General features: G+C 48.2%; 62 protein-coding genes, 4 tRNA genes, 2 rRNA genes and 2 pseudogenes (1 of these 70 cut by a window edge). 12 read left to right on the top strand and 58 right to left on the bottom strand.

All coding sequences use genetic code 11. The annotated features are described in order from the left end of the window. Positions 1–1,863 carry the 3' portion of an alpha/beta hydrolase family protein gene (locus IE064_RS12995; RefSeq protein ID WP_189618150.1) on the top strand. The gene continues 99 nt to the left of window position 1, outside the view, so the window shows 1,863 of its 1,962 coding nt (coding positions 100–1,962); its start codon lies off the left edge, out of view; it ends in the stop codon at positions 1,861–1,863. A gap of 204 nt (positions 1,864–2,067) precedes the next feature. Further along, on the top strand, positions 2,068–2,712 hold the full coding sequence (folE, locus tag IE064_RS12990) for a GTP cyclohydrolase I FolE (protein WP_133040113.1): 645 nt from the start codon (positions 2,068–2,070) through the stop codon (positions 2,710–2,712). A 61-nt stretch (positions 2,713–2,773) separates the two neighbouring features. Here the strand turns inward: folE and pyrE are convergent, their stop codons facing one another. Both pyrE and rph read right to left on the bottom strand, forming a co-directional pair. After that, complete coding sequence (pyrE, locus tag IE064_RS12985; RefSeq protein WP_189618149.1) at positions 2,774–3,415, bottom strand: orotate phosphoribosyltransferase; 642 nt, start codon at positions 3,413–3,415, stop codon at positions 2,774–2,776. Between the two features lie 52 nt (positions 3,416–3,467). Further along, on the bottom strand, positions 3,468–4,181 hold the full coding sequence (gene rph, locus IE064_RS12980; RefSeq protein ID WP_133040717.1) for a ribonuclease PH: 714 nt from the start codon (positions 4,179–4,181) through the stop codon (positions 3,468–3,470). 171 nt (positions 4,182–4,352) lie between these two features. On the opposite strand from rph, the gene IE064_RS12975 reads away from it, so the two are divergent. The 7 genes and pseudogenes from IE064_RS12975 (at position 4,353) to IE064_RS18335 (ending at position 11,150) form a co-directional block, all read left to right on the top strand. Next, entirely contained in the window at positions 4,353–5,216 is an 864-nt protein-coding gene (locus tag IE064_RS12975) for a YicC/YloC family endoribonuclease (protein WP_189618148.1), read from the top strand. 344 nt (positions 5,217–5,560) lie between these two features. After that, positions 5,561–6,817: pseudogene (locus tag IE064_RS12970) on the top strand (tyrosine-type recombinase/integrase). Between the two features lies 1 nt (position 6,818). After that, positions 6,819–6,977: a hypothetical protein gene (locus IE064_RS18160; protein WP_229800046.1), complete on the top strand. Its 159-nt coding sequence runs from the start codon at positions 6,819–6,821 to the stop codon at positions 6,975–6,977. A gap of 377 nt (positions 6,978–7,354) precedes the next feature. Continuing rightward, positions 7,355–7,657 (top strand): type II toxin-antitoxin system HigB family toxin, encoded by a 303-nt coding sequence (locus IE064_RS12960; RefSeq protein ID WP_189618147.1) that lies wholly within the window; start codon positions 7,355–7,357, stop codon positions 7,655–7,657. 31 nt (positions 7,658–7,688) lie between these two features. Further along, the gene (locus IE064_RS12955) at positions 7,689–8,060 is read left to right on the top strand and encodes a helix-turn-helix domain-containing protein (protein WP_189618146.1); all 372 of its coding nucleotides are present in this window, start codon (positions 7,689–7,691) and stop codon (positions 8,058–8,060) included. A gap of 25 nt (positions 8,061–8,085) precedes the next feature. Then, positions 8,086–10,485 carry a TOTE conflict system archaeo-eukaryotic primase domain-containing protein gene (locus IE064_RS12950; RefSeq protein ID WP_189618145.1) on the top strand — a complete coding sequence of 800 codons (2,400 nt, stop codon included), beginning with the start codon at positions 8,086–8,088 and terminating at the stop codon, positions 10,483–10,485. Between the two features lie 518 nt (positions 10,486–11,003). After that, complete coding sequence (locus IE064_RS18335) at positions 11,004–11,150, top strand: hypothetical protein (RefSeq protein ID WP_229800044.1); 147 nt, start codon at positions 11,004–11,006, stop codon at positions 11,148–11,150. 761 nt (positions 11,151–11,911) lie between these two features. Here the strand turns inward: IE064_RS18335 and IE064_RS12940 are convergent. The 3 genes and pseudogenes from IE064_RS12940 to IE064_RS12930 form a co-directional block, all read right to left on the bottom strand. Beyond that, a complete protein-coding gene (locus IE064_RS12940; protein ID WP_189618144.1) occupies positions 11,912–13,162 on the bottom strand; it encodes a type II toxin-antitoxin system HipA family toxin in 1,251 nt (416 codons plus the stop codon). Beyond that, positions 13,159–13,464 carry a transcriptional regulator gene (locus tag IE064_RS12935; RefSeq protein ID WP_189618143.1) on the bottom strand — a complete coding sequence of 102 codons (306 nt, stop codon included), beginning with the start codon at positions 13,462–13,464 and terminating at the stop codon, positions 13,159–13,161. The genes IE064_RS12940 and IE064_RS12935 overlap by 4 nt, the downstream gene beginning before the upstream one ends. Before the next feature lie 1,038 nt (positions 13,465–14,502). Beyond that, a pseudogene (locus IE064_RS12930) lies at positions 14,503–15,004 on the bottom strand (IS5 family transposase); the annotation flags it as partial. Positions 15,005–15,242: 238 nt separating this feature from the next. Between IE064_RS12930 and IE064_RS12925 the strand changes: the two are divergent. Continuing rightward, entirely contained in the window at positions 15,243–16,019 is a 777-nt protein-coding gene (locus tag IE064_RS12925) for an isocitrate lyase/PEP mutase family protein (protein WP_189618142.1), read from the top strand. Continuing rightward, entirely contained in the window at positions 16,003–17,049 is a 1,047-nt protein-coding gene (locus tag IE064_RS12920) for a bifunctional transcriptional activator/DNA repair enzyme AdaA (RefSeq protein ID WP_189618141.1), read from the top strand. Before IE064_RS12925 ends, IE064_RS12920 begins: the two co-directional genes overlap by 17 nt. 172 nt (positions 17,050–17,221) lie before the next feature. Here the strand turns inward: IE064_RS12920 and IE064_RS12915 are convergent, their stop codons facing one another. From IE064_RS12915 to IE064_RS12675, 49 genes are all read right to left on the bottom strand, one after another. After that, complete coding sequence (locus IE064_RS12915; protein WP_189618140.1) at positions 17,222–18,325, bottom strand: Acg family FMN-binding oxidoreductase; 1,104 nt, start codon at positions 18,323–18,325, stop codon at positions 17,222–17,224. Position 18,326: 1 nt separating this feature from the next. After that, entirely contained in the window at positions 18,327–18,902 is a 576-nt protein-coding gene (locus IE064_RS12910; protein WP_249254923.1) for a DUF3313 family protein, read from the bottom strand. 127 nt (positions 18,903–19,029) lie between these two features. Then, positions 19,030–19,635, bottom strand: a complete 606-nt coding sequence (locus tag IE064_RS12905; RefSeq protein WP_189618138.1) for a TetR/AcrR family transcriptional regulator — start codon at positions 19,633–19,635, stop codon at positions 19,030–19,032. 601 nt (positions 19,636–20,236) lie between these two features. After that, a complete protein-coding gene (locus tag IE064_RS12900; RefSeq protein WP_189618137.1) occupies positions 20,237–20,728 on the bottom strand; it encodes a hypothetical protein in 492 nt (163 codons plus the stop codon). A gap of 511 nt (positions 20,729–21,239) precedes the next feature. Next, complete coding sequence (gene rplQ / locus IE064_RS12895) at positions 21,240–21,638, bottom strand: 50S ribosomal protein L17 (protein WP_133040256.1); 399 nt, start codon at positions 21,636–21,638, stop codon at positions 21,240–21,242. Between the two features lie 40 nt (positions 21,639–21,678). After that, entirely contained in the window at positions 21,679–22,668 is a 990-nt protein-coding gene (locus IE064_RS12890) for a DNA-directed RNA polymerase subunit alpha (RefSeq protein ID WP_133040255.1), read from the bottom strand. 24 nt (positions 22,669–22,692) lie between these two features. Then, positions 22,693–23,313, bottom strand: a complete 621-nt coding sequence (gene rpsD / locus IE064_RS12885; RefSeq protein ID WP_133040254.1) for a 30S ribosomal protein S4 — start codon at positions 23,311–23,313, stop codon at positions 22,693–22,695. A 33-nt stretch (positions 23,314–23,346) separates the two neighbouring features. After that, entirely contained in the window at positions 23,347–23,739 is a 393-nt protein-coding gene (gene rpsK, locus IE064_RS12880) for a 30S ribosomal protein S11 (RefSeq protein WP_133040253.1), read from the bottom strand. 14 nt (positions 23,740–23,753) lie between these two features. Next, positions 23,754–24,110 (bottom strand): 30S ribosomal protein S13, encoded by a 357-nt coding sequence (gene rpsM, locus IE064_RS12875; RefSeq protein ID WP_133040252.1) that lies wholly within the window; start codon positions 24,108–24,110, stop codon positions 23,754–23,756. Positions 24,111–24,224: 114 nt separating this feature from the next. Then, on the bottom strand, positions 24,225–24,338 hold the full coding sequence (gene rpmJ / locus IE064_RS12870) for a 50S ribosomal protein L36 (RefSeq protein ID WP_088332570.1): 114 nt from the start codon (positions 24,336–24,338) through the stop codon (positions 24,225–24,227). 22 nt (positions 24,339–24,360) lie between these two features. Beyond that, entirely contained in the window at positions 24,361–25,701 is a 1,341-nt protein-coding gene (gene secY / locus IE064_RS12865) for a preprotein translocase subunit SecY (protein ID WP_133040251.1), read from the bottom strand. Positions 25,702–25,708: 7 nt separating this feature from the next. Then, on the bottom strand, positions 25,709–26,143 hold the full coding sequence (gene rplO / locus IE064_RS12860; RefSeq protein ID WP_133040250.1) for a 50S ribosomal protein L15: 435 nt from the start codon (positions 26,141–26,143) through the stop codon (positions 25,709–25,711). 3 nt (positions 26,144–26,146) lie between these two features. Beyond that, the gene (gene rpmD, locus IE064_RS12855) at positions 26,147–26,329 is read right to left on the bottom strand and encodes a 50S ribosomal protein L30 (protein WP_101057429.1); all 183 of its coding nucleotides are present in this window, start codon (positions 26,327–26,329) and stop codon (positions 26,147–26,149) included. A 6-nt stretch (positions 26,330–26,335) separates the two neighbouring features. After that, positions 26,336–26,839, bottom strand: coding sequence for a 30S ribosomal protein S5 (gene rpsE / locus IE064_RS12850; protein WP_133040249.1), 504 nt, complete (start codon positions 26,837–26,839; stop codon positions 26,336–26,338). A gap of 12 nt (positions 26,840–26,851) precedes the next feature. Next, a complete protein-coding gene (gene rplR, locus IE064_RS12845; RefSeq protein ID WP_133040248.1) occupies positions 26,852–27,202 on the bottom strand; it encodes a 50S ribosomal protein L18 in 351 nt (116 codons plus the stop codon). A gap of 11 nt (positions 27,203–27,213) precedes the next feature. After that, positions 27,214–27,747 carry a 50S ribosomal protein L6 gene (rplF, locus tag IE064_RS12840; protein WP_133040247.1) on the bottom strand — a complete coding sequence of 178 codons (534 nt, stop codon included), beginning with the start codon at positions 27,745–27,747 and terminating at the stop codon, positions 27,214–27,216. Between the two features lie 10 nt (positions 27,748–27,757). Beyond that, positions 27,758–28,153, bottom strand: a complete 396-nt coding sequence (rpsH, locus tag IE064_RS12835) for a 30S ribosomal protein S8 (RefSeq protein WP_133040246.1) — start codon at positions 28,151–28,153, stop codon at positions 27,758–27,760. A 24-nt stretch (positions 28,154–28,177) separates the two neighbouring features. Then, a complete protein-coding gene (gene rpsN, locus IE064_RS12830) occupies positions 28,178–28,483 on the bottom strand; it encodes a 30S ribosomal protein S14 (RefSeq protein ID WP_189618136.1) in 306 nt (101 codons plus the stop codon). Between the two features lie 11 nt (positions 28,484–28,494). Continuing rightward, positions 28,495–29,034: a 50S ribosomal protein L5 gene (rplE, locus tag IE064_RS12825; RefSeq protein ID WP_133040244.1), complete on the bottom strand. Its 540-nt coding sequence runs from the start codon at positions 29,032–29,034 to the stop codon at positions 28,495–28,497. A gap of 12 nt (positions 29,035–29,046) precedes the next feature. Further along, on the bottom strand, positions 29,047–29,361 hold the full coding sequence (rplX, locus tag IE064_RS12820) for a 50S ribosomal protein L24 (protein WP_189618135.1): 315 nt from the start codon (positions 29,359–29,361) through the stop codon (positions 29,047–29,049). An 11-nt stretch (positions 29,362–29,372) separates the two neighbouring features. Continuing rightward, a complete protein-coding gene (rplN, locus tag IE064_RS12815) occupies positions 29,373–29,741 on the bottom strand; it encodes a 50S ribosomal protein L14 (RefSeq protein ID WP_011715463.1) in 369 nt (122 codons plus the stop codon). A 172-nt stretch (positions 29,742–29,913) separates the two neighbouring features. Then, complete coding sequence (gene rpsQ, locus IE064_RS12810) at positions 29,914–30,162, bottom strand: 30S ribosomal protein S17 (RefSeq protein ID WP_189618134.1); 249 nt, start codon at positions 30,160–30,162, stop codon at positions 29,914–29,916. After that, positions 30,162–30,353 (bottom strand): 50S ribosomal protein L29, encoded by a 192-nt coding sequence (gene rpmC / locus IE064_RS12805; RefSeq protein WP_011758342.1) that lies wholly within the window; start codon positions 30,351–30,353, stop codon positions 30,162–30,164. Before rpmC ends, rpsQ begins: the two co-directional genes overlap by 1 nt. Next, positions 30,353–30,763 carry a 50S ribosomal protein L16 gene (gene rplP / locus IE064_RS12800; protein ID WP_133040241.1) on the bottom strand — a complete coding sequence of 137 codons (411 nt, stop codon included), beginning with the start codon at positions 30,761–30,763 and terminating at the stop codon, positions 30,353–30,355. The genes rpmC and rplP overlap by 1 nt, the downstream gene beginning before the upstream one ends. Before the next feature lie 11 nt (positions 30,764–30,774). Next, on the bottom strand, positions 30,775–31,467 hold the full coding sequence (rpsC, locus tag IE064_RS12795; protein ID WP_133040240.1) for a 30S ribosomal protein S3: 693 nt from the start codon (positions 31,465–31,467) through the stop codon (positions 30,775–30,777). 9 nt (positions 31,468–31,476) lie between these two features. Further along, entirely contained in the window at positions 31,477–31,809 is a 333-nt protein-coding gene (rplV, locus tag IE064_RS12790) for a 50S ribosomal protein L22 (protein ID WP_133040239.1), read from the bottom strand. A 15-nt stretch (positions 31,810–31,824) separates the two neighbouring features. Next, a complete protein-coding gene (rpsS, locus tag IE064_RS12785; RefSeq protein WP_011758338.1) occupies positions 31,825–32,103 on the bottom strand; it encodes a 30S ribosomal protein S19 in 279 nt (92 codons plus the stop codon). Positions 32,104–32,118: 15 nt separating this feature from the next. Continuing rightward, positions 32,119–32,943 carry a 50S ribosomal protein L2 gene (gene rplB / locus IE064_RS12780; protein WP_133040238.1) on the bottom strand — a complete coding sequence of 275 codons (825 nt, stop codon included), beginning with the start codon at positions 32,941–32,943 and terminating at the stop codon, positions 32,119–32,121. 16 nt (positions 32,944–32,959) lie between these two features. Further along, positions 32,960–33,262 carry a 50S ribosomal protein L23 gene (gene rplW, locus IE064_RS12775; protein ID WP_133040237.1) on the bottom strand — a complete coding sequence of 101 codons (303 nt, stop codon included), beginning with the start codon at positions 33,260–33,262 and terminating at the stop codon, positions 32,960–32,962. Then, complete coding sequence (rplD, locus tag IE064_RS12770) at positions 33,259–33,864, bottom strand: 50S ribosomal protein L4 (protein WP_133040236.1); 606 nt, start codon at positions 33,862–33,864, stop codon at positions 33,259–33,261. Before rplD ends, rplW begins: the two co-directional genes overlap by 4 nt. 17 nt (positions 33,865–33,881) lie before the next feature. Beyond that, a complete protein-coding gene (gene rplC / locus IE064_RS12765) occupies positions 33,882–34,520 on the bottom strand; it encodes a 50S ribosomal protein L3 (protein ID WP_133040235.1) in 639 nt (212 codons plus the stop codon). Positions 34,521–34,547: 27 nt separating this feature from the next. Further along, positions 34,548–34,859 carry a 30S ribosomal protein S10 gene (gene rpsJ, locus IE064_RS12760; protein WP_133040234.1) on the bottom strand — a complete coding sequence of 104 codons (312 nt, stop codon included), beginning with the start codon at positions 34,857–34,859 and terminating at the stop codon, positions 34,548–34,550. Positions 34,860–35,247: 388 nt separating this feature from the next. Beyond that, entirely contained in the window at positions 35,248–36,432 is a 1,185-nt protein-coding gene (tuf, locus tag IE064_RS12755; RefSeq protein ID WP_133040222.1) for an elongation factor Tu, read from the bottom strand. A gap of 77 nt (positions 36,433–36,509) precedes the next feature. After that, positions 36,510–38,606, bottom strand: coding sequence for an elongation factor G (fusA, locus tag IE064_RS12750; RefSeq protein WP_189618133.1), 2,097 nt, complete (start codon positions 38,604–38,606; stop codon positions 36,510–36,512). 76 nt (positions 38,607–38,682) lie between these two features. Then, the gene (gene rpsG / locus IE064_RS12745; protein WP_133040232.1) at positions 38,683–39,153 is read right to left on the bottom strand and encodes a 30S ribosomal protein S7; all 471 of its coding nucleotides are present in this window, start codon (positions 39,151–39,153) and stop codon (positions 38,683–38,685) included. Positions 39,154–39,232: 79 nt separating this feature from the next. Continuing rightward, complete coding sequence (gene rpsL, locus IE064_RS12740) at positions 39,233–39,607, bottom strand: 30S ribosomal protein S12 (RefSeq protein ID WP_133040231.1); 375 nt, start codon at positions 39,605–39,607, stop codon at positions 39,233–39,235. Between the two features lie 176 nt (positions 39,608–39,783). Beyond that, positions 39,784–43,995, bottom strand: a complete 4,212-nt coding sequence (rpoC, locus tag IE064_RS12735) for a DNA-directed RNA polymerase subunit beta' (protein ID WP_133040230.1) — start codon at positions 43,993–43,995, stop codon at positions 39,784–39,786. A gap of 83 nt (positions 43,996–44,078) precedes the next feature. Then, positions 44,079–48,110: a DNA-directed RNA polymerase subunit beta gene (gene rpoB / locus IE064_RS12730; protein WP_189618132.1), complete on the bottom strand. Its 4,032-nt coding sequence runs from the start codon at positions 48,108–48,110 to the stop codon at positions 44,079–44,081. A gap of 244 nt (positions 48,111–48,354) precedes the next feature. Next, entirely contained in the window at positions 48,355–48,726 is a 372-nt protein-coding gene (gene rplL, locus IE064_RS12725; protein ID WP_189618131.1) for a 50S ribosomal protein L7/L12, read from the bottom strand. Between the two features lie 54 nt (positions 48,727–48,780). Next, entirely contained in the window at positions 48,781–49,281 is a 501-nt protein-coding gene (gene rplJ / locus IE064_RS12720) for a 50S ribosomal protein L10 (protein WP_133040227.1), read from the bottom strand. A gap of 245 nt (positions 49,282–49,526) precedes the next feature. Then, positions 49,527–50,231: a 50S ribosomal protein L1 gene (gene rplA / locus IE064_RS12715; RefSeq protein WP_189618130.1), complete on the bottom strand. Its 705-nt coding sequence runs from the start codon at positions 50,229–50,231 to the stop codon at positions 49,527–49,529. Between the two features lie 4 nt (positions 50,232–50,235). Further along, positions 50,236–50,664: a 50S ribosomal protein L11 gene (gene rplK, locus IE064_RS12710; RefSeq protein ID WP_189618129.1), complete on the bottom strand. Its 429-nt coding sequence runs from the start codon at positions 50,662–50,664 to the stop codon at positions 50,236–50,238. Positions 50,665–50,786: 122 nt separating this feature from the next. After that, entirely contained in the window at positions 50,787–51,338 is a 552-nt protein-coding gene (gene nusG, locus IE064_RS12705; RefSeq protein WP_133040224.1) for a transcription termination/antitermination protein NusG, read from the bottom strand. A gap of 8 nt (positions 51,339–51,346) precedes the next feature. Then, complete coding sequence (gene secE, locus IE064_RS12700; protein WP_189618128.1) at positions 51,347–51,718, bottom strand: preprotein translocase subunit SecE; 372 nt, start codon at positions 51,716–51,718, stop codon at positions 51,347–51,349. Positions 51,719–51,960: 242 nt separating this feature from the next. Next, positions 51,961–53,145 carry an elongation factor Tu gene (tuf, locus tag IE064_RS12695; protein WP_133040222.1) on the bottom strand — a complete coding sequence of 395 codons (1,185 nt, stop codon included), beginning with the start codon at positions 53,143–53,145 and terminating at the stop codon, positions 51,961–51,963. Positions 53,146–53,262: 117 nt separating this feature from the next. Continuing rightward, positions 53,263–53,338 (bottom strand) — tRNA-Thr (locus IE064_RS12690). Between the two features lie 7 nt (positions 53,339–53,345). Next, positions 53,346–53,419: transfer RNA gene (locus tag IE064_RS12685), tRNA-Gly, on the bottom strand. 35 nt (positions 53,420–53,454) lie between these two features. Next, positions 53,455–53,539 (bottom strand) — tRNA-Tyr (locus IE064_RS12680). Positions 53,540–53,545: 6 nt separating this feature from the next. Further along, a tRNA-Thr gene (locus IE064_RS12675) sits at positions 53,546–53,621 on the bottom strand. A 243-nt stretch (positions 53,622–53,864) separates the two neighbouring features. On the opposite strand from IE064_RS12675, the gene coaA reads away from it, so the two are divergent. Beyond that, on the top strand, positions 53,865–54,812 hold the full coding sequence (gene coaA / locus IE064_RS12670; protein WP_189618127.1) for a type I pantothenate kinase: 948 nt from the start codon (positions 53,865–53,867) through the stop codon (positions 54,810–54,812). Here the strand turns inward: coaA and birA are convergent, their stop codons facing one another. The 4 genes from birA to IE064_RS12650 all read right to left on the bottom strand — a co-directional run. After that, positions 54,813–55,772, bottom strand: coding sequence for a bifunctional biotin--[acetyl-CoA-carboxylase] ligase/biotin operon repressor BirA (gene birA / locus IE064_RS12665; protein ID WP_189618174.1), 960 nt, complete (start codon positions 55,770–55,772; stop codon positions 54,813–54,815). Between the two features lie 2 nt (positions 55,773–55,774). Continuing rightward, a complete protein-coding gene (gene murB, locus IE064_RS12660) occupies positions 55,775–56,797 on the bottom strand; it encodes a UDP-N-acetylmuramate dehydrogenase (RefSeq protein ID WP_189618126.1) in 1,023 nt (340 codons plus the stop codon). A gap of 115 nt (positions 56,798–56,912) precedes the next feature. Beyond that, positions 56,913–57,028, bottom strand: a 5S ribosomal RNA gene (rrf, locus tag IE064_RS12655). 125 nt (positions 57,029–57,153) lie between these two features. After that, positions 57,154–57,247 (bottom strand): 23S ribosomal RNA (locus IE064_RS12650); the annotation flags it as partial.

Genomic DNA, 57,247 nt, shown 5'->3' with positions numbered 1-57,247 from the left:
GGGGCCAGTTTCTCCGAGGTGAAAGTCTCTCCCGGCGGCGAATACTTGGCCGTCAAAATGAAGCATGAGGGCAAGAAACGCCTGCTGATTTTTAACACCGAAGACATGAAACTGATGCATTCGGTATTTTTTGCAGGCAATGCTCAAGTAGGAAGCTACGCGTGGGTCAACGATGAACGGCTAGTCCTCGCTAAAGAATATCTTAAAGGTTGGGATGCACAACCTCAGTATTATGGCGAATTGATGGCCGTTAATGCTGATGGGAAAAAAGCCAGTTACCTGTTTGGTTATGCTTCAACGGAGCAGCAGGCTGGCTCTCATATCCAAAAGAATACTGCTATTGATGCCACGGCTTACATCTTAGACCCGCTTCCAAACGATAAGCGTTATATGCTGGTAAGCGCTATTCCGTGGGGAAACCATACCACACTGACCCGCGACATATTGCAAGATGTTTACCGGGTTGATGTATACCGCGGCGTCAGACAACGGTTAATGACTGCTCCGGTGGGTAATGCTCGCTTTATGACCGACACCAATGGCGAAGTGCGTATCGCCGTTGGCGAAGACAGCAAGAATGACACTCAGGTCTTTTATCGTCACGATGGTGCATGGGTCAACAGCCAGCAGCTGCAACTGAACCATTTCAAGCCCATCTCGTTTGCAACTGACGACAACAGTATCTATGCCACCGCTAATGTTCAAGGCGAGCCCGACAGTGTTTATCAGGTTAATCTGTCGACTGGCGATAAAAAGAAAGTCGTGAGTGATCCTACCGTTGACCCATCCCATTTCTGGATCAATCCACAAAATGGCCAACTGTATGCGGTGGAGTTTGAAAATGGCTACCCAGCCTACTCCTTTGTCAGCGCTGAAGACCCACGTAGTCAGTACCTGAAGCAACTATTACAGAGTTTGCCCGGGTATCAGGTCCGTATTGTCAGTGAAGATCGTCAAGGCGATAAACTGGTGATTCTGGCTTTCAACGATCGGGATCCTGGCACGTATTACCTGTATTACCCTCAGCAACATAAATTACGGCCATTGCTTAAAGTCATGGAGGGTATCGACCCGGCCAAGATGGCTGAAGTCCAGCCACTGAATATTAAGGCAAGAGATGGATTAGAGATCCAAGCGTTTCTGACCTTACCATTGAATAAACCACAAAAGTCGCTGCCCTTGATTGTCAATCCCCATGGCGGCCCCCATTACGTTCGTGATTATTGGGAATTTATTCCGCAGAACCAGTTTCTGGCCGCACATGGGTATGCGGTTCTACAGGTAAACTACCGAGGTTCCGGTGGCTATGGAGAAGCTTTCCAAGAGGCAGGGTTTCAGAAGTGGAGCAGTGACATACAGTATGACATTATCGATGCCACTCGTTATTTGATAGATCAGGGCATTGCCGATAAGAACCGCATCTGCATCGTCGGCGCGAGTTTTGGCGGCTATAGCGCCCTACAGAGTGCGGAACTTGCCCCCGATCTGTTCAGATGTGCCGTTGGTGAAGCCGGGGTCTATGATTTACCGATGATGTTTACTGAAGGTGATGTGCAAAAGTCTGACTCTGGAGTTAGTTATTTAAAACAGGTGCTAGGTGACAATCTCCAAACATTGCAAGCCATGTCGCCAGCAAACCACGTGGATAAGCTTAAAGCTAAGTTGCTGCTTGTTCACGGCGGTAATGATGAACGTGCGCCCATAGAGCAGTTTGAAGCTCTGGAGAAATCCCTGAAACAACAGCATTATCCTTATGAGAAAATGGTCATCGATGACGAAGGTCATGGTTTTTATCGGGACAGTGATCGTGCGGCGTTTTATCAACGATTACTGGATTTCCTAGACAATAACCTCAAACAATAATGCGAAATATTGACGTTATGGCGGCAGTTAGATTCCTCAGCGAATACGCCATAACGTCCATTAATAAGAATCTTACACCACTGACGCTGTATGAAATTAATGCAAATGGCAGTATCCTCCGCATCCCGATATAATGTGAGGAATATCACAACCGCCGTAATGTGCAGTCGATGTTTCGCTGGTTTCTGCACAGGAGAACTATAAATGGCGTTATCAGAAGCAGCAAAAACCGTGCAGGCAGCATTGCTAGCAAAAGGGCTGGAAACACCTATGGTGCCTTGCAAGCTAAGTAATGATGAGCGCAAACTCCAAATCGAAGGACATATTCGAGATATTCTACAACTGATGTCCTTGGATCTGACCGATGACAGTCTGGCAGATACCCCAAAACGCATCGCCAAGATGTATGTTGATGAAATATTTTCTGGACTGGATTACCAGAATTTCCCGAAGATCACGGTGATTGATAACAAAATGGGATTTGATGAGATGGTGCGAGTGCAGGATATCAGCCTGACAAGTACTTGTGAACATCATCTGGTCACCATCGATGGCACGGCTACCATCGCCTACCTGCCGCGTAAAAAAATTATTGGACTGTCGAAGATCAACCGGATTGTGCGCTTCTTTTCCCAGCGTCCCCAAGTGCAGGAGCGACTGACACAACAGGTGTTGGTGGCCTTGCAGGCGTTACTGGAAACCAAAGATGTCGCGGTGAAAATCGACGCTGTGCATTACTGCGTCAAAGCTCGAGGGGTCATGGACTCCACCAGCTCCACCACTACCACTGCGCTAGGAGGGATTTTCAAATCCAACCCAGCCACCAGAGCTGAATTTTTACACCCTTGAAGTTAACGCACTATAAAGTAAAAAAGCCTGGCAGAGCCAAGCTTTTTATAGTCACATTCGTTCATATCCCATACTGCTGGCGATAGGCTTGAACTGCCGCCAGCTCACCTTCCATCCCCAGCTTTTCGCTGAGATAAGCTATCAGATCCGCCAGCTTAATGATCGCAACAATATGGCAGCCAAAATCACGCTCTACTTCCTGGATGGCAGATAACTCGCCGCGACCTTTTTCTTGGCGATCCAAGGCGATCAACACCCCTGCCAACATCGCACTATTAGCCTGAATAATCTCCATGGATTCTCGGATAGCCGTGCCCGCAGTAATCACGTCATCAACCAGCATAACCCTACCTTTAAGATCACTGCCAACCAAGTTGCCGCCTTCACCGTGATCTTTCTTTTCCTTACGGTTAAAACAATAGGGGATATCAATACCGTGATGTTCTGCCAGCGCTACCGCCGTAGTGGTGGCGATAGGGATACCTTTGTAAGCCGGACCAAACAACAGGTCATATTCAATGTCTGAGTCAACCAACGCCGCCGCATAAAACCGTCCCAAACGAGCTAAATCACCACCGGTATTAAATAACCCGGCATTAAAAAAATAGGGGCTTTTACGACCGGATTTCAAAGTAAATTCACCAAAACGCAGCACATTACGTTGTAAGGCAAATTCAATAAACTCTCGCTGATAAGCTTTCACGTCAGTTCCTGTTATGTAAGGTTGGTAGTGTACTTGGTTATCAATATTGTTTTTAGCTTAATGCGGCTTTCTGCACATCAACGATTTCGCGAATGCCATGTTTGGCCAGCTCCAGCAGGCTTGCCAGTTCTTCGTGACTAAAGGGTTCACCCTCAGCGGTGCCCTGTACTTCAATAATCTTGCCGGTTTCAGTCATCACCACATTCATATCGGTTTCGGCGGCGCTATCCTCCACATATTCCAAGTCACACACCGGCTCACCATCAAAAATACCGACGCTCACAGCGGCAATCAGGAACTTCAGCGGATTAGTCTTGATAATACCCTTAGCGCGCGCCCAATTCAGGGCATCAACCAACGCCACACAGCCCCCGGTAATCGCTGCGGTTCTGGTGCCACCATCGGCCTGGATCACGTCACAATCAATAACGATGGTGTTTTCGCCCAGCAGTTTCATATCAACCGCTGCCCGCAAAGAACGGCCAATGAGTCGCTGGATCTCTTGGGTTCTGCCAGACTGCTTGCCTCGCGCCGCTTCACGGTCCATGCGACTATGCGTTGAGCGCGGCAACATGCCATATTCGGCAGTTACCCACCCCTGTCCTTGCCCTTTCAGAAAACGCGGAACGCCTTCTTCAAAACTCGCGGTACATAACACCTTGGTGTTGCCAAATTCAACTAACACTGAGCCTTCGGCATGGGCTGTGTATTGGCGGGTAATCGTGACCGGGCGGATTTGAGCCGGTGTTCTGGTGCTGGGGCGCATAACAACTTCCTGAATCTAATAAATGTGGCGCCTATTATAGGACCTGACACCAGGGAGTGCTACGCTAGATCTAACACCACCCTGCGATTCTGGCCGACATGCCTTTAACCCTAGGTGACAGATGTCTATAATCAAGGCTTTATCGTCACAAACGACTTACGGGATACTTTCATGATCCATAGTATGACCGCCTATGCCCGCGTAGAGCATAAAGCTACCTGGGGCAATGCGTCTTGGGAAATTCGTTCCGTTAACCAACGTTACCTGGAAACCTATCTGCGCCTGCCTGAACAGCTGCGGAGCTTGGAGCCGATTCTGCGAGACAAACTTCGACAACGGCTTAACCGTGGAAAAATAGAAGTGAATCTCCGTTATGAACTGAAAGGTGACCAAGACAACCAACTGACACTCAACGAAGATTTGGCTCGGCAATTATTGAAAGCCGCTCAATGGGTAAAAGACGAAGCTAGCGAAGGCCGATTGGAGTTACTGGACATTCTGCGTTGGCCAGGAGTCATCTCTGCGCAAGAGCAAGACATGGATGCCATAGGCACCGAGCTATTAGCAGCGTTTGATAATGCCATTGATCAGTTTATTGAAGCCAGAGCCCGTGAAGGCGAAGCGATTAACGCCATGCTGCTGAGCCGCCTGGAAGGTGTAGAACAACAGATCGCAATCGTCCGAGAACAAATGCCCAAAGTCATCGAGTGGCAACGTGAAAAACTCACCAACCGATTGGCAGAAGTGAAAGGCGAACTCGACCCTGTTCGCATTGAACAGGAAATGGTACTGACTGCCCAAAAACTGGATGTGGCGGAAGAGATGGATCGCCTTGAGGCACATGTTAAAGAAGCCCGGCGTATCCTGAAAAAAGGTGGTGCCGAGGGCCGCCGCTTAGATTTCATGATGCAGGAATTTAACCGCGAATCAAACACGCTGGCGTCTAAATCTATCTGCACTGAGACCACTGCCGCTGCCATTGAGTTAAAGGTTTTAATAGAGCAGATGCGCGAACAGATCCAAAACATCGAATAATTTTTTTACCGTCCAAGAATGTCTTAAAAGTCCTGCTATTTCTTTGTAAATTCAGGACTTTTTAATTTTCCCCGTCCAAATCGGTTTGCAGATGTCCGTTACCAGTTGCTGTTTAAGTGGTGGGCAAAATGGTGGGCAAACCCTGTTTTTGACTCAATAAGCAAAAAGTCAAGGTATCTGGTGAACAGATTTTTGCATCTATCTCACCACCGGCTTATGCCATCTCCACTTATCGTGCTGCTTGCAGATTGTTCACTCAACTATCGAACCATTCGATAAACAAACCGTGGTGGGCAATGGTGAGCAAATTTTGACGATTTCTTAGGAATATAGAGTAACAAACGATAGCAAAACTAACCGCAACTCAGGTGCAGTATTATGCTCGCACCGCAGCAGCAAACAAAAAATGCAGTGATGGTAATAGCCTTTATTTTTGCGTAAGAAAATCTGGCATGCCGTATTGGATGCTAAAAGGTATCCCAGCCTAAACGGACGACGAGAAGCCACGCTCGGCCAATACCCAAGCATGACCTTAGCAGAGGCTCGACTTAAATCGTCTAATGCAGCTACAACTTCAGCAAGGTGAAGACCCATTAGCAATTCGCGCTATTGAAACCATCCCTGAGATCCAAAATGTCAGTCAGCTGTTTCAAGACTGGTATGCCAAAGACTTAAGTCGCCGATTACAGCACCCCAATATACCCAAACGTGTTTTTACCAAAGAGATTGCACCATTGATTGGTCAACTCCCTATCCAAGCAGTGCGGCCAACACATGTTCGTGAAGTATTAAAACGCATTCGACAAAGTAACCGCCCTACCATTGCCAACGACACCTTGATGTACATGAAACAGCTGTTTCGACATGCGATAAAGCTCGACTTAACGCTGAACAACCCAGCCGCAGCATTTACCGTGGACGATGCAGGTGGCGTGGAGTCCAGTAAAGACAGGATGCTCAGCAAAGAGGAAATTCACTACGCCTTTAGCGTGTTTCATACCCATATCAATAGCTTTGGCCGCGACAACTACCTCGCTTGCTGCCTGTTTTTGGTGTTGGGCGTACGCAAAAGCGAATTGTGCGAAGCCATGTGGCGTGAAATGGATTTAACCACAGCCGTGTGGGATCTGCCCAAAGAACGCAGCAAAACCGGCGTGCCAATCAGCATACCCTTACCATGCCAAGCCATTGCTTGGTTTAACGAGTTGCAAATCCGCGCTTGTGGCTCGCCTTATGTTTTCCCAGCCAGACGAGCAAGCCATCGTCCACATATGGGGCCAGATACGCTGAACGGTGCCATTTCTAAACTCTTTGGTCGCGAGCCTGGGCGCAAAAAACAGCCTCCCAATAAAATGGGCAAACTTGAACACTTCACCGTACATGATTTGCGCCGCACCTTTCGCAGCCTTGCCGCCTCTTTGGGCATTGCAGGCAACGTGACCGAACGCTGCCTTAATCATAAGCTAAAAGGCGTTGAGGGCATCTACGACCGCCACGATTACTTTGAAGAGCGCCGAATTGCCCATCAAACCGTGGCTGATGTAGTTGAACCACTGGTGAACTTTGAGCCACATTCGCAACAGCACGCAGGAGGGCGTTAACATGCCATTTATGATGCGATTCGCCCCCATTACCTTTCCAATAGCCATGCTGGCAGGCCTTGGCTGGTGTATTGGCATTGCCCTACTCGAACAGCCTTATGGTATAGGCTACGCACTTACTCGGTATTGCCTGATGGTATTCGTGGTACTCGCTCCTTAGCTGACGCTAAAACTCACGTTCTACGTGATTGTCAGTCTAGGACGCAAACTGGGGCTCATCCCGCCTGCACGCCCAACGTACAGCCTAGGTTATGAAGAATCATTCTATTAGTTCAGGGTGTTAGCCTTCATCGATGGCAAACGCAGCCGTATGCCGAAAAAGCCAATCAGGAGAAACTAACAAGCCACCCATTTGCTCACTTACCGTGGGCAGTTGGGACAATGGGGCAACACTTGATATGCCGAGCCTTAGAAAGTGAATAAGAGGAAATTACACTGCCCCAAGGAATGGGGCAATTGGGGGCCGTGCCAACAACTCCTTTCAGTCAATCAAACTACAAACTTGCAAAAGTCCCAATATGGGACTAACATCTATTTATGAGAATTATCGCACTATCAACCTTAAAAACATTTTGGGAAGACAGCCCAGAATACATTGACGCTAAAGAGCCAACTTTAGCGTGGTATAGGCATGCATTAAACACTGATTGGGGATCACCGTCGGATGTGAAACAGGACTTTAGAAATGCCAGCATCCTCAAAGATGGGCGTGTCGTGTTTAACATTGCCGGTAATAAATACCGGTTAGTTGTTTGGATCAATTATGCCTACAAGGTGGTTTACATACGGTTTATCGGCAGCCATGCACAATACGATAAAATTGATGTGCAAACGATTTGAAGCCAAAAGGTAGTAACAAGAGGTAAATATAATGGACATCAGACCTATTAAAACAGATGCCGACTACCGCGCGGCATTAAACGACATCGAAAGCCTAATGATGGCGGAGCCTGATACCGTCGAAGGCGAAAAGCTGGACATTTTGGTTACGTTAGTTGAAGCCTACGAAGCAAAGCATTTTCCAATGGATTTGCCAGACCCTGTTGAGGCAATAAAGTTTGAGATGGAGCGTAAAGGCTTAACGGTTAAAGATCTTGAACCCATGATAGGTAAAAGCAATCGTGTTTATGAGATCCTAAACCATAAGCGATCACTCACGCTAAAAATGATTTGGAAACTTCATGAAGGGCTAGGTATTCCAGCAGAGTCGCTGATCAAACCGCCGCAAGTTCGCGCTTCATAGCGCTGCACATAAAAATTATGTTGTCATGAATGACGCTCGCTACCCAAACATTTCGGCTATTGATAACAGGCTAGCTGAGCTTGAAAACGAAAAGCAGCAGCTTCTCGCACTAAGAGAGGCTTTACGAAACGCTCAAAACGAGCGTTCAGTACAGACATTCACCCCAGAACAAAAAGTCGCCCTATTCAGACAACGATTTCGTGGACGAGAGGATATCTTCGCCAATCGTTGGCAAAACCAACAGGGCCGCAGTGGCTATTCCGTAGCCTGTGATAATGAGTGGGTAAGCGGGCTATGCAACAAACCCCGCATTAAATGCCAAAACTGTTCACACCGAAAGTTTAGCGAATTAAACGAGCACATTATTTACAGGCACCTTGCCGGTCATCAAGTGGTTGGTCTGTATCCATTACTGAAAGATAATTCGTGCTATTTGTTGGCAGCCGATTTTGACAAAGGCTGTTGGCAAGAAGAAGTCAAAGCAATATCTAAAGCGTGCCAAGCGTTTGATATTCCCCACGCGATAGAAATCTCGCGTTCTGGCAACGGGGCGCACTTATGGATCTTTTTTGAAACCAACATCCCAGCTAACCAAGCTAGGGCACTTGGTTTCGCTTTGCTTGATAAAGCCATGGAAATATTTCCAAATCTATCGTTTGACTCCTATGACAGGCTCTTTCCTAACCAAGATATCCTTCCTGAAGGCGGGTTTGGTAATCTCATTGCGCTACCACTTCAAAAGGAGGCTCGCCTTTCAGGTCGTAGTTGCTTTGTTGACAGTGAACTGAATGCGATTGACGATCAATGGCGGTACCTTGCTGGGCTTAAAACGCTCACTCAGTCGAGTATTGATCAACTCATAACAACCATTGCACCCGATACCCTATTACTGTCCGAACAAGGGCTAACAGATAACCGCCCACCTTGGGAAATCACAGCCAAAGCCGCACCAATAAAATTAGAGTCTTTGCCGAAAAACGTGACCATTACCTTGGCCAACCATATCTACTTTTTGATGAACGAGTTACCTGGGCCACTACTGGCAGGACTAAAGCGATTAGCTAGTTTTTCTAATCCTGTGTTTTTTAAAACACAAGCTTTGCGCTTTTCAACCCATGGCATTCCAAGATTTATTTCCTGTGCTCGTATCGAAAACGGTTATCTAGCACTACCGCGAGGCTGTCTCGATGATGCGATTGCTTTGCTACAAGAACATAATATTTCGCTACTGTTTGACGATAAGCGTGAAACCGGCAAACCATTATTAAAACTTACCCCTGAATTCACTTTGCGAAAGAATCAGCGGGAAGCGGTGGCCGCAATAACGAAACATGACTTCGGTATTTTGCACGCGCCGACCGCATTTGGAAAAACGGTTACTGCCATTGGCATGATCGTAAAACGCAAAGTAAATACCCTAATACTAGTTCATAGCCGACAATTGCTCGAACAGTGGCAAGAGCGATTACGCACGTTCCTACCCGACGTAAACATTGGCAGTATAGGCGGGGGGAAAAGAAAGCCGAGTGGCATTATCGACATTGCCACCTACCAAAGCTTGGTCAATAAAAAAGACAACACCATCACGCCTCTCATCCAAGACTACGGCCACATTATTGTTGATGAATGCCATCACTTATCCGCGCCAAGGTTTGAATTGGTACTCAACGAGGTAAGAGCAAAATATGTGTTGGGCCTAACAGCAACACCAGAGCGACAAGATGGCCATCAAAAGATCATTTTTATGGCAGCAGGGCCCATTCGCTACAAAGTGAAACAAAGCCCTGATGAGCAATTTACTCAAACCGTGATAATTCATCAGCTCTACGATATACCGCCAGCTGAGCTAATAAAGACAGATGAGCGCCCAAAAATAAGCGATGCCTACCGCTGGCTCGTCGATAACGAACAGCGCACTTCAAAAATTGTCTCAGACGCCTCTCAGTGTGTTCAAAATGGCGGACACCCGTTAGTCCTTACAGAGCGCAGAGAGCACGCAGAGTACATACACTCACGACTTACCGAGATGGGTATAAACACTGTCGTACTCAAAGGCGCCATGAAAGCTGCGGAACGCAAGAACGCTGACAATCATCTGCAATCGGCTCAAGTTGTCGTCGCAACAGGAAAATATGTGGGCGAAGGATTTGACCTGCCAAGGTTGGATACGTTGTTTTTGGCCATGCCAATCGCATGGAAAGGTACATTGGCCCAATATGCCGGTCGCATTCATCGTGAATCGGACGGAAAAACACAAGTCACCATTCACGACTATGTGGACTGTGCCCTTCCTATGTTGCAACGCATGTTTAAAAAACGCGAGAAAAGCTACAAGGCAATGGGGTACGCCCTTGAGTACTTTGATGGTAACCGTGACAAGCGACCTTCACTCAACGCGTATTCAACAAATACGAAGTCAAATTAGCAAGCCGCTCTTCGTTCAACACTTCCCCATGCCTTTATACCCATACGCCAAAACCACTATCCGTTTGGCTTTTGGATCGAAAAGCCAAACAGGGAAATTAGCCCATTTACTGTTTGGCTTCTCGATTGAAATCCAAAGCCGGGAGGCCATGCCAGTACTGGCTCAAAGCAAGGTTTGGCACTTTTTGCACCCTAAACCAACCTCGACACCGAAGTACAAACCGTTTGATTTTTACAACCCAGAATGCAAATGATCGTTTGGCGTCTCGATTTTTTTGCACTAGTTGGATGCCACCAAACAGCGCTGTATTGGACGATGTATTTCAAACAGTTAGCCGCGTACAGGTCATCAGGACAAACCGATTTGACTGGTTAGTTTGATGGCCATTTCTTTCATCTATTTCACCACCGAGTCTGCACCTGACCACTGAAAATAGACGGCATGAAAAAACCAACAAGTTGATAAGTGATGTGTTATGGGCAAGTGGCAATGATTGCGACAGAGAATGGATACAGCAGGTGGTCGCTTTACTGGTTGGGCATGGCGCGTTTACCCTCTACCCCGCGCTAAGCCAGTGCGATAATGCGGCCGAACGTTTAACCCGCTGGCTGACCTATCAGTTACCGCGCGTTAAACAAGCGCACCCAGGCTGCCCGATTCACTAATGGCTGAATAGTATTGGCGCACAAGTGATCGTAGAAAAATGGCAAAGCCCCTAGCAATGGCCAAACCTGTATTGGCTGCCTTTACCTGAGGTTGATGGCCACGCGCAAAGAGGGCTAGTTTTGTTACCAGCACATTTGTTACCCGTATATAGGGATGACACGAGTCAAACCAACACACTGCAAGCAAACGCACCCGCCAACGCCTGTATCTTTTGGTGCATTACGCCTCTATCTAAAACAGGAAAACGCACTACCTTGCCCCCCAAACAGCAAAACCGAACTTTTTGTTTGCCCAGCGCGCCAGAGCAAATGGGCAAATCTTGTACGGGGTTATTACTGAGAGGTTTGATAAAGGAAAGCCAAAAACGAAACGCCAGCGTGATCAGCCACCAGATCAACCTAGCGCTGCTGCACCACCTTTGTGAGCCGGAGAATGATGTGTGGATTACGAACAAATGCTTTGGTAACGAGAACCAAACTCAACAACAAGGCTAAATAGCTTGATATTTGTTATAAAGAAAACCACAACTTCACACAATCTCATTGAAGCTGGTTGAGCCTTTACCTAGTGTTTTGGCTCGTGGCTGCGCCTCAGACGCCGTTAAGACTGGGGCTTGGTGAATTAAGGCGTTGCCCAAACTGCCCCAAAAACCCAAGGGATGAGTAGTGTGTTACAACACTCGGAGTGTGAGGCAAAGCATAAAAGTGAAACTATAACTTCTCTATATACTAAAAAATGAAAATATAGTTTCACTGATTCATTAAACGTTAAACGCCGATTGTTTCATGGCTTGCTCGGCTCGGCTGATCCCGAGCTGCTTAGCAACGGTTTGCCATTGCTTAACCGCAATTAATACTTCATCGTAAATTTGCGTGGCTTGGGTTTGCGAAAGTCGGAAGAAGTCTTTTACGTCAAACGCTAATTGGTAGTCTAAAGCGTTGTCTGCATCGGTAATATTCAGATGCAGGCCATGCTTACCCACTATCGGGTTTAAATCATAAGCGGGTGATAACTTCCAACCATTCTTTGTTAATAAAAATCCATGGTTACGCAGGTGATCATCCGTGTTGGACACCGCAATATTAAACACGATACGACGCCATAGCTGTGCTAAATCAGCTTCGGTTTGTGCACCACAATTGGAAATAAATTCAGCAATCTCTAAGTAACTGGCACCTTGAGATTGTTCACCGTCATAGTATTGAAGCTGTGTCATAGCCGATGAAAAATGCAGTCGCTGGTCACCGTCTCGGTCAAACCGTTTTGTTAAAAATGTATGATGCCCAGAGGAAAATCGTTTAATCTCACTTGGAAACATGTCAACACCTGCCACCAACGCCAATTCATAACAAACCATCTCCCACGCCCCCACGTCATGGGTATCATTTAAGTTGGGAAACTTGGCAATCCACAAGTGGCCTTGCTCATCTGTCACACAAGCCTTGGGCCTTGCACCGCCTAATGATGAGCCTGGAGAAATCAGCATTTTCAACCAGCAGTAATACTCGTCACTGTCGATGTTATCGTCTTTTTCAATCTGCATTGCTGCGTGCTCTAGCTCTCGCAGAGAAGCCATTGGCGGCGCAGCAAACTCAGAATTGTCATCTAAGAAAGCATCCAAGCCTGCTCGCTTAAATCGAATCCCCCCCATCCGGTATGAGTCATGCACGCCCAGCAGGTAATCCAGTTCGTTTAATCGACTTGTTGCACGAATCCCCTTGCGCACTTCAATGGCCGCACGCCGCTGCATTAAAATACGCCCCCATCTATCAGGCGATGAATCGAGAAATGCACGAAAGTTTTTATCGGCTTCATCGTTGTAGAGTTCACCGGAGTGAAGCATCAACATAGGATCAATTTGCAAGCGATAGGCTGACGTTAAAAATGCTTTTTCGTAGACAAAACTAAACACGCCACCTCGGCTTGAATCGCTGTAAGCAAGCTGCCCTATTAGCAAAGGTGCTTCAATTGGCTGCCAGTCGGCATAGACTTCAACGATTTCACGACTCATCTTGAACCTTCCAGCAATTTTATATTTTGCAGCTTGAGACCCACTTCATCATGGGCGGCCATTTCTGCAAAGTTGCTTTCCATGCCAAGAACGGCCATCACCTTTAAGTAAGTTCCTATGGCAACGCCAGGATCACCTGCGAAGACTTTATTCACGGTTTTATGATCAAAGCCAGTACGATCACACAGCAACTTTTTTGTAAAACCACGTCGTTTCATCGCTAACAATAAGTCCTCACCAAAATGCGTCAGGATTTTGCGTTGCTTTGGAAACAGTACATTGTGCAAATCACGCTTAGCCATATCACCAACATAAGGGACTATATTCCCGTTATTTAATCATTACTGGGAATATAGTCCAACCTTGAAATCCAAGCAACTCCAATAAGCTAAATGTAGGACTATATTCCCATTTTAATCAATATAATTGGATTTATATCCTACTTTTAGGTTTAGCTTGCGCGTTGGCCAAGGCGATGATGTGAATCCCTGAATTCCAAAGGCCACCAAATCACACTTTTATGCGCGTAAAAGTGTGAAATGCAAGTCGAGTACTCGTCCATGCGTTTACTGAACTGGAAAATTCAACGGTTAGAGGTCTACACAAAGTGACCTTATAGGTAACAATTTGTAGACCTGAATGCCGACCATTCGACACTCTGATTTATCACTCTTGGACACCATAATATCCATATCAAGCTTGTTTCTATTAAAACGGACACCATAATGTCCATTTCTGGTTAGGTGAGTTTCCTGCTGACTCACCACTATCGCATAGAACAAGCGAAAAAATGGCCAAACTATGTTGACAAAAATCGTGCTCGATAAAGCCTTTTAAAACTGCTATTTTCGAGTCCTAACAGCAGCATAAAAACGGCACTGTTTTTCCATTGCTAACCACTAAGATTTAGTAAAAGCCATAGGCAAGTGGTGGGCAGTTTGGTGGGCAAACAGGCATTTTTGAGCGGTTTCTTTTCGATAATTTGTTGATTTTGAAAGGGCCTAGACCACTACTCACTGAGCAGATCCGAATGTTGAATAATTTTCTCTTGTTTTTCCAAAGCTTTCCAATATTTATCAAAGCCCTAAATTATCAGGGCTTTTCATTTCCAACCTGTTCTTGTACGTTTCAATCTGTTGCATCCAAGCGGTGAGTTAACTGGTGAGTAATGCCTCGCTATACTTGCATCAAATGGTGAGTATTTGGAGATTATGTGGCATCTATGACAGCAAAGCAGGTGGCCGCACTTGCAAAATCAGGAGAGCCGACAAAAAAATCCGACGGAAAAGGACTCTACTTCGTCGTTCCAGACTCGGGAGCGCCCTATGATTGTTTAATTATTAAACTACATAATGAGTTTCAGGCATGCCTAGCCCTATGAGCTTGTTCAACGCCCTCATCATCGGGTAAGTTTCTCCTACCTGACCGCTATAATTTCGCAGGCTTAGTCTGCCACCTAATAGTTGCTTCGCCCTGTACATGGCAGTTTCTGAGATTGACCGACGATGATACCCATGGCACTTCTTCCACTGCTTATTTGAACCATGAAGCTGTTGCCAACTGACTGCTAAGTTACGTGGATGTCCTGGTTCCCAAAGCGCTGCACCTTTCTGAGGGGGAATGAGCACTGAAGCACATTTTCTACGAACGGAATCGTGACATGCTCTCGTGTCGTAAGCACCATCAGCTGAGATATTGCGGATTTTTCGATGGTTTTTCGGCATGACTTCACGCGTCGGTCACATTTGATAAGCTGAGTTCTGCTCCAATGATCTCGTGAGTATGTGTATCGACGGCAATATGTAGTTTACTCCACACTCTGCGCTTACTATCTGGACCATGTTATAAGACGTCCTCCTCAGAGTGCCTAAAAGTTATACCCAGAGTCTGCTGATCGCTCAGAGCAGGCCTGACGACCACCCGGCCTGTCTATTTCGGGCCAGGAACGGACATTGAACGTTTTTGATTTGGTCCTCTCTGAAGTCAGACTATCCTTGCCAAAAATGGTCGTCTGAATTTCGGTTGTGACGTTCTTACTGAATGCTTAGAGTCATTTTCAATCTATTGAGAGGATTTGGATATGAACTTTGCAGAACTCCACAACCAGCATGAGCCACTTCTTATCGCTAATGTTTGGGATGCCGCCAGTGCCGCCGCAGCGCAAGAAGCAGGTTATCAGGCATTGGGAACGTCCAGCGCAGCAATCGCGTCCACACTTGGATATGAAGACGGGCAGGGAATGCCATTTGATGCGTTATTTTATATGGTCACCCGTATCCGGGCTGTCAGCAAGCTGCCATTGAGCGTTGACATGGAAGCAGGGTATGGTGATTCAGCCGAAGAGATAACAGCCAATCTCAGGCGCCTTGCTCAGACAGGCGTCGCAGGCGTTAACCTTGAAGACAGCAGAGTCATAAACGGGGTGCGTCAGCTTGACGATGCCTCTGATTTTACCTGTACCCTGAGGACAGTAAGCGATGCGCTGAGAAGCGAAAATCATAGCCTGTTTCTGAACATCCGGACTGACACTTACCTGCTCGGGCATGTAGACGCGTTGCAGGAGACGATATTACGGGGTCAGAGCTATAAAGCTGCAGGAGCTAACGGCCTTTTTGTTCCCTGCCTGACGTCAGAGAAAGACATCAGCCTCATTGCAGAGGCAACGGGTCTGCCTCTTAATGTTATGTGTATGCCCGACCTTCCGTCGTTCGATAGGCTCAAGCTGGCCGGTGTAAGCCGCATTTCAATGGGCAATTTTGTGCATTCAGCCATTCAGTCAAAACTGACTGATTTCATGCTTACGATCCTATCTCGTCAGACGTTTGAAGGACTTTTTAGTGATGAAAATAACCGATAAGAATTTATGTGATATCTGGTATCAGGCATTACTTGAACGTGCTTCAGAATATACTGGCGTGTTTTTTGTTGGCGTCAAAACCACGGGCGTATTCTGTATTTCGGTATGCCGGGCACGAAAGCCTAAGCGTGAAAATGTCGAATTTTATAAAGATGCCAAATCTGCCCTTGCGGCCGGCTTTCGTCCCTGTAAGGTCTGCAGACCTGCTGAAAATGCGCACAGCGCGCCATTATTTATTGAACAGGCGCTTGCGCTTGTCAGGCGCGATATTAAATCCCGTGTTGCAGACGCGGAGCTTCGTCAGCATGGAATCAGTCCGGAGCGGGTAAGACGCTGGTTCCTGCAACATCACGGCATCACTTTTCAGACTTTCCAACGCATGCAGCGGGTGAACGTTGCCCTGCAAGAGCTGAAAAGCGGACGAGCGGCGACAGACGTAGCGCTGGATAATGGATATGAATCCCTGAGCGGGTTTGGTTATACCTACAAGCGACTCACTGGTGCCGCGCCGACTCAGGCAACCCAGGTGATTGTCATTCACCGCTTTACCACGACGCTTGGGCCGATGTTTGTCTGTGCGACAGAGCGGGGCGTCTGTCTGCTTGAGTTTACCGATCGCCGGATGTTAGAAACAGAATTTCGCGATATTCAGCGTTTATTTAACGCCAGAATCGTCACCGGAGAAAACAGCCATACCCGGCAGACAGTAAAAGAGATCAGCGAGTATTTTGCCGGAACGCGTCGACAGTTTGATCTCTCTGTAGATGCCCCGGGGAGTGATTTTCAACAATCCGTCTGGCGCGAGCTCCGGGCAGTTCCCTATGGACAGACCTCACACTATCAGGCCATCTCACTACAGATGAATAAGCCAAATGCTGTGCGCGCCGTTGCTGCGGCTAATGGTGCAAACCGGATTGCGATTGTGATCCCATGTCACAGGATAATTGGAAAAGATGGAGGGATGATCGGTTATGGGGGAGGCATTTCACGTAAAGAGTGGCTCATTGAGCATGAAAGCAACAACGTTTAATGGTGAAGTGGTCAAGTAAAACTGGCCACGGCACAGGAATGCCTAAATATACAGTAGGTTGCGGCAGTAAATTGGAGGTAACCAAACGACAACCATCGCATATATCACACTCAAGGAACATTACTCTTTACTGGCGCGCAGAGCAGCCAATGTCATAGATAACAGCAACGGATCACCGTGCAAACCATGCCACAGGCCGTCTAACACTGACAGGTGCCGGATAATGGTCGACATAGCCTACTCGGGCTAGCATCTGTACGTCGACACCAAAAGTACGTTGCATTGTTTGTTGTCCATCAGCACTTTCCAGCAATTGGCTCATAGGATGGCAAGCAATCTGCCTTTCTCTAAGCATTAGGAATACACGTTGAAAGTCACGCCCACATTCAATAAGGTCTTTCGACGAGGAACCTTTGGCGCTAAAGATAAGCCAACCCGCACCTTCATTTACCAACTGTGCGGTCATATCAACCGTCTGTTTGCGAAACGAAGCTGAGAGGACATCTTTTTCATCATAAAAATGATCAACTACCCAAGCTGTAACACTGTTGAGTTCCATTGCTGCAGTTGTTAACCCATCCATATGCGTTATCACAGTTTGATGCCCAAATCTCGTCCAGTGTGCTAACTCATTCATTATTGATGGGGCTTGACACTGAGAGACCGTAGCGCTTAGCGTTCCCTCGCGCAAGAGTGCCGCCTCAGAGTTGTTGGCGGGGACATATCTTAACTTCCCGGATAGCTGAGCTTCCAACCAGTTGACATCATCGCTAGATAATAATCGGGGCAATTGTCCGTGCCTGATCACCCGTCGTTGCTGAATATGGATCAGGTTATCTTTCGCCATTGGCGATATCGCCGCGGGAAGCAACTGTATAGCATATGCGGCTGAGTCATCCGTATCCCCAGAAAGAGGAACCAACGACACCGAAAAACCATAGGCCGATGCTGCCTGACATAGATTTTCAATGAATGCACCGATGGATATAAGAGTTTCCCTGCCTCGTGGATCGACGGCGGGAAGTCGACGAGTAGCCGCAATATGGAGGTGCCAGTAATATGGCTCTAACAGCAGCAATTCCCATGGCTGACTATTATGTCCGCTGGGAGCTCTAGCAGCATGCCTCAGAATGTCCCGCGTCACTGATAGCAGTTGGGAGGACTCAGGAGTGAATGCGACGGTGTCTGATGCACAAGCCATCAGCAAGGGCATACTACCGAGCGCAATCACTGATTTGGCACACAAGCCAGCAAAATGACGGCGTGACCAGTTCATTTTATGAGTTCCTTTGCGCGATTATGTTCACTGATGGTCGTTGAAACCTGTCCGTCAGTAGCTGGTGAAATTGCTGCGTTAGCTGTTCAAGTCCTTGCTCAACGTGCCGGTATTGATGAAAATAACCAGAAAATTCGGATGGCGAGCCGTTACTGGCGGCGCTCATCGCTGCAAGGCGTTTACCAGATTTTTGTTCCACGGCTTCAATTTCAATGCTCACCCCACCATTGGCAAATGGAACAAATAGCGTCAGTGTTGTCAGTACATTGAGTATCGGTTTGGCTGGATGTACTGCAGTGATCATCGCACGGATAACTATTGCCGGTTGCTCAGTTACAATAGGGTTATCCGTTGTCTTAAACTCATTAACCAAAGTTTGTTGCAGAAAATGACATAACTGATCACGTTCTGTGTCACTCAGACTATTAGTGTCATGGCCATTAATAATGGTTACCGGGGCAATAAGCACCCGCGCAAGATTAAGCGGCTGTGGTGACCGCGTAACCAGTACTAACGGTTTTCCACTTAATGGTTGCAAAGCCCCATAATTATCCAAAAAACCACTATGTGTCGGCATTTGCGTTGCGCAACCTGTTAACCCAATGCAACAGATAAAGAGAACAAGCTTCTTTTTTAACTTGACCAAACACATTGCCATACTCCATGTCACCAGTTGGTGACTTGCATGATAAAAAAATTTGCGGTTACGCTGATATAAAACAGCGAAGACACATCTCAGTTAAAGCAGCTTCAAGTCTTTGCCACCCCAAATCAGAGTCTATGGCAATCTTGTTAAAGATGTGTGTGTTACGCCCTCGGATCAACAGATAATTAATCGCGGCACCAAACAACGCCGAGGTAGCGGCGATATCGAGATTTGTAGCCGATATTTCGTCACTAAAACGTTGGAAAAATTTTTCGACCCACTGTTCTCGAACATCTGCTAATAGTTGTGTCAATTCATTGTGCTCGACCAGCTCCCACGCCATGATCTCCAACGTCATCGGCCGCCGACGCATTGCTCTGGCAAATTGAACTAAGAGCTCCGCCATTTTTTCGCCGATACTTTTTTGCTTAAAAACCTCGATGTCACCAATGATTTCGTCTAAAGACGGCCAGAAATCTATGGAGTTCCCATATGCGCGCAACAACCCAGGCAAGCCACCAAAGTAACGGTAAATAAGTGCTTTATCGACTTTCGCCTGACGAGATACAGAGTTGACCCCGAACTTACTAAAGCCGTCCCTTGCGAGAATATACCCCACTGCTGCAATCATTTTTTCCTGGGTTTTTTGCTTGTCTCGAATCATATTGGCCTGCTTAAGTTATTTCGGCCCTTATGATGTCACCACACAGTGACATTGTAAATAGCATATATCTATAAGGTAGTATCAAAAGCTAATCCCACTCATTGTGCCGTTTATAAAATATCAGTGAGAAACCAATGTGTACGCCGAGATGATCGCATCGCCTTGTCGTTGACATGTAACGTGCATTGCTTATTCCATAGTGGCAACTCACATATCCTACACGCCTTCAGTCTGACACTCCCTGCTAGGTGCTACGCTGAGGTCAAGAGTTCCAGAAGTACATCATTGTCACCCATGCTTTTTAGGCTGCCCTCAACCGAAATCACCGCATGAGTTTGGGCATCGACACTTAAGTGCAGCTTGAGCTAAGCAAGTCACTCCTCTTTGCCGTGCTTACGGAGTTTCCATTCGTCCTCAGTGAAAGACTTTCAGCCCAATGGTATCAATAACGACGGGGGCAACCGAGCCATGATCTCGCCGCAGATACAGAGACAACTTGGTAACTCATCTACTTCAAGCGCCCTTAAAATGGGGTGATTACCCAGCAGTTAACTGATTCTTTACCGGTAACTGCTAAGTCTATATTCATTAGTATTTACCGTTATAAAATGATCTTTACATCAGTGGACTTAATATCATTAATTGATGCTAATGCTTTCTTAGCCTCATCCAAGGTGAAGAACTGTTCTGTTGACTGGACTTTCGGCATTGGTTGAAATTCCAATGACTTAATATTGAAAGGTAAGTCTTCCTCGCTTAAATAACGTATGGGGAAACGATCTCCACCCCACATGTCATCTACTTTAATTTCAGCATACTCTGAGAACATAAATCGATAGCGCTTTTTCTTATTGGGATCTTTAGTCACTAGCATCACTTCTGATAATTTCCCAATTAAAAAAGCTTGTCCATGTTTATGGGTAACTTCGCCCCAGTCGTTACCTCTACGCTTATCGTTAGTATTCTGGCAGCAAACTACATAATCTACAGAGTCATTCACACGAGCGGGATTGGCAGTCCAGTCGCCAGATCCTCCTTCACGTAAAATGCGATGAGTCCCTCTTGCGGTAAAGGTCAATGCAATATTTTTCATACAAAAACTATCTCACAACTATTAATAGAAATACTATAGTTAAATAATATTATGTCGTCAAACTATTAAATAACTATATATAGTTATATTATAGTTTTTCGGTTTAATACTAACTTTTTTAGCTAAATATCTAACTGCTCGCGAGCAGACAGGAACTAGGTAAGAAGGTAAACAAACTTGGATATACTCAGCAACATTTTGCAGGGTTTATGGGCATTCTAAAGTCACCATAGCAGAGTTTGAGAATAGTAGTTTTACTGGTTTGCTTGATATTTATGAGCGATTGCTTAATGCAGTAGTATGTAACACCTAAGCGTCATGGGCGATCGGGTTGCGATGAGATTGAGAACTTTTTGCGGAAGATGATTAAGAGTATTTGAAGCAAGTCTGCCAAGCAAAATCAACTTCATCGCCGTTCTATGTTAGATCTGTTGATGCATGGTTCAGTGCACAAAGCGATTAAACAACAAAAAGCCGGGCGATGCCCGGCTTTTTTCATCCCAAATGATGCCTATTCAGCAGCAGCTTCCGCTTCTACAGCTTCAGCTGTTTCTGGACGACCTACTAACTCGATGTAAGCCATAGGGGCCTTATCACCGGCACGCAGACCGCACTTCAGGATACGGGTGTAACCACCCTGACGTTCCAGGTAACGAGGACCCAGTTCGTTAAACAATTTACCAACGACGCTTTCGTCGCGGGTGCGGGCAAACGCCAGACGACGATTTGCAACGCTGTCACTCTTAGCAAGTGTAATCAAAGGTTCAACTACGCGACGCAGTTCTTTTGCCTTCACCAGAGTCGTCACGATGATTTCGTGACGAACCAATGAACTAGCCATGTTACGGAACATAGCTTGGCGGTGGCTGCTGTTGCGGTTAAGTTGACGACCACTCTTACGATGGCGCATGACTTAATCCTTATAACCTAAATCTGTACAAGTCAGAGACTTACAGGTCATCTGCTAAACTGGCTGGAGGCCAGTTCTCCAGACGCATACCTAAAGAAAGTCCGCGAGAAGCCAAAACGTCTTTGATCTCGGTAAGAGATTTCTTACCCAGGTTAGGTGTTTTGAGCAACTCAACTTCTGTACGTTGTACCAGATCACCGATGTAATGAATCGCTTCGGCTTTCAGACAGTTAGCCGAACGTACAGTGAGCTCTAAATCGTCGACAGGACGCAACAAAATCGGATCGAATTCCGGCTTTTCTTCTTTCTTCTCTGGTTCAGAAACATCGCGCAGCTCTACAAACGCATCCAGCTGTTCGGCCAGAATGGTCGCAGAACGACGAATCGCTTCTTCAGGATCGATAGTACCGTTGGTGGTCATATCAATAACCAGTTTATCCAGGTCTGTACGCTGTTCAACACGGGCCGCCTCTACGTTGTAGGCGATGCGTTCAACAGGTGAGAAAGAAGCATCGACCAGCAAACGGCCGATAGGACGATCGTCTTCCTCGGTCTGAGCGCGGGCAGAAGCCGGCACATAACCACGACCACGTTCAACACGAATACGCATGCTGATGCCGTGACTACCTGTCAAATGACAGATGACATGGTCAGGATTTACGATTGTCACATCACCATCATGGGTGATGTCTGCAGCGGTAACAGGGCCTGCGCCGGTCTTGCTCAGGGTGAGCAAAGCCTCGTCTTTACCCTCAATGATAACCGCCAATCCTTTAAGGTTCAGCAATATCTCGAGGATATCTTCTTGTACGCCTTCCTTACTGCTGTATTCGTGCAGTACACCGTCGATCTCGACTTCGGTAACCGCGCAGCCGGGCATAGACGACAATAGGATGCGACGCAACGCGTTACCCAGAGTATGACCAAAACCACGCTCCAGCGGCTCCAGTGTTACCTTGGCACGAGTTGGGTTAACCTGCTCGATATCTACGAGACGCGGTTTAAGAAATTCTGTAACAGAACCCTGCATTGTGTCCTCTCTTGTTAGTTAGCCTTACTTAGAGTAAAGCTCGACGATCAGCTGTTCGTTAATTTCCGCAGACAAATCGCTACGTTCTGGAATGCGCTTGAAAGCACCTTCCATTTTGGCGCTGTCGACTTCAATCCAGGTAGGCTTTTCGCGTTGACCAGCCACTTCCAGAGCAGCTTTAATACGAGCTTGCTTCTGTGACTTTTCACGCACGCTTACCACATCATTCGCAGACACTTTGAATGACGGAATGTTAACAACACGACCGTTTACCATAATTGACTTATGGCTAACCAGCTGACGTGCTTCTGCACGAGTGGCACCGAACCCCATACGATAAACAACGTTATCCAAACGGGCTTCCAGAAGTTGCAACAGGTTTTCACCAGTGTTGCCTTTCAGACGTGCAGCTTCTTTGTAATAGTTACGGAACTGTTTTTCTAACACACCGTAAATACGACGAACTTTTTGTTTCTCACGCAGCTGTAAACCATAATCTGACAGACGTGGCTTACGCGCGCCGTGCTGTCCAGGTGCTGTTTCCAGCTTACACTTCGAATCGATTGCTCTCACACCGCTTTTCAGGAACAGGTCTGTACCTTCCCTACGGCTGAGCTTGAGCTTGGGACCCAAGTATCTTGCCATGATCTTTCTCCAACTTTCCTAATGAATCGCCAATTACACGCGGCGTTTTTTAGGAGGACGACAACCGTTATGAGGGATAGGCGTCACATCAGTGATGTTGGTAATTTTATAACCAACAGCGTTCAGCGCACGAATGGCTGATTCACGACCTGGACCTGGACCCTTCACGAAAACTTCAAGGTGTTTAACACCGTAATCCTGAGCAGCAGTACCTGCGCGCTCAGCAGCTACCTGAGCCGCGAATGGAGTAGATTTACGTGAACCACGGAAACCTGAACCACCTGCAGTTGCCCAAGCCAATGCATTACCTTGACGGTCTGTGATAGTAACGATTGTGTTGTTAAAAGAAGCATGGATATGAGCCATGCCATCCGCAACCTGTTTACGTACGCGCTTGCGCGGAGAACGTGACGGAACTTTAGCCATTGTCTACCTTCCCGTTACTTCTTAATTGGTTTACGTGGACCTTTGCGGGTACGCGCATTGGTCTTAGTACGTTGCCCACGAACAGGCAGGCTACGACGATGGCGAAGACCACGATAACAACCAAGGTCCATCAGACGCTTGATGTTCATAGAAACTTCGCGTCGCAAGTCACCTTCTACAGTGTATTTGGCAACTTCTTCGCGTAGGGTATCGATTTGAGCGTCGCTCAATTCCTTGATCTTTGCGTCTTCGGCAATTGAAGTAGCCGCGCAAATAGCTTTAGCGCGAGTACGACCGATACCGTAGATAGCAGTCAAAGCGATGACTGCGTGCTTCTGATCAGGAATGTTAATGCCAGCGATACGGGCCACTATGCACTCCTTAAGTTAAAGGCCATCTGTGAAAAGCCCGATAGGATACTCAACAGATGACTAATTTGCAAACAAATTTTAATGGCCAGTCGCAAATGGACTGGCCGGGTTTCATTAGCCTTGACGCTGTTTGTGTTTTGGTTCAACACAAATTACGCGAACAACGCCGTTACGCTTGACGATCTTGCAGTTACGGCAGATCTTCTTCACGGAAGCTCGAACTTTCATTTCATCACTCCGTAAAGCTATCTTAACGGCCGAAGCGATCGAAATTCGCTTTGGTCACTAGGTTAGCTTTCTTCATCACAGACTCATATTGATGAGACATCATATGGGTCTGAACCTGAGCCATGAAGTCCATGATCACAACTACCATAATCAGTAGTGAGGTACCGCCAAAATAGAACTGTACCTTCCAAGTGATTAACATGAACTCCGGAATTAAACAGATAAAGGTGATATACAACGCACCGGCCAAAGTCAGGCGGGTCATCACTTTATCAATGTAACGCGAAGTTTGTTCGCCGGGACGGATCCCTGGAATGAACGCACCGCTCTTCTTCAGGTTATCAGCTGTTTCGCGTGGATTGAAAACCAACGCGGTATAGAAGAAACAGAAGAAAATAATTGCTGCCGCGTACAACAAAGAGTACAGCGGCTGTCCAGGAGACACGGCCAGAGAGAAATCACTCAACCATGACAATGCCGGATTTTGTCCGAACCACTGAGCCAGTGTACCCGGGAACAAAATAATGCTGGACGCAAAAATTGGGGGGATAACCCCTGCCATATTCACTTTCAGAGGTAAGTGAGTAGATTGGGCAGCAAACACCTTACGGCCTTGCTGACGCTTGGCGTAGTTAACGACGATACGACGCTGACCACGTTCTACAAACACTACGAAATAAGTGACGGCAAAGACAATCACACCAATCAATAGCAATACCAATACGTTCAAGTCGCCTTGACGAGCCTGTTCAGCAGTTTGTCCGATAGCTTTTGGCAAACCAGCCACAATACCTGCAAAAATCAGGATTGAGATACCGTTCCCAATACCACGTTCAGTAATCTGTTCACCAAGCCACATCAGGAACATGGTGCCAGTGACTAAACTGATAACCGCAACAAAGTAAAATCCAAAACCTGGGTTAACGACCAGGCCGGAGACCAGGTTTGGCAACCCGGTTGCGATACCAATAGATTGGAACGTAGCCAAAACCAATGTGCCCCATCGGGTATATTGACTGATTTTCTTACGTCCTGACTCGCCTTCCTTCTTCAGTTCAGCGAGCGCTGGATGTACCACAGTCAACAACTGCATAATGATCGATGCCGAAATGTAAGGCATGATCCCTAATGCAAAAATGGACGCACGGGACAGGGCGCCACCCGAAAACATGTTGAACATGCCAAGGATGGTACCCTTCTGCTGAGCAAACAGCTCTGCCAATACAGCGGCATCAATACCAGGAATTGGCACAAAGGAACCGGCACGGAACACAATAATTGCACCAATCACGAACAGGAGGCGAGCTTTCAATTCAGAAAGTCCACCTTTCGCGCTTTTTAAATCAAGTCCTGGTTTTGCCATCGACGTATTATTCCTCGATCTTTCCACCGGCAGCTTCAATAGCTGCACGTGCACCTTTGGTAACCTTCAGACCGCGTACGGTCACTGGGCGCTCAATGGTACCTGAAAGAACAATTTTCGCAAACTGGATGTTGCGAGTAATGAGATTCGCATCTTTCAGTGCGTTCAGGTCGACAACATCACCGTTAACTTTTGCCAGTTCGCCGATGCGAACTTCAGCAGTTACCATAGCGATACGCGAGGTAAAGCCAAATTTAGGCAAACGAATTTTCAACGGCATCTGGCCGCCTTCAAATCCTGGACGAACACCGCCGCCACTGCGAGATTTCTGACCTTTATGGCCGCGACCTGCAGTCTTACCTAAACCAGAACCGATACCACGGCCTACGCGCTTGCCAGCTGGCTTAGCACCTGCTGCTGGAGATAAAGTATTCAGACGCATTGATTAGTCCTCCACCTTTACCATGTAGTAGACCTTATTGATCATACCGCGAATAGCTGGAGTATCTTCCAGTTCCACAGTGTGACCAATACGACGCAGACCGAGACCAGTCAAGGTCGCTTTGTGCTTCGGCAAACGCCCGATAGCACTTTTGGTCTGAGTTACTTTGATTGTTTTAGTAGCCATGGTGCATTACCCCCGAATTTCGTCAACATTCAGGCCACGCTTAGCTGCGATCTGAGCAGGTGACTTCATGTTCACCAGCGCATCTACAGTTGCACGAACGATGTTGATCGGGTTAGTAGAGCCGTATGCTTTTGACAGAACGTTATGAACGCCCGCCACTTCCAATACAGCACGCATCGCGCCACCGGCGATAATACCGGTACCCTCAGAAGCAGGTTGCATATATACGCGAGAACCTGAATGACGGCCTTTCACTGGATGGTGCAAGGTACCTTCATGCAGTTCAACGTTAACCATACTGCGACGGGCTTTTTCCATTGCTTTTTGAATAGCAGCTGGAACTTCGCGCGCTTTACCGTAGCCGAAGCCGATCTTACCGTTACCATCACCCACTACTGTCAGCGCGGTAAAACTGAAGATACGACCACCTTTAACTACTTTAGAAACACGATTGACTGCAATCAGCTTTTCTTGCAGATCGTCTTTCTGCTGAGTTTCTACTTTAGCCATTGTGTAAACCCCTTAGAACTGGAGGCCAGCTTCACGAGCGGCTTCTGCTAAAGCAGCAACACGGCCGTGATACTTGAAACCAGAACGATCGAAAGCCACAACAGTGACCCCTTTCTCGATCGCGCGTTCAGCAATAGCTTTGCCTACTGCCTTTGCCGCATCTACGTTGCCGGTATATTTCAGCTGCTCTTTTACCGCACTTTCAGCAGTAGATGCAGCAGCAACCACCTGAGCTTCAGGGTTGATTACCTGAGCGTAAATGTGACGCGGTGTACGATGTACAACCAGACGGTTAACGCCCAGCTCTTGGATCTTCTTGCGGGTGCGAGTGGCACGACGCAAGCGAGAAGTTTTCTTATCCATATCGCGTTACCTTACTTCTTCTTAGCCTCTTTACGGCGTACGTTTTCGTCATCGTAGCGAACACCCTTGCCCTTATAAGGCTCTGGTGGACGATAACCACGAATTTCAGCCGCAACCTGACCTACCAGTTCTTTGTCGATACTTTTCAGTACGATGTCAGTCTGGCTTGGGCATTCAGCTGTAACGCCTGCTGGCAATTTGTGAACCAGTGGATGAGAGAAACCTAACGTCAGGTCCAGGTCACCACCAGTGACTTTGGCACGATAACCTACACCAACCAGTTTCAGTTTCTTTTCAAAACCTTGAGTTACACCAACAACCATGTTGTTAACCAAGGCACGAGCTGTACCAGCTTGAGCCCAAGCGTTTACGTGACCTTCAACAGGACCAAAAGTTACATGGCCATTGTCAACGGTTACTTTAACAGCGCTGTTGATTACTCGAGTCAGACTGCCTTTACCGCCTTTCACGGTAATGCTGTGATCTTTTAAAGTCACCTCTACGCCGGCAGGAATAGAGACTGGTGCTTTTGCTACACGAGACATTCCTAGCTCCTTATGCTACGTAGCAGATAACCTCACCACCCATGCCTGCGAGGCGGGCGGCACGATCAGTCATCAGGCCTTTAGAAGTGGACACAATTGCGACACCCAGTCCGCCCATCACTTTTGGCAGTTCGTCTTTACCTTTGTAAATACGAAGACCAGGACGGCTTACGCGCTGGATAGTCTCAACAACGGGTTTGCCCTGGAAATACTTCAAAGTAACTTCCAGTTCAGGCTTATTGCCTTCGTCTGCTACGGCGTAGTCAGTGATATAACCTTCTTCCTTCAGCACTTTTGCAATCGCAACTTTGAGCTTAGCGGAAGGCATCTTCACAGATACTTTGTTAGCAGCTTGGCCGTTACGGATACGGGTTAACATATCCGCAATAGGATCTTGCATGCTCATATTAGCTTACTCCGTGACAAGGGCTTACCAGCTGGCCTTACGCAGACCAGGAACTTCACCGCGCATGGTGGCTTCACGCAACTTGATACGGCTCAGGCCGAACTTGCGCAGGTAACCATGTGGGCGACCAGTTTGATTACAGCGATTGCGTTGACGCGATGCGCTGGAATCACGTGGTAAAGCTTGCAGCTTCAGGACAGCATCCCAACGCTCTTCATCAGAAGTAGCAGGGCTTGCGATCAGAACCTTCAGCGCTGCACGCTTTTCAGCGTACTTGGCCACGAGTTTGGCACGCTTTACTTCACGTGCTTTCATTGATTGTTTTGCCATTACGCTACCCCTTATTTCTTGAATGGGAAGTTAAAAGCGTTCAACAAAGCGCGACCTTCTTCATCAGAGTTCGCTGTGGTAGTGATAACAATATCCATACCGCGAATTTTATCGATTTTATCGTAATCGATTTCTGGGAAGATGATCTGCTCACGTACGCCCATAGCGTAGTTGCCGCGACCGTCAAATGACTTTGAGCTCAGACCACGGAAGTCACGAATACGAGGAATAGCGATATCAATCAATCGCTCAAGGAATTCCCACATACGTTCACCGCGCAGGGTCACTTTACAACCAATAGGGTAGCCTTCACGGATTTTGAAGCCAGCAACTGATTTACGAGCAACAGTTACAACAGGCTTTTGACCGGCAATAGCAGTCATGTCACGAACAGCACTTTCCATGACTTTTTTATCAGCAACTGCTTCGCCTACACCCATGTTTAGGGTGATTTTCTCAATCCGAGGGACTTGCATGACACTGGAATAACCGAACTTCTTGGTCAGTTCAGCGACAACAGTCTCTTTATATTTATCATGCAGTTTCGCCATCGTTTACTCCGATTACTTAACGAGTTCACTGTTCGATTTAAAGAAACGGACTTTTTTGCCGTCTTCAAACCGGAAACCAACACGATCTCCCTTGCCAGTAGCAGGGTTAAAGATCGCAACATTAGATGCTTGAATCGGCGATTCTTTTTCAACAATACCACCAGTAACGCCTAACTGTGGGTTAGGTTTCTGATGTTTCTTGATGACGTTAACGCCTTCAACAATCAACTTGCCAGTAGGCAGAACTTGGGTAACTTTACCGCGCTTACCCTTATCTTTACCGGCCAGTACGACTACTTCGTCTTCACGACGGATTTTTGCTGCCATTTTGAAGCTCCTTACAGTACTTCTGGTGCCAGCGACACAATCTTCATGAATTGCTCGGAGCGCAGTTCACGTGTCACAGGTCCAAAGATACGAGTACCAATCGGCTGCAGGTTGTTGTTCAAAAGAACCGCTGCATTCCGATCGAAGCGAATGACAGAACCGTCTGGACGACGTACGCCTTTCTTAGTACGGACTACCACCGCGTTATACACATCACCTTTCTTCGCTTTAGCGCGAGGAATCGCTTCCTTTACGGAAACTTTGATGATGTCGCCGATACCGGCATAACGACGATGAGAGCCACCCAAGACCTTAATACACTGAACTCTGCGAGCGCCGCTGTTACATGCGACATCCAGAGTCGATTGCATTTGGATCATTTTAAGTGCTCCGCTATCGTTACATCACATCCCCACCATGGGGTTATTTTCACCACTTTCGGCGACGAATCGCTCAAAAAGGGCGCGCAAGTATAACACCCTTGACCAGAGATGGATAGTACTAAAATACAAACGGCCCCGGATGGGGCCGTTTACTTTCACCTAAGAAACCTTAGGCCTTGCTCACTACTTCAACCAGCGTCCAAGACTTAGTCTTAGACAGCGGACGACATTCACGAATTGTGACGATATCGCCTTCATTGCACTGGTTGGTTTCGTCATGTGCATGGATCTTAGTAGTACGTTTTACGTACTTACCGTAGATTGGGTGTTTTACCTGACGCTCAACGGCAACAGTAATGGATTTGTCCATTTTGTTGCTGGTTACTTTACCCTGCAAAGTACGGATGCTCTCAGACATTATGCACCTGCCTTAGAAGTAATAATGGTCTTAACGCGCGCAATGTTACGGCGCACTTGCTTCAGCTGGTGAGTTTGCGCCAGCTGGCCAGTGGCGTGTTGCATACGCAGGTTAAACTGCTCACGCAGCAGACCAAGTAGTTCAGCGTTCAATTCTTCAACGCTTTTTTCTCTCAGTTCGCTCGCTTTCATTACATCACCGTCTTAGTTACGAAGGTTGTCTTGATAGGCAACTTGGCAGCGGCCAATGCGAAAGCTTCGCGGGCCAACTCTTCCGGAACGCCACCGATCTCATAGAGAACCTTACCTGGCTGAATCTGGCATACCCAGTATTCAACGTTACCCTTACCTTTACCCATACGCACTTCAAGAGGCTTAGAGGTAATAGGTTTGTCAGGAAAAACCCGGATCCAGATTTGACCCTGACGCTTAACAGCACGAGTCATAGCTCGACGCGCGGCTTCAATCTGACGGGCAGTCAAACGACCACGACCGACAGCTTTCAAGCCGAAAGAACCGAAGCTAACGTCGGTGCCGTTCGCTAGGCCGCGGTTACGGCCTTTAAACATTTTGCGAAACTTAGTACGTTTAGGTTGCAGCATTACCGGCTCTCCTATTTACCACGAGGTTTGCGCTTAGGTTGCTGCTTCGGTTCCTCTACTGTCTGAGGTACGATGCCATCCAGAACTTCACCTTTGAAGACCCAGACTTTCACACCGATCACACCATAAGTGGTGTGACTTTCAGAAGTAGCGTAATCGATATCAGCACGCAGTGTATGCAAAGGTACGCGACCTTCACGATACCACTCAGAACGCGCAATCTCAGCGCCGCCCAAACGGCCGCTAACTTCAACTTTGATACCTTTAGCGCCCAGACGCATGGCGTTCTGTACCGCACGCTTCATTGCGCGACGGAACATAACACGGCGTTCCAGCTGCTGAGCAATAGAGTCAGCAACCAGTTTAGCGTCCAGTTCAGGCTTACGGATCTCAGCGATGTTAATCTGCGCTGGTGCACCGGCAATTTTGGCAACTTCGGCGCGCAACACTTCAACGTCTTCACCCTTCTTACCAATCACAACGCCTGGACGGGCGGTGTGAATAGTAACGCGGATGCTTTTCGCTGGGCGTTCAATAACAATCTTGGATACTGATGCGGCTTTCAGCTTCTCTTCGAGAAACTTACGCACTTCCCAGTCGCCGTGCAGATTGGCTGCATAGTCAGCCTTATCAGCATACCAGGTAGAGATCCAAGGCTTAGTGATACCCAAACGGATACCATTAGGATGTACTTTCTGTCCCATTGCTCTCTCCTAGCGGTCTGATACAACCACAGTAATGTGGCTGGTACGCTTCATGATACGATCAGCGCGGCCTTTGGCACGTGGCATGATACGTTTCATTGTTGGACCTTCGTCAACAAATACCTTACCGACTTTCAATTCGTCGATATCGGCACCTTCGTTGTGCTCGGCGTTAGCAATGGCAGAATCCAATACTTTCTTGACCAGTACGGCAGCTTTCTTTGGACTGAAGGTCAGAACTTCCAACGCTTTTGCCACTGGCAAACCGCGGATCTGATCTGCAACCAAGCGAGCTTTTTGAGGCGACGTACGGGCAAAGCGATGTTTAGCTAAAACTTCCATCTTATTCCTCCCGTATTAACGCTTCTTCGCTTTCTTATCTGCAGCATGACCGCGATAAGTGCGAGTTGGTGAGAACTCACCAAGTTTGTGGCCGATCATTTCGTCAGTTACGAACACTGGTACGTGCTGACGACCATTATGGACAGCGATGGTCAACCCAATCATTTGTGGGATGATCATAGAGCGGCGAGACCAAGTCTTGATAGGCTTTTTGTCACCCGCTTCCACCGCTTTCTCTACCTTCTTCAGCAAGTGCAGGTCGATAAATGGACCTTTCTTGAGAGAACGTGGCATGGCGAATCCTCTTAATTACTTGTTACGACGACGTACGATGTACTTGTCAGTGCGTTTGTTGTTGCGGGTCTTGTAGCCCTTGGTTGGTACGCCCCATGGAGTCACTGGGTGACGACCACCAGAAGTACGACCTTCACCACCACCGTGTGGATGGTCAACAGGGTTCATTGCAACACCACGTACAGTAGGACGCACGCCCAGCCAGCGCTTGGCACCAGCTTTACCCAGCTGACGCAGCATATGTTCTGCGTTGCCGACTTCACCCAGAGTGGCTCGGCACTCTACAGGTACTTTACGCATTTCGCCTGAACGCAGACGTAAGGTTGCATAAGCACCATCACGGGCAACAACCTGAGCATAAGCACCGGCAGAACGCGCCAACTGAGCACCTTTACCAGGTTTCATCTCAACCGCGTGAACCACGCTACCAACTGGAATGTTAACCAGCGGTAATGCATTACCTGGTTTGATATCAGCAGCGGCACCAGAGACAACTTTGTCACCAGCCTGCATACCTTTAGCAGCCAGAATGTAACGACGTTCACCGTCAGCATACAGCACCAGCGCGATGTTAGCGGTGCGGTTAGGATCGTATTCCAGACGTTCTACTTTCCCAACGATACCATCTTTGTCGCGTTTAAAGTCGATCAGACGATAGTGCTGCTTATGACCACCACCGATATGACGGGTAGTGATGCGACCAGTGTTGTTACGACCACCGGTTTTAGATTTTTTAGCCAGCAGGCCAGCAAAAGGTTTGCCTTTGTGCAGGTCACTGTTAACAACCTTAACAACGCCACGACGGCCTGGAGAGGTTGGCTTACACTTAACAATTGCCATTTAAATTCTCCTTTGCTTACTCAGCGCCGCCGAGGAAATCGATATCAGCGCCCTCAGCCAGAGTCACATAGGCTTTTTTCCAGTCGCTGCGGCGACCAGTACGGGCCCCGTGACGCTTGGTTTTACCTTTGTTGACCAGAGTGCGAACACCATCAACCTTAACTTCAAATAGTTTTTCTACAGCAGCTTTGATTTCAGCTTTAGTGGCACTCAGAGCTACACGGAAAACTACCGTGTTGTTCTTCTCGGCAACAACAGTACTCTTTTCAGAGACATGTGGAGCCAGAATCACTTTCAGAATACGTTCTTCGCGGATCATGCCAGCATCTCCTCGATTTGCTTCACAGCATCAGCGGTGACAAGCACTTTGTCGAATGCGATCAGGCTTACTGGATCAATACCGGCTACGTCACGAACGTCAACCTTGTACAGGTTGCGGGCAGCCAGGAACAGGTTTTCGTCAACTTCTGGAGTGACGATCAACACATCTTCCAGTTGCATTTCTTTCAGTTTGGCTTTCAGCTCTTTAGTTTTAGGAGCTTCTACACCGAACTTCTCAACCACAATCAGACGTTCCTGACGTACCAGTTCAGACAGGATGCTCTTCAGAGCGCCACGATACATCTTCTTGTTAACTTTCTGACCATGATCTTGAGTTTTAGCAGCGAATGTTACGCCACCGCCACGCCAAATCGGGCTTTTCACGTCGCCTGAACGGGCACGACCAGTGCCTTTCTGACGCCATGGTTTCTTAGCTGTGCCGTGAACTTCAGCGCGGGTCTTTTGACCACGAGTGCCCTGACGTGCGTTAGCGGCATATGCTACAACTACCTGATGAACCAGTGCTTCATTAAAGTCACGGCCGAAGGTAGTTTCGGAAACTTCAAGAGCGCTCTGCGCGTCTTTCAATACCAATTCCATTACTATCTCCTCAGACCTTAAGCTTTAACAGCAGGCTTGATGATCAGATCACCGTTGGCAGCGCCTGGAACAGCGCCTTTCACCAGCAGCAGATTACGCTCAACATCTACACGTACTACGTCCAGATTCTGAGTGGTCACGCGCTCGTCGCCCATGTGGCCTGACATTTTCTTGCCTTTGAATACACGACCGGGAGTCTGGTTCTGACCGATAGAACCGTTAGCGCGGTGTGACAAAGAGTTACCATGAGTCATGTCTTGGGTACGGAAATTCCAGCGTTTAACACCGCCCTGGAAACCTTTACCTTTTGACTGACCAGTAACATCTACTTTCGCTACGTCAGCGAAGATTTCTACTTTCAGCTCAGCACCAACTTCAATGCCTTCGCCTTCACCATCTGCCAGACGCATTTCCCACAAACCACGGCCGGCTTCAACGCCTGCCTTGGCAAAGTGGCCAGCTTCTGGTTTAGTGACGCGATTGGCTTTCTTGGCACCAGTAGTAACTTGAAGTGCGCGGTAACCGTCGTTTTCCAGAGTTTTCACCTGGGTCACTCGGTTGGCTTCTACTTCGATTACAGTAACAGGGATAGACGCGCCATCTTCAGTGAAGATGCGGGTCATGCCCACTTTACGACCAATAAGACCGATAGCCATCTCTCAAACCTCTTCTAAGGATCTCAATTAACCCAAGCTAATCTGAACGTCGACACCGGCGGCCAGATCCAGACGCATCAGCGCGTCAACGGTCTTATCAGTAGGCTCAACGATATCAACCAAACGCTTGTGAGTACGGATTTCGTATTGGTCACGAGCATCTTTATTAACGTGCGGAGAGATCAAAACGGTATAACGCTCTTTGCGCGTCGGCAGTGGGATAGGACCACGTACCTGGGCACCAGTGCGTTTAGCAGTTTCAACGATTTCCGCGGTGGACTGATCAATCAAACGATGATCAAACCCTTTTAAGCGGATACGGATTCTTTGGTTCTGCATTGACCAGAGCTCCTAAAATGGACATATAAAAAATCACCCTCTAGCCATTTTCCTTTAGGAAAAGACAGAGTGAGATGATTTAACCGTTCGACTCCCAATCGGAGTCGTTTTGAGTAATTTAAGTCAACCGACCAAACTACTTAACGCCTAAGCAATTAAGCGAGCGGCTATTATACCGATCCAGTTAAGGATTACAAGGCCGCTGGCGACGTAATCGACAGACATAGCTGTCAAAAATTGAACGGTATTATACAGAGATTTCTGTTAATGACCAGTACTTAATTACGGCGCGTTTACTTAATGCATTGATAGTGTTTATTCTGCTTTCATTGTTTCCAGACCAAAAAAAAGGAAGCCGAAGCTTCCTTTTACATCCATCTCGACCTGATTAGGCGATGATCTTCGCTACCACGCCGGCGCCTACTGTACGGCCACCTTCACGGATCGCAAAACGCAGACCTTCATCCATCGCGATTGGGCAGATCAACGTCACAACCATCTTGATGTTGTCGCCTGGCATTACCATTTCTACGCCTTCTGGCAGTTCGATGGTACCGGTCACGTCAGTTGTACGGAAGTAGAACTGTGGACGGTAGCCTTTGAAGAAAGGAGTATGACGACCACCTTCTTCTTTTGACAGTACGTACACTTCTGATTCGAACTTGGTGTGTGGAGTGATTGTGCCTGGTTTTGCCAGTACTTGACCACGTTCCACTTCATCACGTTTAGTACCACGCAGCAGTACACCTACGTTTTCACCAGCACGGCCTTCGTCCAGCAGTTTGCGGAACATTTCAACACCAGTACAGGTGGTCTTAGTGGTGTCGTGGATACCCACGATTTCGACTTCGTCACCTACACGGATGATACCGCGTTCTACACGACCTGTTACTACTGTACCACGACCGGAGATTGAGAATACGTCTTCGATTGGTAGCAGGAATGGGTGGTCGATGTCACGTACTGGTTCTGGGATGTAAGTATCCAGGGCTTCTGCCAGTTCGATGATCTTCGCTTCCCATTCTGGTTCGCCTTCCAGTGCTTTCAGGGCTGAACCCTGAATAACTGGCAGGTCATCGCCTGGGAAGTCGTATTCTGACAACAGTTCACGCACTTCCATTTCAACCAGTTCCAGCAGCTCTTCATCATCTACCATGTCACATTTGTTCATGAATACGATGATGTAAGGTACGCCTACCTGACGAGACAGCAGGATGTGTTCGCGAGTCTGTGGCATTGGGCCGTCAGTCGCAGCCACTACCAGGATCGCGCCGTCCATCTGCGCGGCACCGGTGATCATGTTTTTGACATAGTCAGCGTGCCCTGGGCAGTCTACGTGCGCGTAGTGACGAGTTGGTGTGTCGTACTCTACGTGAGAGGTGTTGATGGTAATACCACGTTCACGCTCTTCTGGGGCGTTATCGATTGCCGCGAAATCTTTTGCTTCACCGCCGTAAGTCTTGGCCAATACAGTTGTGATAGCTGCAGTCAGAGTGGTTTTACCATGGTCAACGTGGCCAATGGTACCCACGTTTACGTGGGGTTTACTACGTTCAAATTTAGCTTTAGACACGATATATTCCTTTGTTTCAGATGTGTCAGGCTGTGCCCGACACAATCAATCAAAATAACAGTTATGCCGTTCCTAAATCAGGTACGAGCTTCGATAACTGCCTTAGCAACATTTTGCGGCGCTTCCGCATACTTCAGGAACTCCATGGAGTATGAAGCACGGCCTTGAGTGGCAGAACGCAAATCTGTCGCATAACCAAACATTTCAGCCAGAGGCACTACGGCACGGATAATCTTGATGCCGGCTACGCCATCGTCCATCCCTTCAATGAGACCACGACGACGATTAAGGTCACCGACAACATCACCCATATAATCTTCGGGTGTAGTGACTTCGACCTTCATGCAAGGCTCGAGCAACACCGGGTTTGCCAGCAGCGCGCCCTTCTTGAAGCCCATAGAACCTGCAACCTTGAACGCCATCTCGTTCGAGTCCACTTCATGGTACGAACCATCGAACAGCGTGACTTTCACATCCAAGACAGGGAATCCGGCCAGAACACCATTTTTCATCTGTTCTTGGATACCTTTGTCAACAGCAGGGATGTATTCCTTAGGAACCACACCACCCACAATACCGTTGACAAACTGATAACCGGCGCCCTCTTCGAGAGGCTCCAGTTTCAACCAGACATGACCAAACTGTCCACGGCCACCCGACTGACGTACAAACTTACCTTCTGCTTCCACTGATCCGCGGATAGTTTCACGGTAAGCTACCTGAGGTTTACCAACGTTGCATTCAACGCTGAACTCACGGCGCATACGATCAATGATAATGTCCAGGTGCAATTCACCCATCCCTGAGATCAGAGTCTGACCCGACTCTTCATCAGTTTCAACCCGGAAGGAAGGGTCTTCCATTGCCAGCTTCTGCAAAGCAATGCCCATCTTTTCCTGGTCAGCTTTCGAACGTGGTTCGACAGCGATAGTAATTACCGGATCAGGAAAATCCATGCGTTCTAGGATCACTTTATGATCAGGATCGCACAGAGTATCACCAGTAGTTACTTCTTTCAGGCCGATAGCCGCCGCGATATCACCGGCGCGAACCTCTTTAATCTCGTTACGGTCATTGGCGTGCATCTGTACAATACGGCCAATGCGCTCACGCTTCTCTTTAACACTGTTATACACGGCATCGCCGGATTCCAGTACCCCGGAGTACACGCGGATAAAGGTGAGTGTTCCGACAAATGGATCTGTTGCAATCTTAAATGCCAAAGCGGCAAATGGCGCTTTGTCATCAGATGCACGTTCAACCTCTTTGTCGTAATCGTCATGACCCTTAATCGGCGGCACGTCGTTAGGCGCAGGTAAATATTCAATAACAGCATCAAGCACTGCCTGTACGCCTTTATTTTTAAAGGCACTACCGCAGGTCGCCAACACAATCTCATTGTTAATGGTGCGTTGACGCAGCGCTTGCTTGATCTCTTCTTCGGAGAGGTCACCCTCTTCGAGATATTTATCCATCAACTCATCGGAGGCTTCTGCAGCACTTTCCACTAGATACTCGCGCATCTCAGTAGCTTTAGCGAGCAGATCTGCCGGGATCTCTTCATGGGTGAAGGTCATCCCCTGGTCCGCTTCATTCCAGTTGATTGCCTTCATTTTGATCAGGTCAATCACCCCGGTGAAGTTTTCTTCAGCCCCAATATTCAGTTGAATGGGAACACAGGTAGCGCCGAGACGATTGCGGATCTGTTTGACCACCCGATCAAAGTCCGCACCCGCACGGTCCATCTTGTTGACAAACACCAGACGGGGAACGTGATACTTGTCAGCCTGACGCCATACGGTTTCAGACTGAGGCTCCACACCAGAAGCCCCACAAAATACCACGACCGCACCATCCAGTACGCGCAACGAACGCTCTACTTCAATGGTAAAATCAACGTGACCTGGGGTATCAATGATATTGATGCGATGCTGCTCAAACTGGGCATCCATACCACGCCAGAATGTCGTCACTGCCGCAGAAGTAATAGTAATGCCACGTTCCTGCTCCTGGACCATCCAGTCAGTCGTCGCTGCACCATCATGTACTTCGCCGATCTTATGTGACAAACCGGTGTAGAACAGAATACGTTCAGTTGTAGTTGTTTTGCCTGCATCAACGTGAGCACAAATACCGATGTTGCGATAACGCTCTATAGGAGTTGTACGAGCCACGATTTATACCCTCTCTACCGGAACCGAAGTCCCGGTGTTGCCAGAGAATGCGCGGAACAATATTCCGCGCAAGATATTACCAACGGTAATGAGCAAAGGCTTTGTTGGCTTCTGCCATACGATGCACGTCTTCGCGCTTCTTAACGGCAGCACCTTTGTTTTCGGATGCATCCAGCATTTCGCCAGCTAGACGCAGAGCCATAGATTTTTCACCACGTTTACGTGCAGCTTCAACCAACCAGCGCATCGCCAGAGCGTTACGACGTACTGGACGAACTTCACATGGTACCTGGTAAGTAGAACCACCGACGCGACGAGATTTAACTTCGACGGCTGGGCGGACGTTATCCAGGGCTGCTTCTAAAAGTACCAGATGGTTTTCGCCTTTTTTCTCAGCGATAACATCTAATGCTTTGTAGATAATCTTTTCGGCAGTTGATTTTTTGCCGTCTTGCATAATGACGTTGATGAACTTCGCCAGCAACTCACTATTAAATTTTGGATCAGGCAGAATTTTGCGCTGACCGACTACACGACGTCTTGGCATGATATGTCTCCGTATACTTCAGGTTTTTCCAAAACCATAAAATGATTAAAAAAGCTTGGCCTTACTTAACGGCATACCATTAAGACTTAGGACGCTTGGCTCCGTACTTAGAACGCCCTTGACGACGAGCGCTGATACCAGCACAGTCCAGAGCGCCACGTACAGTGTGGTAACGAACACCAGGCAGGTCCTTAACACGACCACCACGGATCAAAATTACACTGTGTTCCTGCAGGTTGTGGCCTTCACCGCCGATGTATGAAGTTACTTCAAAACCGTTGGTCAAACGCACACGCGCTACTTTACGTAGTGCAGAGTTTGGTTTTTTAGGTGTAGTGGTGTACACACGGGTACAAACACCACGTTTTTGTGGGCACGCATTCAACGCTGGTACCGCAGTCTTTTCGACTTTGGGTGCGCGAGGCTTACGTACCAACTGGTTTACAGTTGCCATGTATAGCTCCGATTTAGTTGATTTACTCAACGTATGGGTGTGAAAAATCTATATCCCACAAAAGTGGGACGCGAAATTTTAGAAAGGTCGAGGCCGACTGTCAAGAAATAGCCAATCATGTACGACTTTTCATCAAAAAAGGCACCCGAAGGTGCCTTTTTGTCTCGGTTTTTCGATTATTCCTGACTACCTGCTAGGTTCAGCAGGTCGGCTAGGTTCTGTTCAGCTTCACTGGCAGTGATGCCAGGGGCTTCCTGAGCCACCTCACCTTTGTGGTGAACTCGGCTCTTATGGTACGCATAACCGGTACCGGCCGGGATCAAACGACCCACAATAACGTTTTCCTTCAGACCACGCAGGTTATCTGACTTACCGCCAACGGCAGCTTCAGTCAGCACGCGCGTAGTTTCCTGGAACGACGCTGCAGAGATAAAGGACTCGGTTGCCAGAGAGGCTTTGGTAATACCTAGCAGCTCACGTTCGAACTTGGCTGGGCGTTTACCTTCAGCTTCCAGATCACGATTAATCAATTTAACGCGGGAAACTTCTGCCTGTTCGCCAACCAGCAGATCAGAGTCACCAGCTTCAGTGATAATGCACTTACGCAACATCTGACGGATGATGACCTCGATATGCTTATCGTTAATCTTCACACCCTGCAGACGGTAAACATCCTGCACTTCATTGACGATGTAATTGGCTACATTGTGAATACCACGTAAACGCAGAATGTCGTGAGCCGATTCTGGACCATCAGCAATAACTTCGCCGCGTTCTACCTTTTCACCTTCGAACACGTTGAGGTTACGCCACTTAGGAATCATCTCTTCGTATGCATCACCGCCTTCAGCAGGGGTGATCACCAGACGACGTTTGCCTTTGGTTTCCTTACCGAATGAGATAGTACCGCTGATCTCTGCCAGAATTGCAGGTTCTTTCGGCTTACGCGCTTCGAACAAGTCAGCAACACGTGGCAGACCACCGGTGATATCACGGGTCTTGGAAGATTCTTGTGGAATACGCGCCAGCGCATCACCCACGTTAATCTTGGCATTATCGTCCAGACTGACAATCGCGTGTCCAGGCAGGAAGTACTGCGCAGGCACGTCTGTTCCAGGAATGGTCAGATCATGGCCTTTGTCATCTACCAGACGTACCGCAGGACGCATGTCCTTACCGGCAGATGGACGTTGTGCTACATCCATGACCACGATAGATGACAAACCTGTCAGTTCGTCGGTCTGACGCTGGATGGTGACACCGTCAATCATGTCCACAAACTGCACATTACCTTCCACTTCAGTGATGATGGGGTGAGTATGTGGATCCCAGTTTGCAATGATCTGGCCCGGTTCAATGGCAGCGCCTTCCTGTTTTTCCAGGATAGTACCGTAAGGCACTTTATAGCGCTCTTTCTCACGGCCCAGGTCATCAACGATGGCCAGTTCAGAAGAACGAGAGACGATAACCAGTTTACCTTCAGTATTCACAACGTGTTTAGCGTTGTGCAGTTTCAGCGTACCGGCATTTTTGGTCTGGACGTTGTTTTCTGCAGAAGCTCTGGATGCCGCACCACCGATGTGGAACGTACGCATCGTCAGCTGTGTACCAGGTTCACCGATGGATTGCGCGGCAACCACACCGATAGCTTCACCTTGGTTGATGATATGACCACGGGCCAAATCACGACCGTAGCAGTGAGCACAAACACCAAAATCGGTATCACAGGTGATAACAGAGCGCACTTTCACTTCGTCAACACTGGCTTCTTCCAGCTTCTTACACCAGGCTTCGTCCAGCAGTGTATTACGTGGTGCCAGTACTTCTTCAGTGCCTGGATAGTAAACATCTTCAGCTACCACACGGCCCAGTACGCGCTCACGCAATGGTTCAACCACGTCACCACCTTCGATCAGCGGTTTCATGATCAGACCTTCGTGAGTACCACAATCGTCTTCAATCACCACCAAATCTTGGGCGACGTCAACCAAGCGACGTGTCAGGTAACCGGAGTTCGCTGTTTTCAGTGCGGTATCCGCCAGACCTTTACGCGCACCGTGAGTGGAGATGAAGTACTGCAGTACGTTCAGACCTTCACGGAAGTTCGCCACAATTGGCGTCTCGATGATGGAGCCATCAGGCTTAGCCATCAGACCACGCATACCCGCCAACTGACGGATCTGCGCGGCACTACCACGCGCACCTGAGTCGGCCATCATATAGATGCTGTTGAAAGACGCCTGCTCTTCCTCTTCACCGTTACGGTTGATAACGGTTTCGGTTGACAGGTTCTTCATCATCGCCTTGGACACTTTTTCGTTACAGCTGGCCCAAATGTCGATGACTTTGTTATAGCGTTCACCGGCAGTTACCAGACCTGACTGGAACTGTTCCTGGATTTCCAGCACTTCCGCTTCGGCTTCAGCAACCAGCTTGGCCTTTTCCTGTGGGATCTGCATATCATTGATGCCCACGGAAGACCCGGAAATTGTCGCATAGCGATAACCGGTGTACATCAGTTGGTCAGCGAAGATAACAGTTTCTTTCAGACCCAGACGGCGATAACAGATGTTCAGTAACTTAGCGATCTGCTTCTTGCCCATGTTCTGGTTAACCACTTCAAATGGCAGACCAGCAGGCAGAATAGTTGACAGCAGAGCACGGCCAACAGTGGTATCCACAATACGACGAACTGGCTTTTTCTGGCCATTTTCATCAATTTGAGTCTCAGTGATACGCACTTTTACGCGGGCATGTAATTCTGCAACACCAGTACGGTAAGCTTTTTCTGCTTCCGCGACATTGGCAAACGCCATGCCTTCACCTTTACCATTCACGCGCTCACGGCTCATGTAGTAAAGACCCAACACCACGTCCTGCGATGGCACGATAATAGGCTCACCGTTAGCTGGGGACAGAATGTTGTTGGTAGACATCATCAGCGCACGAGCTTCCAACTGAGCTTCCAGTGTCAGCGGTACGTGTACCGCCATCTGGTCACCGTCGAAGTCGGCGTTGAATGCAGTACAAACAAGCGGATGCAGGCGAATGGCTTTACCTTCAATCAACACGGGTTCGAACGCCTGGATACCCAGACGGTGCAGTGTTGGCGCACGGTTCAGCATCACGGGATGTTCACGGATCACTTCATCCAGTACGTCCCAAACTTCCGGTACTTCGCGCTCTACCATCTTCTTGGCTGCTTTGATGGTAGTGGCTAAGCCGCGGGCTTCCAGCTTGCCGTAAATGAATGGCTTGAACAGTTCCAACGCCATTTTCTTCGGCAGACCGCACTGATGCAGACGCAAAGTTGGGCCAACGGTAATAACCGAACGGCCAGAGTAATCTACACGTTTACCCAGCAGGTTCTGACGGAAACGCCCCTGCTTACCTTTGATCATGTCGGCCAGCGATTTCAGCGGACGCTTGTTAGAGCCGGTGATAGCACGACCACGACGACCGTTATCCAGCAGCGCATCTACAGATTCCTGCAGCATACGTTTTTCGTTGCGCACGATGATATCTGGCGCAGCTAAGTCCAGCAGACGCTTGAGACGGTTGTTACGGTTGATCACGCGGCGATACAGATCGTTCAAATCTGAAGTGGCGAAACGACCACCATCCAATGGCACCAACGGACGCAGATCCGGCGGCAGCACGGGCAACACTTTGAGGATCATCCACTCAGGTTTGTTACCTGAAGTGTAGAAAGCTTCCATCAGTTTCAGACGTTTAGTCACTTTCTTGCGACGAGTTTCTGAATTAATTGATGGCAGTTCTTCACGCATCTCACCGATCTCTTTTTCGAGATCGATGGCACGCAGCAGTTCCAGTACCGCTTCGGCGCCCATCTTGGCTTCGAATTCGTCACCGTATTCTTCCAGTGAATCCAGATAGTTCTCTTCGGTCAGCATCTGGCCGCGTTCCAAGCTGGTCATGCCAGGCTCGATCACGACATAAGATTCAAAATACAGTACTCGTTCGATATCGCGCAGGGTCATGTCCAGCATCAGGCCGATACGGCTTGGCAGGGATTTCAAGAACCAGATGTGCGCAACGGGTGAAGCCAACTCAATATGACCCATACGTTCACGACGTACTTTGGTCTGAGTAACTTCAACACCACATTTTTCACAGATTACACCGCGATGCTTCAGGCGTTTGTACTTACCGCACAAACATTCGTAATCTTTGACGGGGCCAAAGATACGCGCACAGAACAGACCTTCACGCTCAGGCTTAAAGGTACGGTAGTTGATGGTTTCCGGCTTCTTGACTTCGCCATACGACCAGGAACGGATCAAGTCAGGCGACGCGAGGCCGATCTTGATGCCTTCAAACTCTTCGGTCTTACTTTGCTGTTTCAGAAACTTTAATAAGTCTTTCACGTTTCTCTCCTGAAGGAGTTAAACCGGGTGCCCCGCCAAACAGCGAGGCACCAATTTCTAGCCAAACACAGTCGTGTTGCGCCTTACTCTTGGTCCAGTTCGATATTGATACCGAGTGAACGAATTTCCTTCAGCAGTACGTTGAAGGATTCAGGCATACCGGGTTGCATCTGGTGATTGCCGTCAACGATGTTCTTGTACATCTGAGTACGACCGTTAACGTCATCGGATTTCACAGTGAGCATTTCCTGCAGTGTATAAGCAGCGCCATACGCTTCTAGGGCCCACACTTCCATTTCACCGAAACGCTGACCACCGAACTGTGCTTTACCACCGAGTGGCTGCTGGGTAACCAAGCTGTAAGAACCGGTAGAACGCGCGTGCATCTTGTCGTCCACCAAGTGGTTCAGTTTCAGCATGTACATGTAACCTACAGTCACCTGACGTTCGAAGGCATTGCCGGTAAGACCATCGTAAAGAGTCATCTGGCCGGAAGTTGGCAGACCTGCCAGTTCCAACATATCTTTGATCTCTTTCTCTTCGGCACCATCGAACGCTGGAGTGGCGGTTGGCAGACCCAGTTTCAGGTGGCTGGCCAGACGCATCACTTCGTCATCAGTAAAGGAGTCGATATCCACTTTCTGCTGCACACCTTCACCCAAGGCGTAAACCTTTTTGATGTAGTCGCGCAGTTCCGCCACTTCACGCTGTTCTTCCAGCATGGCATTGATGCGGTTACCGATCCCTTTGGCTGCGGCACCTAAGTGCACTTCCAATACCTGACCGATGTTCATACGTGAAGGTACACCAAGCGGGTTCAATACGATGTCCATCGGTACGCCGTGTTCATCATATGGCATATCTTCGATAGGACAGATCTTGGAGACCACACCCTTGTTACCGTGACGTCCCGCCATCTTGTCACCAGGCTGGATAGTACGTTTAACCGCCAAGTAAACCTTAACGATCTTCAGTACACCCGGCGCCAAGTCATCACCTTGAGTGATCTTGCGGCGTTTGATTTCAAATTTCTTATCGAAGTCAGCTTTCAGCTCTTCGTGTTGCTCAGCCAGCTGTTCCAGCTCGGTTTGTTTAGCTTCATCGTCAACAACCTGAACCAGATATTCCTTACGTGGCATATCTGCCAGCTTGGCTTCACTGAAACCGCTATTCAGCAGCAGGTTACGGGCACGATCAAACACACCTTCTTCAAGGATCTTGAACTCTTCAGTCAAGTCCTTACGTGCCTGAGCAATGTGCATCTCTTCAATTTCGATAGCACGTTTGTCTTTTTCGACACCATCACGAGTGAAGACTTGAACGTCGATAACGGTGCCTTTCACTGAGTTAGGTACACGCAGTGAGCTGTCCTTAACATCAGATGCTTTTTCACCGAAAATCGCCCGCAGCAGTTTCTCTTCTGGGGTCAGTTGGGTTTCACCTTTAGGTGTCACTTTACCTACCAGAATGTCGCCGCCCTTCACTTCTGCGCCGATATACACAATACCGGACTCATCCAGTTTGGAGAGTGCAGATTCACCCACGTTCGGGATATCTGCCGTAATCTCTTCGCTACCCAGTTTGGTATCACGAGCGATACAGGACAGTTCCTGAATGTGAATAGTGGTGAAGCGATCCTGCTGAGCCACTCGCTCAGAAATCAGGATGGAGTCTTCGTAGTTGTAACCGTTCCAAGGCATGAACGCGACGCGCATATTCTGGCCCAGCGCCAATTCGCCAAGGTCAGTTGATGGGCCATCGGCCAGTACGTCACCACGAGTCACAGGCTCACCAACATGGCAGCAAGGACGCTGGTTAATACAGGTGTTCTGGTTAGAACGGGTGTATTTAGTCAGGTTGTAAATGTCGATACCGGCTTCGCCTGGGCGCAGCTCTTCTTCATTCACTTTCACCACGATACGGCTAGCGTCAACGTAATCGATCACGCCACCACGTTTCGCGGCAACTACCACGCCTGAGTCCACAGCCAGCGTACGTTCAATACCAGTACCTACCAAGGGTTTTTCAGACAACAGTGTTGGTACCGCCTGACGTTGCATGTTGGCACCCATCAAGGCACGGTTCGCGTCGTCATGTTCCAAGAATGGGATCAAGGAAGCCGCCACCGAGATGATCTGCTGTGGTGATACGTCCATATATTGGATGTCAGACACACGCATAAAGGTAGATTCACCCTTATGACGGCAAGCGACTTGTTCATCCAGAATGCGGCCAGTTTCGTCGAGGTCAATGTTTGCCTGAGCAACCACATAACGACCTTCTTCGATAGCAGACAGATATTCCACTTCGTCGGTTACGACACCGTCAATCACTTTACGGTATGGAGTTTCCAAGAAACCGTAAGCGTTGGTACGGGCAAACGTCGACAGTGAGTTAATCAGACCAATGTTTGGACCTTCAGGGGTCTCAATCGGGCACAGACGACCATAGTGAGTCGGATGTACGTCACGGACTTCAAAGCCTGCGCGTTCACGGGTCAAACCACCAGGGCCAAGGGCCGAGATACGGCGCTTATGGGTTACTTCTGACAGCGGGTTGTTCTGATCCATAAACTGTGACAGCTGAGAAGAACCGAAGAACTCCTTCACTGCGGCAGAAATTGGCTTAGCGTTGATCAGATCCTGCGGCATCAGCTCGTTAAGATCGCCCAATGACAGACGTTCACGCACGGCACGTTCTACACGTACTAATCCAACGCGGAACTGGTTTTCAGCCATTTCACCCACAGAGCGGATACGACGGTTGCCCAAGTGGTCGATATCGTCAACTTCATCGAAGCCATTACGGATTTCGATGATTTTCTTCATTACCGCAACGATGTCGTCTTTGCTCAGTACACCAGTGCCAGTATTCTCGTCGATGTCGAGACGACGATTGAACTTCATACGACCGACTTTGGACAGATCGTAGCGTTCTTCGGTGAAGAACAGGTTCTGGAACAAGGCTTCGGCGGCGTCCTTGGTTGGTGGCTCGCCAGGGCGCATCATACGGTAGATTTCTACCAGCGCTTCCATTCGGTTAGTGGTGGAGTCGATGCGCAAGGTGTCAGACACATATGCACCGTGATCCAATTCATTGACATACAGCGTGCTGATATCTTTAATACCGGCCTGAGACAGGTTAGCCAGCACTTCCAACGTCATTTCATCGTTGGCGGTCAGCAACACTTCACCAGTATCTGGATCGATGTAATCTTGTGCAGCAAGTTTGCCCACAATGTAATCAACCGGCACTTCCAGTTCAGTAGTGTTGGTTTTTTCCAACTGCTTGATATGACGGGCTGTAATACGACGGCCTTTTTCTACCAGCAGATTGCCACCAGAATCTTTGATGTCATAGCTGGCAGTTTCGCCACGCAGACGTTCCGGTACCAACTTCATCACCAGCGAATCTTGCTTGATGGTGAAATCTACGCGATCGAAGAAGGTATCCAGGATTTCCTGAGATGACATATCCAGCGCACGCAACAAAATAGTCGCAGGCAGCTTACGACGGCGGTCGATACGGACAAACAACGCATCTTTTGGATCGAATTCAAAGTCCAGCCAGGAACCACGGTAAGGAATAATACGGGCGTTATACAACACCTTACCTGAAGAGTGAGTTTTACCGCGGTCATGATCAAAGAACACACCTGGAGAGCGGTGTAACTGGGAGACGATCACACGTTCAGTACCATTGATAACGAACGTACCGTTCTCAGTCATCAATGGGATATCACCCATGTAAACTTCTTGTTCTTTAATATCTTTAACAGTGCCAGCGGCAGCTTCACGATCAAACAACACCAAACGCAGTTTTACGCGCAATGGTGCGGAATATGTGACACCGCGGATTTGACACTCTTTTACATCAAATACAGGCTCACCCAGCTTGTAGCTGACATACTGCAATTCGGAATTGCCAGAAAAGCTCTTAATCGGGAAAACGCTGCGGAAAGCGGCTTCTAAGCCACGCTCACCGGTGGGATCTTGATCGGTGAACTTCTTGAATGAATCTAACTGAATCGCCAACAGATAAGGGATGTCCAATACCTGAGGACGCTTACCGAAGTTTTTGCGAATACGCTTCTTTTCAGAATAGGAGTAAACCATGGGTTTCCTCTGCTTGCGAGATGTGACCAAGACTGAACCAACACAGGGTTAATCCAGCACGTTTGCCCATCACCGATTTGTGGCAAGAACCTAACCAATAATCACTGCTAGGAACTGCACTTATACGAACGATTTCACGGTGAAAAAATCATCGGCGCCTACAGCGCAAAAAAGGCCGACGGTCAAAAAACCGCCAGCCTACACCCGGATTTAACGGCCGGATGGGAGTAAGTCAGTATATAACTTACTTGATCTCTACAGTAGCGCCAGCTTCTTCCAGCTCTTTCTTCAGAGCTTCAGCTTCGTCTTTAGAGACACCTTCTTTAACTGCTACAGGGGCAGATTCAGCCATTGCTTTGGCTTCTTTCAGACCCAGACCAGTTGCGCCACGTACGGCTTTAATTACAGCTACTTTGTTTTCGCCGTGAGAAGTCATAACGACGTCAAATTCGGTTTTTTCTTCAACTGCAGCAGCAGCTTCACCAGCGCCACCAGACACAACGGCAGCAGCGGCAGAAACGCCGAACTTCTCTTCCATTGCTTCGATCAGTTCAACAACTTCCATTACAGACATTGCTGCAAAGGCTTCAAGGATTTGGTCTTTAGTGATAGACATAAGAAATATTTCCTATTGTTCTGAATTCAATTCGGTTAAGCAGCAAGCCAATAATTAGGCTGCTTCTTGTTTTTGATCGCGTAGCGCAGCCAGTGTACGAACGAACTTGCCGGCAGATGCTTCTTTCAAAGTCATCATCAACCGTGCCAGTGCTTCTTCGTAAGTCGGCAGTTTTGCCAAACGATCAATGTCAGCTGCAGGGATGAACTCCCCTTCAAAAGCTGCGCCTTTAACTTCGAAATTAGCCTGCTCTTTCGCAAAGTCCTTTAACAGACGAGCGGCAGCACCTGGGTGCTCGTTAGAGAAAGCAATCAAAGTTGGGCCAGAGAACACTTCGCCAAGGCACTCAAAAGCAGTACCTTCAACAGCGCGACGAGCCAGAGTGTTACGTACTACGCGTACATATACACCATTAGCACGAGCGGCCTTACGCAGTGTGGTCATGGCGCCTACAGTTACGCCGCGGGAATCCGCAACAACTGCAGACAGCGCACCTTTGGCAGCTTCGTTGACTTCAGCAACAATCGCTTGTTTGTCTTCGAGTCTTAATGCCATTGGGCTTTACTCCTGGATTCTACCTAGGGTTTCCCCTAGCGTTTACCTTACTGAACAGAAATCTGTTCAGTTACTTACGGTGCAGATAATCCAGCAGAACAAATCTATCTGGGGCCTGACACCGTCTACGCAGGAAATTAAGTATCTTAACTAAGAGACACCTGCGGTCTTGGACGGAAGCCCGAAAATCGGGCTCCAACCCACAAAGTGCGCGCATTATAGGCTAATGAGCGCATTTTGTAAAATTAAGCAGCAGTTGTATCCAGAGTGTTCTGGTCAACAGCAACACCGGCACCCATGGTAGTGGATACGGTGATCTTCTTGATGTACTGGCCTTTCGCAGCAGCAGGCTTAGCCTTCTTCAGCGCTATCATCAGTGCTTCAAGGTTTTCTTTCAGCTTGACAGGTTCAAAGTCAGCTTTACCGATAGTGGTATGGATAATACCGTTCTTATCGTTACGATAACGGACCTGGCCGGCTTTAGCGTTCTTAACGGCTTCAGCAACGTTAGGAGTCACAGTGCCAGTTTTAGGGTTAGGCATCAAACCACGGGGGCCGAGGATCTGACCTAACTGACCAACAACGCGCATCGCATCTGGAGAAGCAATTACTACGTCGAAGTTCATTTCACCGGCTTTTACCTGGGCAGCCAAGTCGTCCATACCCACCAGTTCAGCACCGGCTTCTTTGGCAGCTTCAGCATTAGCACCCTGAGTAAATACGGCAACGCGAACGTCACGACCAGTACCGTGAGGCAGTACAATAGCACCACGCACGTTCTGATCAGATTTACGGGGGTCAACGCCCAGGTTAACGGCAACGTCTACACTTTCAACGAATTTAGCAGTCGCCAGTTCTTTCAACAGCGCCAGTGCTTCATTGATGTCGTATGCTTTGGTAGCTTCCACTTTTTCGCGGATAACGCGCATGCGTTTAGTCAACTTTGCCATTGTATTAATCCTCTACTACCAAACCCATGGAACGAGCAGTACCTTCGATTGAGCGAGTCATCGCTTCAACGTCAGCACCAGTCATGTCGACAGCTTTCAGTTCAGCAATTTCCTGAACTTTAGCGCGTTTGATAGTACCCACTTTCTGAGTATTAGGACGGCTGGAACCTGATTTCAGGCCTGCAGCTTGCTTCAGCAAGAATGATGCTGGAGGTGTCTTGGTTTCGAAAGTGAATGAGCGATCGCTGTATACAGTGATCACTACTGGGATAGGCATGCCCTTTTCCATTTTTTCTGTACGGGCGTTAAACGCTTTACAGAATTCCATGATGTTCACACCTTTCTGACCCAGTGCCGGACCAACTGGTGGTGAAGGGTTGGCAGAGCCTGATTTTACTTGCAGCTTAATATAAGCTTCAATTTTCTTAGCCATCTGATTTTCCTCAGTTTGGGTTCAAACGCCCGTACAACACGCACAGGGCTCCCCGAAAACAACGGGTGCGGATTATATAGAAATCCACACCCGTTGCCAAACGGATTTTGTCGTTAATTTAATCAGCTTTTCTCAACCTGATTAAAGTCAAGTTCTACTGGAGTAGAACGGCCGAAGATCATGACAGACACTTTTACGCGGCTCTTGTCATAATCCACTTCTTCAACAGTACCATTGAAGTCAGCAAACGGCCCATCGGTAACCCGAACCACTTCGCCAGGTTCGTACATAACACGATGAGTCGGAGAATCGGTGGTTTCCTGCAAGCGGCGCAGAATTGCGTCGGCTTCTTTATCGGAAATCGGGGCCGGACGGTCAGAGGTACCACCAATAAAGCCCATTACCCGTGGAATACTTTTCACCAGGTGCCAAGATTCATCGTTCATTTCCATCTGAACCAGCACATATCCCGGGAAAAACTTGCGTTCGCTTTTACGACGCTGTCCGCCGCGCATTTCTACTACTTCTTCAGTAGGCACCAGCACTTCACCGAAGTACTTTTCCATACCGTGCATTTTGATATGTTCAATCAGTGATTTGCACACCCGGCCTTCATAACCAGAAAAAGCCTGTACGACATACCACCTTTTTTTAGCTTCATTCGCTTCTGTCATGAGAAAGCCTATACGCCAGTAATAAGGTTGACAATTTTCAACAGGGCTGCATCTAGGCCCCACAGGATGATGGCCAACACACCGGTGGCAATCAATACAATAAAGGTCGTATTGAGCGCTTCCTGTCGAGTAGGCCACACCACTTTACGGACTTCAATCTGCGATTCTTTAGCAAAAGCCAGAGCTAGTTTGCCTTTGGTTGTCTGCAGTGCAACAAAGCCTGCAATGGCAAACAGTACGATCACGCCGAGGGCCCTTACCACTACGCTGGCATCGCTGTAATAATGGTTGCCGACAATAGCAACAGCCAGCAGCACAATAGTGATCACCCACTTAAGAATATCCAGAGAATGGCCCTGGTTTTCGGTATTTGTTGTCATCGGTTAATTCCGTTACTCATTGCGACCCGAGCATAAGGGCCTGTCAGAATTCTGTAAGCCCAGTTATATCCCCAATATATTTTGAGGCACTGCCTATTTCAGGCTCAAAAAATCGGCCATAGATTGTATGCTTAATCCCTTATCCGATCAAGGACACAGGTTGTTTGATATCGCAAAATTCATCGTCGGTAATGAAACAAAAAAGGAAGCCGAAGCTTCCTTTTCCATCCATCTCGACCTGATTAGGCGATGATCTTCGCTACCACGCCGGCGCCTACTGTGCGGCCACCTTCACGGATCGCAAAACGCAGACCTTCATCCATCGCGATTGGGCAGATCAACGTCACTACCATCTTGATGTTGTCGCCTGGCATTACCATTTCTACGCCTTCTGGCAGTTCGATGGTACCGGTCACGTCAGTTGTACGGAAGTAGAACTGTGGACGGTAGCCTTTGAAGAATGGAGTATGACGACCACCTTCTTCTTTTGACAGTACGTACACTTCTGATTCGAACTTGGTGTGTGGAGTGATTGTGCCTGGTTTAGCAAGTACTTGACCACGTTCCACTTCATCACGTTTAGTACCACGCAGCAGTACACCTACGTTTTCACCAGCACGGCCTTCGTCCAGCAGTTTGCGGAACATTTCAACACCAGTACAGGTGGTCTTAGTGGTGTCGTGGATACCCACGATTTCGACTTCGTCACCTACACGGATGATACCGCGTTCTACACGACCTGTTACTACTGTACCACGACCGGAGATTGAGAATACGTCTTCGATTGGCAGCAGGAATGGGTGGTCGATGTCACGTACTGGTTCTGGAATGTAAGTGTCCAGGGCTTCTGCCAGTTCGATGATCTTCGCTTCCCACTCTGGTTCACCTTCCAGTGCTTTCAGGGCTGAACCCTGAATAACTGGCAGGTCATCGCCTGGGAAGTCGTATTCTGACAACAGTTCACGCACTTCCATCTCTACCAGTTCCAGCAACTCTTCATCATCTACCATGTCACATTTGTTCATGAATACGATGATGTAAGGTACGCCTACCTGACGAGACAACAGGATGTGTTCGCGAGTCTGTGGCATTGGGCCGTCAGTCGCAGCCACTACCAGGATCGCGCCGTCCATCTGCGCGGCACCGGTGATCATGTTTTTTACATAGTCAGCGTGCCCTGGGCAGTCTACGTGTGCGTAGTGACGAGTTGGAGTGTCGTACTCTACGTGAGAGGTGTTGATGGTAATACCACGTTCACGCTCTTCTGGGGCGTTATCGATTGCCGCGAAATCTTTTGCTTCACCGCCGTAAGTCTTGGCCAATACAGTTGTGATAGCTGCAGTCAGAGTGGTTTTACCATGGTCAACGTGGCCAATGGTACCCACGTTTACGTGGGGTTTACTACGTTCAAATTTAGCTTTAGACATGGTATTGCCTCAATCTAAGATTGTTTGGGGGTGAAACCAGTACATAATGAAAAAGTCCGACGCAACACGCGTCGAACGTCTATCTTACACGGCAACAGATTGGCTTTCCAGGAAGGCTGGTGCTGATACCCAGAATCGAACTGGGGACCTCATCCTTACCAAGGATGCGCTCTACCGACTGAGCCATATCAGCATGATTTTGGAGCGGGTAGCGGGAATCGAACCCGCGTTATCAGCTTGGAAGGCTGGAGTATTACCATTATACGATACCCGCGCACCTAACCTAGGCTATCTATTTACCTTTAAAAATGGTGGAGGGGGAAGGATTCGAACCTTCGAAGGCGGAGCCGTCAGATTTACAGTCTGATCCCTTTGGCCACTCGGGAACCCCTCCAATGAATGGTGCCGGCACCAAGAGTCGAACTCGGGACCTACTGATTACAAGTCAGTTGCTCTACCAACTGAGCTATGCCGGCATTCATTTCGGTAGCGGATATTAGGTAAATGTCGCTCCGAGTGCAACATAAAATTAGTAAAATTCAGAAAAAATCACTCAAACGCCGTTTTTTTGGCCGAAGACCTGCAATAACAATTTGTCTGTCTGAAAGGCTGTCGACATCCATCAACCGAAGTGGCCGCTAAACCGCAGCTACACAATATTTTTATTGTTGAACAATTTTGCATGGTGTACTGTGCCTGTCCTTGGATAAGGGGATCAGATGTCACTGTCAAATACCATTCAGCAGGCACTTTATATGCCTTTTAATCGCAATTCGTGGGCACAACTGCGCGATGCAGTACCATTGACCCTAACTGAAGCTGATCTGAGCGAATTACGCGGCATCAATGAGAAGATATCATTATCGGAAGTCACTGATATCTATCTGCCCTTGAGCCGGTTATTAAATCTGATTGTGAAGGCGAAACAGCAACGCGGTGTCGTGCTGAATCAGTTTCTTGGGCAACAGGCAGCCAAGAGTACATACATCATCAGTATTGCAGGCAGTGTGGCCGTGGGTAAAAGCACCACTGCCCGTATCCTTCAGGCGCTGTTAAGTCACTGGCCGGAACATCCCAAGGTTGACCTGATCACCACCGATGGCTTTCTGTACCCCTTGGACGAACTTAAACGCCGTGGATTATTACAACGCAAAGGCTTTCCTGAAAGCTACGATATGAAGCTGTTAGTAGAATTTGTTTCTGCTATCAAATCTGGTATTGAGGAAGTGCAGGCACCGCTGTATTCCCATATAACCTATGATCGCCTACAACAAACCATCAGTGTACGTCAGCCGGATATTCTGATCCTTGAGGGACTAAATGTGCTGCAGACAGAGCTCGACTCTCCGGTGAGTATCAAGCGCCCGTTTGTTTCGGACTTTGTGGATTTTTCTATCTACGTTGATGCCGAAGAAAAGTGGTTGAAGGAATGGTATATCGACCGTTTTTTACAGTTTCGAAGCAGCGCCTTTGCCGATCCCAAATCCTACTTTCATCACTTTGCCAGTTTAGCCGATGACGAGGCAACAAAAATGGCATCTCATGTCTGGGATACCATTAACGGCCCTAACCTGCGGAGCAATATTAAGCCCACCCGCGAACGGGCTCATTTGATCTTGAAAAAAGGTAAAAATCACGCCATGGAACAAGTATTATTGCGCAAGTAATCAGGCTTGCCGTAGGCTGATCTCACCACCGACAAAATGCTGTAGTCCATCGGTGGTATCCAGCACGACACCACCTTGAGTGTCTATTCCCTGATAGCAGCCACTCACACTTTCATTGCCAACTAATAAGCGTACTTCACGCCCCAAATAAATATCAGCAGCGTGCCAACGTTCAGTAAAGACGGCTAAACCACTTTGCTCAAACAGCTTGAGATCTTTGCGTAACTGCTGTTGTAGCGTTAGTGCCAACAGAGTCTTATCTGGATCGCTGATAACCTGTCGCAGATCGCTCCAGGGTTGCTCGATCAGCTCGCCTTGCTGCTGAGGCATAGCGATATTCACCCCAATACCTATGACCAGATTGCAACCACTGTCAGCAGTGCCAGTCATCTCTATCAGTACACCTGCCAGTTTGCGATTTTCAAAGTAGATATCGTTAGGCCATTTGACACCTATATTATCGGCGCCAAGCTGCTGCAACACGCTAACCAATGAACATGCAACCACCAAGCTTAGCCCCATCGCCTGTGACATTCCCAAAGGTAGATGCCAGAACATTGAGAAATACAGATGGCTGCCATAAGGTGAGACCCATTTGCGCCCTCGGCGGCCTCGCCCAGCCGACTGAAACTCCGCAATACAGATGTCGCCGCACTGTAACTCTTCGGTATATTGCAGCAAAAAAGCGTTGGTACTGGGGATTTCATCAAAATAGAAACAGCGATTGGGGCAATTGGTGAGCAACTTAGCCTCATCCATGAGGAATACCGGGTCAAACAACTTATAGCCCTTGCCTTTGACACTGCAAATATCTATTCCATAGTCAGCAAGCGCATTGATGTGCTTGCTAACAGCAGCGCGGGATACTCCCAGCACCTCAGCTAGAGCCTCACCAGAGACAAACTCTCCTTGGTTTAAGCGAGCCAGAATAGCGCGTTTACGTTGCCATGATCCTGATATCATCAGATCCCCCTTTCCCCATAAGCCCCATAAGTTCGGGGCTCTGGCTCCATAACTATCCCAAATACTTGATGTACTTTGGCACGAACGGCTTTCAATGCTTGTACCACGTCAGCCCCTTTGGCTCGCCCCAAATTTACCAGCACCAAGGGCTGTCCTTCATGTACCATGACCTCCCCAAACGTTTGCCCCTTTAAGCCGGCCTGATCAATCAACCAAGCGGCTGCAATCTTCAGCTTTCCGTCCGGCAATTCGTAAGCGACTATATCTGGGTAGCGAGCGGCTAAGTGCTGGTAGGTATCAGTGTCTATTACTGGATTCTTAAAGCAACTACCAACATTGCCGAGTACAGCAGGATCAGGCAATTTTTGCTGCCGTACTTGGCATACGATGTCATATATCTGCTGAGGCGTAACACTGTCCACGGGTAAATGTTTTAACGGACCATAATTCAGTATCGGCTTCCAAGCTTTCGGCAACTTGATACCAACACGCGTGATAATCGCAGTATTACGCAATTGCTGCTTAAATATCGATTCACGGTAGCCAAACTCGCAGGCATCGGCACGTAATCTTTTGATACGACATTCTGGTAGTTCTAGGTACTCAACCCAATCACAGGCTGCCGCGAACTCCAAACCGTAAGCGCCTACATTTTGTATAGGAGCCGCCCCAACTGTGCCGGGGATCAGCGCCATATTCTCTAATCCAGCGATACCTTTCGATAAACAGAACTGTACCAACCCATGCCAGCTCTCTCCGGCAGCGGCGGACAAGTAGTAATATGCCGTATCTTCGGTAACTTCTATCCCTTTTATCGCAATATGGATAACGGTGCCGAGATAGTCTTCCAACAGCAACACATTGCTCCCACCACCAAGGATGAGGAAAGGCTCGCCCTGTTGTTGCAGCAACTGACAACATTGGATGAGTTCCGCAACTGATGTCACGTCAATGAATGCTTTACAAGATACATTCAGTCCAAAGGTGTTATAGGATTTTAAAGAGAACGGATTGTGCGACATGAGAGCCAATAGCTGAAAACAGAAGCACGCATTGTAACCTCAGATCATAAGGTTTGCATCAATACGGGAGAAAAGCGATAGAAAGCAAAAAGGCCCCAGTTTTCACTGANTAGGCGCTTGGCGATGACCTACTCTCACATGGGGAGACCCCACACTACCATCGGCGCGATTGTGTTTCACTTCTGAGTTCGGGATGGAGTCAGGTGGTACCACAATGCTATTGTCACCAAGCAAATTCGTTAATTCGGAAAGCTGCTTTCGTGCGTAGTCGTTCTCATACTTCAACCAAGTCTTGCCATTCATTCAAGGTATTCACGACCTCCTGGGAGGAAGTGCTAAAAACCCATCTGGGTTGTATGGTTAAGCCTCTCGAGTCATTAGTACAGGTTAGCTCAACGCCTCACAACGCTTACACACCCTGCCTATCTACGTCCTGGTCTCGAACGGCTC

Source organism: Shewanella fodinae, from assembly GCF_014651955.1.
Classification (GTDB): domain Bacteria; phylum Pseudomonadota; class Gammaproteobacteria; order Enterobacterales; family Shewanellaceae; genus Shewanella; species Shewanella fodinae.
This window is presented reverse-complemented; position numbering and strand designations above follow the sequence as displayed.

What these genes read in the sequence shown, in the direction of transcription:
- folE (WP_133040113.1), top strand. Translation starts at nt 2,068, where the DNA reads ATGGCGTTATCAGAAGCAGCAAAAACCGTGCAGGCAGCATTGCTAGCA.
- rph (WP_133040717.1), bottom strand. Translation starts at nt 4,181, where the DNA reads ATGCGCCCCAGCACCAGAACACCGGCTCAAATCCGCCCGGTCACGATT.
- IE064_RS12975 (WP_189618148.1), top strand. Translation starts at nt 4,353, where the DNA reads ATGATCCATAGTATGACCGCCTATGCCCGCGTAGAGCATAAAGCTACC.
- IE064_RS18160 (WP_229800046.1), top strand. Translation starts at nt 6,819, where the DNA reads ATGCCATTTATGATGCGATTCGCCCCCATTACCTTTCCAATAGCCATG.
- IE064_RS12960 (WP_189618147.1), top strand. Translation starts at nt 7,355, where the DNA reads ATGAGAATTATCGCACTATCAACCTTAAAAACATTTTGGGAAGACAGC.
- IE064_RS12955 (WP_189618146.1), top strand. Translation starts at nt 7,689, where the DNA reads ATGGACATCAGACCTATTAAAACAGATGCCGACTACCGCGCGGCATTA.
- IE064_RS12950 (WP_189618145.1), top strand. Translation starts at nt 8,086, where the DNA reads ATGAATGACGCTCGCTACCCAAACATTTCGGCTATTGATAACAGGCTA.
- IE064_RS12940 (WP_189618144.1), bottom strand. Translation starts at nt 13,162, where the DNA reads ATGAGTCGTGAAATCGTTGAAGTCTATGCCGACTGGCAGCCAATTGAA.
- IE064_RS12935 (WP_189618143.1), bottom strand. Translation starts at nt 13,464, where the DNA reads ATGGCTAAGCGTGATTTGCACAATGTACTGTTTCCAAAGCAACGCAAA.
- IE064_RS12925 (WP_189618142.1), top strand. Translation starts at nt 15,243, where the DNA reads ATGAACTTTGCAGAACTCCACAACCAGCATGAGCCACTTCTTATCGCT.
- IE064_RS12920 (WP_189618141.1), top strand. Translation starts at nt 16,003, where the DNA reads ATGAAAATAACCGATAAGAATTTATGTGATATCTGGTATCAGGCATTA.
- IE064_RS12915 (WP_189618140.1), bottom strand. Translation starts at nt 18,325, where the DNA reads ATGAACTGGTCACGCCGTCATTTTGCTGGCTTGTGTGCCAAATCAGTG.
- IE064_RS12910 (WP_249254923.1), bottom strand. Translation starts at nt 18,902, where the DNA reads ATGCCGACACATAGTGGTTTTTTGGATAATTATGGGGCTTTGCAACCA.
- IE064_RS12905 (WP_189618138.1), bottom strand. Translation starts at nt 19,635, where the DNA reads ATGATTCGAGACAAGCAAAAAACCCAGGAAAAAATGATTGCAGCAGTG.
- IE064_RS12900 (WP_189618137.1), bottom strand. Translation starts at nt 20,728, where the DNA reads ATGAAAAATATTGCATTGACCTTTACCGCAAGAGGGACTCATCGCATT.
- rplQ (WP_133040256.1), bottom strand. Translation starts at nt 21,638, where the DNA reads ATGCGCCATCGTAAGAGTGGTCGTCAACTTAACCGCAACAGCAGCCAC.
- IE064_RS12890 (WP_133040255.1), bottom strand. Translation starts at nt 22,668, where the DNA reads ATGCAGGGTTCTGTTACAGAATTTCTTAAACCGCGTCTCGTAGATATC.
- rpsD (WP_133040254.1), bottom strand. Translation starts at nt 23,313, where the DNA reads ATGGCAAGATACTTGGGTCCCAAGCTCAAGCTCAGCCGTAGGGAAGGT.
- rpsK (WP_133040253.1), bottom strand. Translation starts at nt 23,739, where the DNA reads ATGGCTAAAGTTCCGTCACGTTCTCCGCGCAAGCGCGTACGTAAACAG.
- rpmJ (WP_088332570.1), bottom strand. Translation starts at nt 24,338, where the DNA reads ATGAAAGTTCGAGCTTCCGTGAAGAAGATCTGCCGTAACTGCAAGATC.
- secY (WP_133040251.1), bottom strand. Translation starts at nt 25,701, where the DNA reads ATGGCAAAACCAGGACTTGATTTAAAAAGCGCGAAAGGTGGACTTTCT.
- rplO (WP_133040250.1), bottom strand. Translation starts at nt 26,143, where the DNA reads ATGCGTCTGAATACTTTATCTCCAGCAGCAGGTGCTAAGCCAGCTGGC.
- rpmD (WP_101057429.1), bottom strand. Translation starts at nt 26,329, where the DNA reads ATGGCTACTAAAACAATCAAAGTAACTCAGACCAAAAGTGCTATCGGG.
- rpsE (WP_133040249.1), bottom strand. Translation starts at nt 26,839, where the DNA reads ATGGCTAAAGTAGAAACTCAGCAGAAAGACGATCTGCAAGAAAAGCTG.
- rplR (WP_133040248.1), bottom strand. Translation starts at nt 27,202, where the DNA reads ATGGATAAGAAAACTTCTCGCTTGCGTCGTGCCACTCGCACCCGCAAG.
- rplF (WP_133040247.1), bottom strand. Translation starts at nt 27,747, where the DNA reads ATGTCTCGTGTAGCAAAAGCACCAGTCTCTATTCCTGCCGGCGTAGAG.
- rpsH (WP_133040246.1), bottom strand. Translation starts at nt 28,153, where the DNA reads ATGAGCATGCAAGATCCTATTGCGGATATGTTAACCCGTATCCGTAAC.
- rpsN (WP_189618136.1), bottom strand. Translation starts at nt 28,483, where the DNA reads ATGGCAAAACAATCAATGAAAGCACGTGAAGTAAAGCGTGCCAAACTC.
- rplE (WP_133040244.1), bottom strand. Translation starts at nt 29,034, where the DNA reads ATGGCGAAACTGCATGATAAATATAAAGAGACTGTTGTCGCTGAACTG.
- rplX (WP_189618135.1), bottom strand. Translation starts at nt 29,361, where the DNA reads ATGGCAGCAAAAATCCGTCGTGAAGACGAAGTAGTCGTACTGGCCGGT.
- rplN (WP_011715463.1), bottom strand. Translation starts at nt 29,741, where the DNA reads ATGATCCAAATGCAATCGACTCTGGATGTCGCATGTAACAGCGGCGCT.
- rpsQ (WP_189618134.1), bottom strand. Translation starts at nt 30,162, where the DNA reads ATGTCTGAGAGCATCCGTACTTTGCAGGGTAAAGTAACCAGCAACAAA.
- rpmC (WP_011758342.1), bottom strand. Translation starts at nt 30,353, where the DNA reads ATGAAAGCGAGCGAACTGAGAGAAAAAAGCGTTGAAGAATTGAACGCT.
- rplP (WP_133040241.1), bottom strand. Translation starts at nt 30,763, where the DNA reads ATGCTGCAACCTAAACGTACTAAGTTTCGCAAAATGTTTAAAGGCCGT.
- rpsC (WP_133040240.1), bottom strand. Translation starts at nt 31,467, where the DNA reads ATGGGACAGAAAGTACATCCTAATGGTATCCGTTTGGGTATCACTAAG.
- rplV (WP_133040239.1), bottom strand. Translation starts at nt 31,809, where the DNA reads ATGGAAGTTTTAGCTAAACATCGCTTTGCCCGTACGTCGCCTCAAAAA.
- rpsS (WP_011758338.1), bottom strand. Translation starts at nt 32,103, where the DNA reads ATGCCACGTTCTCTCAAGAAAGGTCCATTTATCGACCTGCACTTGCTG.
- rplB (WP_133040238.1), bottom strand. Translation starts at nt 32,943, where the DNA reads ATGGCAATTGTTAAGTGTAAGCCAACCTCTCCAGGCCGTCGTGGCGTT.
- rplW (WP_133040237.1), bottom strand. Translation starts at nt 33,262, where the DNA reads ATGATCCGCGAAGAACGTATTCTGAAAGTGATTCTGGCTCCACATGTC.
- rplD (WP_133040236.1), bottom strand. Translation starts at nt 33,864, where the DNA reads ATGGAATTGGTATTGAAAGACGCGCAGAGCGCTCTTGAAGTTTCCGAA.
- rplC (WP_133040235.1), bottom strand. Translation starts at nt 34,520, where the DNA reads ATGGCTATCGGTCTTATTGGTCGTAAAGTGGGCATGACCCGCATCTTC.
- rpsJ (WP_133040234.1), bottom strand. Translation starts at nt 34,859, where the DNA reads ATGCAGAACCAAAGAATCCGTATCCGCTTAAAAGGGTTTGATCATCGT.
- rpsG (WP_133040232.1), bottom strand. Translation starts at nt 39,153, where the DNA reads ATGCCAAGACGTCGTGTAGTCGGTCAGCGCAAAATTCTGCCTGATCCA.
- rpsL (WP_133040231.1), bottom strand. Translation starts at nt 39,607, where the DNA reads ATGGCAACTGTAAACCAGTTGGTACGTAAGCCTCGCGCACCCAAAGTC.
- rpoB (WP_189618132.1), bottom strand. Translation starts at nt 48,110, where the DNA reads ATGGTTTACTCCTATTCTGAAAAGAAGCGTATTCGCAAAAACTTCGGT.
- rplL (WP_189618131.1), bottom strand. Translation starts at nt 48,726, where the DNA reads ATGTCTATCACTAAAGACCAAATCCTTGAAGCCTTTGCAGCAATGTCT.
- rplJ (WP_133040227.1), bottom strand. Translation starts at nt 49,281, where the DNA reads ATGGCATTAAGACTCGAAGACAAACAAGCGATTGTTGCTGAAGTCAAC.
- rplA (WP_189618130.1), bottom strand. Translation starts at nt 50,231, where the DNA reads ATGGCAAAGTTGACTAAACGCATGCGCGTTATCCGCGAAAAAGTGGAA.
- rplK (WP_189618129.1), bottom strand. Translation starts at nt 50,664, where the DNA reads ATGGCTAAGAAAATTGAAGCTTATATTAAGCTGCAAGTAAAATCAGGC.
- nusG (WP_133040224.1), bottom strand. Translation starts at nt 51,338, where the DNA reads ATGACAGAAGCGAATGAAGCTAAAAAAAGGTGGTATGTCGTACAGGCT.
- secE (WP_189618128.1), bottom strand. Translation starts at nt 51,718, where the DNA reads ATGACAACAAATACCGAAAACCAGGGCCATTCTCTGGATATTCTTAAG.
- tuf (WP_133040222.1), bottom strand. Translation starts at nt 53,145, where the DNA reads ATGTCTAAAGCTAAATTTGAACGTAGTAAACCCCACGTAAACGTGGGT.
- coaA (WP_189618127.1), top strand. Translation starts at nt 53,865, where the DNA reads ATGTCACTGTCAAATACCATTCAGCAGGCACTTTATATGCCTTTTAAT.
- murB (WP_189618126.1), bottom strand. Translation starts at nt 56,797, where the DNA reads ATGTCGCACAATCCGTTCTCTTTAAAATCCTATAACACCTTTGGACTG.